Genomic DNA, 55,389 nt, shown 5'->3' with positions numbered 1-55,389 from the left:
TGTCTGATGACGGTGCCTTGATCCCGATGGTCTGCATTGGCGACTTTGCCCCCCGAAGCGCCGGATGCCGGGCTTCAATGTCGCGCAGTCCGTGGCGGCGCGTCAAGATGCGGAGGGAGTGTGGAGATGCTCGATGACGCCCCCTGAATCAGAGGGGAACTCCCTTGGTGCGCAAGGGAATTGCGGGCGAACTTGTTGACATGAACACTACCGACGACGGGTGGGAGGTGCTACCACAGTCGTGGCAGAAATCCTGCTAAGGGAGGTTCCATGAGATTGTCCCGAATCACGGCAAACATGTCCTCACTCCTCCTCGCCGTCGCCTTCGCCCTCACCGGGGCCACAGCGGCTCAAGCAGACCAGCAGACCGGCCAACAGGCCGCGGCCACCGGCTATGTGGCCCTCGGCGACTCCTACTCGTCCGGTGTCGGAGCCGGCGGATACGACAGCGGAAGCGGCGACTGCAAGCGCACTCCGCGCGCGTACCCCGCGCTGTGGGCCGCCGCCAACTCACCCTCCAGCTTCGACTTCACGGCTTGTTCCGGTGCCCGTACGGGTGACGTCGTGGCCAACCAGCTCGGCCCGCTCGGCTCCGGAACGGGCCTCGTCAGCGTCTCCGTCGGGGGCAACGACGCCGGGTTCGCCGACGTCATGACGACCTGTGTGCTCCAGTCCGAGAGCAGCTGCCTGGCGCGCATCGCCACGGCGCGTACGTACGTCGAGAACACGCTCCCCGGCAAGCTCGACCAGGTCTACTCGGCGATCAGCGGCAGGGCGCCCGCGGCCCAGGTCGTCGTCATGGGCTACCCGCGCTTCTACAAGCTCGGCGGCAGCTGCCTCGCCGGTCTCTCCGAGACGGAGCGCGCCGCCATCAACGACGCAGCCAACCTCCTCAACTCCACGACCGCCAAGCGGGCCGCCGACCACGGCTTCACCTTCGGCGATGTGACCAGCACCTTCACCGGGCACGAGATCTGCTCCGGCGACGCGTGGCTGCACAGCGTGAAGTGGACCAACATCGGCGAGTCCTACCACCCCACGTCCGCCGGTCAGAGCGGCGGCTACCTTCCCGTGTTCAGGGCGGCGGCCTCCTAACGGGCCGAGTTCGACGCGTAGTTCGACGCATCATTCGACGTGAAGTCCGATGTGTAGGGGGAGGCTCCGTCCGTCGGGGTCTCCTTCTCGCATGTCACCGAGTACGCAACGGAGTTGGAGGTCGCCTCCACCGGGCTGCGCACCTCCACACTGATCTCGTTCTGATACGTCTCGCCGGGCTCCGCCGCCACGGTCTCCGTGTGGTGCACCTGCTTGCTCTTGCCCCCGCCGGACGCGAACGTGAGCGTCTTCCAGCCGGGATCGCTCGGCTCGCCGGACTTCGTGACCCAGCGGTAGTCGACGGAGACCGGAACCCGGCCCACCGTGAATGTCGCCGTGAAGGACGGGGCCTGACCGGCCGGCACCGGGCAGACGCCGCTGTACTCCGTGCGCACCCCGGAGACGGTCACCTTGACGGACTGCGGCGGGGGAGTGGTCGTGCCGCCGTTGCCGCCGCCGTCCGTGGAGCCGCCGCCGGTCGAACCGCCGTCATTGCCCCCGCTCCCGCCGTTCGTGGAACCGCCGTCGGAACCTCCTGTCGTACTGCTGCCGCCGTTCTTTCCACCGCCGGAACCGCTGCCCCCGCTCCCGCCGGTGTCACCGCCGCCGTTGCCTCCCCCGGTCGAGCCGCCGCTGCTTCCGCCACCTCCGTCATCCCGGTTGACCAGGGCGTACGTGAGTCCGCCGAGGGCCAGCGCGAGAGCTGCAAGGCCGGCCGTGAGGACGAGGACGGAGCGGCGCGAGCGGCTGGGCGTGGTCGTGGTGGTCCCGCCGCCGTAGGTGACCGGTGGCGGCTCCGGCTGGGCCGGTGGTGGCGGCTGCGGCGCCTGTTGCTGCTGCTGTTGCTGTGAGGTGACCGTGGGCAGGTACGGAACGGCGGGTTCCGTGCGCGGGGCGCCGCCTGCCGCGACGAGCCGCAGATCGCGCTCGGCGTCGGCCCCGGAGATCCGCTCGGCGGGATCCTTCCGCAACAGCCCTTCGAGTACGGGCGTCAGCGCTCCCGCGTTACGAGGTGGCGGCAACGCCTCGTCCACCACCGCACGCAACGTGCTGAGCGGAGTGTCCTGCCGGAACGGCGAACTGCCCTCGACGGCTGCGTAGAGCAGCACGCCCAGGGACCACAGATCGGACTCGGGGCCCGGCCGCTGCCCCAACGCCCGCTCCGGGGCGAGGAATTCGGGCGACCCGATGACTTCCCCCGTCATGGTGAGAGCCGAACTTCCCTCCACCATGGCGATCCCGAAATCCGTGAGGACGACCCGCCCGTCATTGCCGATCAGTACGTTGCCGGGCTTCACGTCACGGTGCAGGACCCCCGCGTCGTGCGCGGCGCGCAGGGCGGCGAGCACCTCCGCGCCGATGTGCGCGGCGCGCTGTGGCGGCATCGGCCCTTCCGTGTCGAGCACATCGGACAGCGAGAGCCCCCGCACGATCTCCATGACGATCCACGGGCGCCCGTCCTGGCTCGCCACGTCGTAGACCGTCACCACGTTGCGGTGCGGGATGCGGGCGGCGGCCCAGGCCTCGCGCTCCAGGCGGGCGTAGAGCCGGTCGACCTCACTGGCCGGTAGCCCCGCCGGGGCGCGCACCTCCTTGACCGCGACCTCGCGGCCGAGGACCTCGTCACGGGCGCGCCAGACCGTGCCCATGCCGCCCTCGCCCAAGGGGGCCAGAAGGCGGTAGCGCCCCGCGATCACACGCTCGTCGTCGCTCACGGGCGTCCCCCATCGGCAGCCGTGCGATTCTCCACAAAACTACCTCAACCGAGCGCTGTTGCCGCCCCCTTGAACACCAATCCGCACCCGAGGGCGACCACGACACAGGCGGAGCCGACGGGCAGGAACCGGTGTGTGGCGCGGTGCAGCCGGCGGGGCATGCGAAGCCGCCGTCCGGCGGCGGAGCCGACCCGCACCACGAGGAACCCGGCGGCGGTCAGCGTCACGGCGAGCCCCATCCCGTACGCGAGCACGAGCAGCAGCCCGAACCAGGCCTCGCCGAGTGCGGCGGCGCCGACGAGCACGACGACGGCGGACGGGCTGGGCACGAGGCCACCGGCGAAGCCGAGGAAGAGGGCGCCGCGGAGCCGGGGTGGCGCTTCGTGGTTGTGCTGATGGCCGTGCTGATGGCTGTGCCCGTGCTGCTTATGGCGACGCCACGCCCTCCGCAGGAGCAGGGCCCCCGCACCGGTCACCAGCACACCGCTTGCGATGCCGAGCCAGGCGATGACGGAGGGCGCCGCCGCGGAGCCGCCCGCGACGAGCAGCCCGAGGGCCGCCACTCCGAGGGTGTGCGTGACGGTGACCGACGCGGCGAGCGGGAGGACGTCCCGCAGCGATGCACGGCCGCGGGCCGCGGCGGTCGCGGCCATCAGCGTCTTGCCGTGCCCCGGCGCGATGGCGTGCAGGGCGCCGAGCAACAGGGCGATGGCCAGGGCGAGTACGGCGAATCCGATGCTGAGGTCGTGCCGGGCGACCAGCCCGGTGAGGGCCTGTGCCCAGCGGTCGGCGCCGCGGGGCAGCGGGGTCGTGGCGGGGGCCTCGGCGCGGGGCTGCTCGGCGAGGGCGGGGCCGCCGGGGGTGATGCGCAGCGCCGCCGATGTGTCGCTCGGGGGCGAGGAGAGGAGCCGCTCCGGGTAGCGGGTGAGCCGCCGAGAGACGGACGCCTTCGGTACGTCGGCGTCCTTGACGGTCATGCGATCGCCTTGGGCGGTGATCTCCCGCCAGCCGGGGCCGGGTTGGCCCGCGGCATCGAAGCGGAGGGTGAGCTCGGTGCCCCGGGGGAGCGGGGCACCGAGCTCACACCGCACGCGCAACGTGCGCAGGCCCGCCTGGCCGTCGCGCGCGGTGGCGCCGGCGCGCGCCACGCGGAGGGGTACGTTCTTGCCGCCTGCCCGCAGATGGCTGCCCCGAGCGGCTTTCCCGCAGCGCTCCTCTGCCCAGCGGGCCATGCCGGTCTCCTTGATGCGGGGCATGGCCTGCGTGGCCGGAATCTCGGCAAGGTCTTCCACATGGTCGACGGTGACGCGCCCCGGGGCGACGACGATCCCGTCGTACCGATTGACGGTGAAGTTCCCCAGGGGGTGGGCCGCGGCCTGCCCCGCGGGCAACAGAGCGAGGAGAGCTGCGCCGCCGAGGACCCCGAGGCCGGCGAGCCGCCGCTTCACCGTGCACCCCGCATCCCCGGGCGACCGAACAAGCCTTTCCCACCCACCCGCCCGAATCCCCGCAGCGCGTCACCCCCGGCCAGCTCCCGCGCCTCCGTCGGGGAGAAGCCCACCCGCCCGAAACCCCGCAGCGCGTCGCCCCCGGCCAGCTCCCGCGCCTCCTGTGCCCCCGTCGGGGAGAAGCCCGGGTTGAGGTCCAGCGCCGAAGACGCCCAGCGGCGGCCCGCCCCGCTCGATCCCGTTGCCGTCTCGATCGCGGCCCGGTGGTACATGAAGGACGCCTCCCGGAATCCGGTGTCGGTTGCCATGCGGGCGTAGGGGAGTGCCTCATCGGAGCGGCCGTTGAGGTGGAGGGTCCAGGCCAGGGCGTCCGCCGTGTGGAGCGTGTGGCGGCGTTTCCACTCCGCCTGCGCCGCCCGCAGCGCACCCCGCCGGTCCCCGTGGTCCGCCAGGGCCACCGCCGCGTCGAGATCCGCGTTCACGCCGTTGGCCCGCGCCAGCGACACCCCGGCGGAGAGCAACGCGTACTGCCGGCGCGCCTTCGCCCGCTCGCCCCGCGCCTCGTACAGCTCGCCGAGGGCCAGCAGCGGCCCCGGCAACGGAGCCTGGGCGACCACCTCCCGCAATGCTCGTATCGCCCGCCCGGTCTCCCCACGCCCGGCCCACGCCCGAGCCCGGCACTCCAGCGCCGGCAGGTAGGAGGCGTCGGCCCGCAGCGCCCTGCCGCACTGGCGCAGCGCCTCGCCGTACTGGCCCTGGCGCCAGGCGAGTTGGCCCAGAGCCGTGGCGACGTAGGCCACGTCGCCGGGAGCGGAGGCCGAGACCGAGCCGACCGCCCGCGAGAGCGCCCGCCGGGCCCCCGCGACATCCCCTCGCAGCTCGCGCACGTACGCGTACCGGGTGAAGACGGGAACGCCGGGCCGCCGGGCGTCCGCCTCGTCGGCGGCCCGCGCCGCCGCGCGGTAGCGGCCGAGCTCGACCAGGGCGTCGATCCGTGAGGCCAACGCGCCTTCGTTGTAAGGGTTTTCGGCGAGCGCGGACTCCGCGTGCCGCAGGGCGCCCTTGAAGTCGTGCCGGGCGGCGGCAAGCGCCGCACGTCCGGCGAGTGCCGCGTCGTTGCGGGGCCGGAGCTCCAGGGACCGGTCAAGCGCGCGGTCCGCCTCGCGGTAGCGCGAGGGATCGCCTCGGGTGCGGGCCTGCTCGACGTAGGCGGTGCCCAGCGTCGCCCACGAGCCGAAGTCCCGTGGCTGGGCCCGCAGATGGGACTGCAGCGCCGCCACGCCACGGTCCAGATCGCCGCCCCGGAGCCCGTCGAGAGAGGCGCCCGGCGCGGCGACGGCCGGCGGCGGCCGGTCCCGGCCGTCGTCACCGCCGCCGGCGACGACGGCACCGCCGGTGATCGCGAGCGCCAGCGCGACGGCGGCGACGACGGACCGCCCGGCAGGACGTGGCAGAGCCATGGCAGCACGCCTTTCATCAGAGGAATGAGCAAGAGGATTGAGCAGGGAGAAGAAGGCGCGGCCCGCAGGGGGGATGAAATGCGGGCCGCGCCGGCTCGGAAGGGAATTGCCCCGCGGGGGGCTCTCGCTGCGGGACGGTGCCCCCGCCGCCCGCAGAGGGCTCACCCCCGCGGGGCTCACCCCCGGGGAAACGGCCTCACCCCGAGGTACCGGGCGCGCCCCGCCTGCGCCACCAGAGGAGCCCGAGGCCGACGAGCAGCACCCCGGCCGTCCCCGCGGCTCCGGAGGCGATCAGCACGGCATCGGTGTCGTCACCGTCGCCGGACCCCGGACGCCCGGGCACGGCACCGCCGCTCAGCGCGTCACGTGCCGAGCTGTCACCGGAACCGCCGCCCTTGGCCAGCGGCCCACGGGACCCGGACGTGGGCAGTGCCACGTACGGGAAGGCGCCGCCGAACTTCCGCTCGTTGGCGTCCACCGCGTCGCCCAAGTCGTTCTTGTTGCCGACGAGTTCGCCCTCGACGACCTGCAACTCGATGTCGATGACGTCATCGGCGAGCCGCCGCCCGTTGGGGAACCCGGCGTTGTCTCCGTCGAGCACACCGAGCCGCTTCGGATCGGCGGCGGGCTTGATCGACGTGTTGAGCCGCAGCGCCTCGGCCGGCCGCACACCCGGCGGCTGGTTGAGGTCCTTCACGCCGGTCAGGAAGACCGACACGAGGTCGTTGCGCGGCTCCGCCGGAGCCTTCAGGCCGTAGATCTTCTGCAGGACCTTGGGCAGTTCGGGGTTGGTGACGTACTTGAGGAACTGCTTGTCGTCCCAGGGCGAGGACGCGTTGAACTTGTCCTTGTCCTTCCTCGGCACGACGACCTCGTTCACCAGCGGGTTGCCCATCCGCGAGACCTGCGTCCACTTGCCGCTCGCGTTCTTGCGCTGGGTCGTCGACCAGACGCCGACGACGGGCTGCTTCTCCGACTGCCGGAGCTCCGCGGTCGGCACCTGAAGGGCGATGGTGTTCACGTTGTAGCCCTTGAGCGTGTCCCGCCCGACCTCGGAGAGATTGCCCCCGTACGCCATGTCGAAGACCCGGAGGTCCGCGAAGAACGGGTCGTCGGCCTGCCCGGCGAACGTCGAACCGCCGCCCTTGATGTCGCGCACGGCCTGCTCGCGCAGCTTCTTGTAGTTCGGCATCGACGCCTTGCCGACGTGCGAGGGCGCCGCGGGCACATCGTCGGCTAGCTTCGTCGTCGAGGTGACCTTCTGGTCCTTGAGCCTGATCAGGTCGAGGTCGTAGGTCTGCGTGACGTTCAGATCGGGGTCGTCGAGGCTCGTCACGGGACCGGTGTTGTAGAGGAACGTGTCACCGCTCCTGGTCTGTGTGTCGAACGTCCACCGGTACAGCAGATCGCCCTGCGCGTCCCCGTCGCTGTCCACGTGGACGTCGTACTGCGCGTCGTCGGCGAACGGATAGAAGGTGGGACCGCCCGCGGGCTCCTCGAAGGGCAGCCAGTTCGCCACGATCGTCGTCGTGTCGGGCCGGTCGGGGCTGACGAACGCGTACACGTCCGTGTTGTCGTACTGAGGCTGCCCCGAGATCAGCGGGGCCTCCCGGTGGCTGGCGGCGTCGGCCGCCCCCGGTTCGAGTGCGGTCACGCCGGCGGCTGCGAGCCCCCCGGCGGCCAGCGCGCCACAGACAAGCGCGGCGAGGCCGCGCCTGTCGCGCCGCCCCGTTCGGCTCCTGGCGATAGCTGTCATCGCGTCCGTCCTTACGTTCCTTCGCGCGACCCGGCGCGCGGTGCGCGGGAGCCGCCTGACGAACGCCATTCGGGGCGAAGGGCCCGGCGGATTGGCCTCTTTCCCCATCCGGTCCCAACTCTCGCCGCGAAGACCGGGCGACCGGACAATGAGCCCCGCGCACAAGGGGCCGGGAAAAGGGGGACGCCGCATGGACGCCGACGAGCTGCTCCCGCTGGTCGCCCGCGGCGACCAGCAGGCGTTCGAGAAGCTGTACGGCCTGGTGTCAGGGCCGGTGTACGGAATGGTGCGCAGGGTGCTGCGGGATCCGGCGCAGTCCGAGGAAGTGGTCCAGGAGGTGCTGCTCGAACTGTGGCGCACGGCGGCCCGCTTCGACCCCGCACGCGGCAGCGCCCTCGCCTGGATCCTCACCCTCGCCCACCGCAGGGCGGTGGACCGGGTGCGCAGCGCCCGCGCGGCGAGCGACCGCGAACAGCGCGTCGCCGGGCGGGCCGAAGGCCCCGCCTTCGACCACGTGGCCGAGGAGGTCGAGGGCACCTTGGAGCGCGAATGGGTGCGCCGCTGCCTGCGGCGTCTGACGGACCTGCAGCGCCAGGCCGTGACGCTCGCCTATTACGACGGCTACACCTACCGCGAGGTGGCCCGGCGGCTCTCCGTCCCGCTCGGCACCGTCAAGACGCGGATGCGGGACGGGCTGCTGCGGCTGCGCGACTGCCTGGGCGCCGCCACGGGAGGTGCGACATGAGGTGGCCCGGTGGCCTGCGGCGGCAGCCGGGGGGACGCACCGCGTGGCTGCCGCGCAGGCCCGTGCACTCCCTGGCCGTCCCCTATGCCCTGGACGCCATCGAACCCCGCGAACTGCGCCGCTTCGAGCGGCACCTGGCCCGCTGCGGCCGCTGCCGTGAGGAGACCAGGCAGCTGACCGAGGACGCCGTGCGCCTCGCGGGCGCGGCCGCTGCCCCGCCGCCGCCCGCCCTGCGCGAGCGAGTCATGACCGCCGTACGTACGACGGAGCAGGAGCCGCGGCCGCAGGCGCCCGCCGCGACGGGCGCGCCCCCACGTACGCGCGCGCTTCTGATGCCGGTCGCAGCCGCCGCGCTCGCCCTTGTCGCCTGCGCGGTCCTCGCGGTCCAGCTCGACAGGACCGACGACAGGCTCGACCGCGAGCGGGCCGCCGCACGTGAGATCGCCCACGTCCTGGCCGCGCCCGACGCCCGCGCCACGGGCGAGCGTGACGCACGGGGGCGCGGCATCAACGTCGTGGCGTCCGAGTCCAGGCGGCGCGCCGTGGTGACCGTCGCGGGGCTCGACGGGCCGCCACGGGGCCGTGTGCACCAACTGTGGCTGAATCGCCCCGCGTCGGAGCCCCGCTCGCTCGGCTTGCTCGACGGCGAAACGCCCGTGCTCGTCGGCGGGCTGAGTGCTCCCGATTCCTCACTCGCTGTCACCATCGAGCCCGATGGGGGCTCAGATCGGCCCACTTCTGCCCCTCTTGTCCAACTCGCCCTGGAATCAGTTGTATTCGGAGAGTAACCGTCAACCTCCTTGTGCAGAAGGTGAATCCTGCGACCGGGATACACGAGTGTCATGGCGGGGCGATAGGGTTAACCTGCCCTGGGCCGGGTGCCCTCGTACGGGTGGGGAGTGACATGGAACAGATAACGGTGCGCAGCAGGGCGCGTGTCCCTGCGATCACTTGCGGGAGCAGCGCGACCAGCTCTCGTCTCGACCGCCATCTCGCGGTGCTGGGCGGCCCTGCCGTTCCGCAGCGCGAGTCGCACGAGGCGACGTTGCTGATGCGTGAGCTGACCTCGCGGGGTTCCGCGCACGACCGCAGCGCGCGCGGTGCGCGTGTGCGGCGGGTCTCCCTTTTTGCTCCGCTGCGCAGGTTGCGGCGGTCGCTTTTCGGGGGTCGTTGACCACGGGGTGGTCGGGGGCTTTTCCCGCCGCTTCGCGGCGGATCTGTCCCGCCCACCCACCCGATCGCCCCGCATCCATCACCCAGCACGACCCTTGCTCAACTCCCGTGTCATGCGCACCTGTTGACGCCGCAACGATTCAGTCGCACTGTTGCTGATCGATTGGCCGATACACCCAACCTCACCCCCGGAGGTGCGCGTGTGTGACCTGCACGATCAGCATGAGCATGAAGCACTCCCCGCGAGCGGCCCGCCGTTGAGTCGGCGCCGCATCATGCAACTGCTCGGCGCGGCCGGTGTGACCGGCGCCGTCATGGCCGCCGAAGCCGACCCGGCGATGGCCGCGAGCGCCGACGAAAGCCCCGCCGCCTACGAAGCACCCGAGAACCTCGCGGCCGACACCCCCGCCAAGCGCTCCGCGCTCGACTGGATCACTTCCCACGACGACCGGATCACCGGTCTGAACGCCGAGATCTGGGACAACGCCGAGCTGTCCCTGCGCGAGTGGAAGTCCTCGATCGCCGAGGCCGATTTCCTCGAACAGGCCGGTTTCGACGTGCAGTTCGGCACCGCCGGATTCCCCACCGCGTTCACGGCGACCTCCACGCACGGCAGCGGCGGCCCCGTCATCGGCTTCAGCGGCGAGTACGACGCGCTGCCCGGTCTCTCGCAGAACAAGGGCGTCGGCCACCACGACCCGCGCGAGTACGTCCACGACCCCTTCGCGCCCAGCTACGGCCCCGGCCACGGCTGCGGACACAGCGCGCTCGGCACGGCGGCGGCAGCCGCGGCGGCCGCCGTCGCCCAGGCCGCGAAGCGGCACAAGCTGCCCGTGACCGTGAAGTTCTTCGGCTCCACCGCAGAGGAGACGCTGATCGGCAAGACGTACGCCGTCAGCAAGGGGGTGTACGACGGCCTCGACGCGTTCCTCGACTGGCACCCCTCGACGGCCAACGCGACCGGCTGGGGCACCACCACCGCGATGACCGCCGTCACCTTCACCTTCCTCGGCGTGGCAGGGCACGGCGGCACCCCGCTGGGCAACAAGTCCGCGCTCGACGCCGCCGTGATGATGGCGACGATGTCGGAGTTCCTGCGCGAGGAGAACCTCGCGCCGAGCGGCCGCCTGCACTGGGTGATCAACAACGGCGGTGACATCCCCAACGTCACCCCGGAGATCGCGGAGATCAGCTACTACGTGCGTGAGGGAAGCCCGGCCCGCGTCCAGGTGCTCCTGGACAAGGTGATCGCCGTCTCCGAGGCGGCCGCGAAGGCGTCCCGGACCTCGGTCCGCCACCGCATCACATCCGCCTGCTGGAACCAGCTCCCCGCCAAATCCTTCGCCGAGCTCCTGCACGCGAACATGAAGGAGATCGGCCCGCCCCAATTCACCGACGAGGCACAAGAGTTGGCGAAGGAGCTGCAGAAGTCCCTCGGTCTTCCGGAGCGGGGCATGCACGACAAGATCGGTGAACTCACCCCGCCCAACCCGGTGTTCATGGGCGGTGGCTCGACGGATGTCGCGGACATCAGCTGGAACGTGCCCACCGTCTCGATGGGGGCCGCGCTCGCCCCCATCGGCACCAAGATGCACACCTGGTCCACCGCGGCCTGCGCGGCAGCGGCTCCCGGCCAGGCGGCGGTGATGGCCGCCGCCAAGTACCTGGCGGCGACGGCGGTCGACCTGCTCACCCAGCCCGAACGCCTCAAGGCGGTCAAGCACGAGTTCAAGGAGCGTACGAAGGGCGTCAGTTGGAAGACCGCGCTCCCGGACGGCTATGAGCCGCCGATGTACGAACCCCCCGCGTGGTTCCTGAAGAAGACGGGCCAGAAGTGGCCGCCGCCGAACATCACCTGGCCGCCGAAGCGCGTGGTGTCCCAGGAGAAGTTCTCCTCGCTGGGGCCGGAGCTCGAACCCCAGAAGTAGCGTGCGCCGAAGGAGAGTTCGGCCGTCCGCTCACCGTCCACCGCGCGCGTACCGGCGGACGGCGAGCGGCACGCACAGCGCGAGCAGCACCGTGCACCACAGGACCGAACCGGCCACGGGATGAGTCACCGGCCAGGCGGCGTCCGTCGGCACGGGCGCGTTGCCGAACAGGTCCCGCACCGCCGTCGCCACCGCGCTGATCGGGTTCCACTCGGCGACGGTGCGCAGCCATCCGGGGAGTCCGTCGGTGGGGATGTACGCGTTCGAGAGCAGCGGCAGCATGAAGGTCGCGCTGCCCAGCTGTCCCGCAGCCTCCTCGCTCTGCGACGCGAGCCCGAGCAGGATGCCGATCCAGGTCGTCGTGAACCGGAAGAGCAGCAACAGGCCGAAGGCGCCCAGGGCTTGAGCCGCGCCGCCCTCGATCCGCCACCCCATCGCGAGCCCGACCAGCATCAGCGGCACAAGCCCCACGGCGGTGGTCAGCAGATCGGCGACGGCCTGCCCGAGCGGCACCGCCGAGCGGCTCATCGGCATCGTACGGAAGCGGTCCATCACGCCGCGGTGCGAGTCCTGGGCGGCGGTGAACATGCCGGTCATGATCCCGTTCGCGGCGGTCGCGACGAGCATCCCCGGCACGAGGAAGGCACGGTAGTCGGAGCCGGGCATGGCGAGGGCGCTGCCGAAGACGTACCCGAAGAAGAGCAGAAAGACGATGGGCATCGTCTGGGTCATGACCAGAATGGCGGGCGCGCGCTTGATGCGCTGCAGATGCCGGCTGAGGACGGCGGTGCCGTCATAGAGAATGGCGCTCACAGGAAATCCTTCCGGTCGATCGGTTGAACCACCCACCCAGGTCCCGTACGGCGGGGCATTCGGGCGGCACCCACCCCGGTTCCGCCTGCGAGGCAGTCGCGGGGTAATCGGGCGGCACCCACCCCGGTCCAGCCTGCGGGTAGTCGCGGGGCATCCGGGCGGCACCCACCCCGGTCCCGCCTGCGAGGCAGTCGCGGGGTAATCGGGTGGGTGGGCGGGAAAATTCCGCCGCGAAGCGGCGGTCTAGGAAACGCGGGAGACGAGCCGCAAGAAGACCTCGTCCAACGTCGGCGCCCGCAACGTCACGTCGACAACCGGCACCCCCGCAAAGTCCAACTCCCGGACGAGGACAGGCAAGGTGACGGAGGGATCCAGCACAACGGCCCCGGCGGTCAGCCGCCCCGCGTCGAGGACCGGCTCGGCCCCGGTCAACTGATCCAGCACGACCGCGGCCGCAGGCACCGCGGCCTCCTCCGCGACAACAACCTCCGCGTAACTCCCGATCTGCGCCTTCAACGCCGCGGGCGTACCGCGCTGCGCCACCCGCCCCCCGTCGATCAGCACGACCTCGTCGGCGAGCTGATCGGCCTCCTCCAGATACTGCGTGGTGAGCAGCACCGTCGTCCCCTCCGCGGCCAGCTCCCGCACCGCGTCCCAGATGCCGCCCCGGCTGTGCGGATCGAGCCCGGTAGTGGGCTCGTCGAGAAACAGCACGCGGGGCCGCACGATCAGACTCGCCGCGAGGTCGAGCCGCCGCCGCATCCCGCCGGAGTACGTCCGCGCGGGCCGATCGGCGGCCTCGACGAGCCCGAAGCGCTCAAGCAGTGCGTCGCCCCGCGCCCGCGGAACCCGCAGCAGCCGCGCGAAGAGCCGCAGGTTCTCGCGCCCGGTCAGATCGCCGTCGACCGACGCGTACTGCCCGGTCACCCCGATCATGCGCCGCACGGCGGCGGCCTCCCGCACCACGTCGTGCCCCGCGACCAGGGCGGTGCCGGCGTCCGGCGACTGGAGCGTGGTCAGCACCCGTACCGCGGTCGTCTTTCCGGCTCCGTTGGGGCCGAGCAGCCCGCACACCGTGCCCTCGGGCACGGCAAGGTCGAGGCCCCGCAGGGCATGGACGTCCCCGAACCGCTTCTCCAGACCTTCACTAAGTACAGCGTACGTAGAAGTCATGGCGTCACCGTACCCCACTACGTACGCCGTACGTAACTAACATGGGGAGCGAGGTGATGATCAATGGCGGGCCGAGCGGCCGAACCGGAAGTGATCTGGGCGCGCCCCGAGCGTGCGGGCCGTGGCCCGAAGCCCGCGTACAGCAGGGCGGACATCGCCGCGGCGGCGGTCCGCATCGCCGACGCGGACGGCATCGACGCGGTCTCCATGCGCAAGGTGGCAGGCGAACTGGGCTGCGGCACCATGTCGCTCTACAACTACGTGCCGCGCAAGGAGGACCTGTACGAGCTGATGGTCGACGCGGTCAGCGGCGAGTATGTGCTGCCCGCGGGGCCGCCGGGCGGCGACTGGCGTACGGAGATGATGGCGCTCGGCCGCCAGGCGCGCGAGATCATGCACCGCCACCCCTGGCTGGCGCGGATCATGTCGACGCTCTACGGCTACAGCCCGAACGCCCTGCGCTTCCTCGAACACTGCCTGGGTGCCCTGGAAGGGCTCGACGCCCCCTACGGCACCAAGATGGAGCTGATCGGGATGCTCAACGGCTCCGTCATGACGTACGTGGCCAATGAGTTCGCCCTGGCGGAACGCGCGCGGGCGCTGCCGTGGTCGGAGGAGCAGGAGCAGGCCGTGCGGTTCGCGTATCTCGCGGGGCAGGTCGGCAGCGGTGCGTATCCGCGGCTCGCCGCCATGCTCACCGAGGGCCCTCCGCCGGGGGACGCGGACGACGTCTTCGAGCGGATGCTGAACCGCCTCTTCGACTCCTTCTCCTGAGCGGACCCCGCCACGGCCGCTACGCCGTCGGCTCCTCCTGCTCCTCCCGGAACTCGAGCCGGGCCAGCTCGCCGCGCGACGCCACGCCCAGCTTCGGATAGGCGTTGTACAGGTGGTAGCCCACCGTGCGCGGCGACAGGAAGAGCCGGGCGCCGATGTCCCGGTTGGTCATGCCGGTCGCCGCGAGCCGCACGACCTGGCGCTCCTGCGGGGTGAGCCGCTCGACGGGGGCACGGTCATCGGTGTGCCGTGCCCGGCTCTCGCCGGTGGCGCGCAGCGGGGTGCGGGCCTCGCTGCGGCGGCCCGCGCGCCGCAGCCACTCCCCGAAGAGCAGCTCCGTGCGGGCCCGTTCCTCAGATCAGCGCGAACTGGCCCCCCGGGCCCTCCTCGTGGTGGTCAAGGACGGATGCCGGGCGGCGGGCCGCGGCCGGTATGGGCAGGACGCCCGCCTTGTGCAGCTCATCGGTGGTGACCGCCGACGAGTCGGCAAGGGAGCTGATCAACTCCAGCTTCAGGGGCTCCAGTTCATGAAGCAAGGCCAGCACGGTGATGAGTTCCAGGAGCTCGGACGTCCACGCCTGCGGCCACGTCGCGGGGCGGATCGCCTCCAGCGTGCCGGGCTCGGCGGGCTCCGTGCGGCGGTTGAACCACAGGTCGAGGACCCGGACACCGCTCACCTCGAACTCCCACGCCTCGCGCGGCACCGGCGAGATGCGGCCCTCGTCCAGGCACAGCGCCTCTTCGTCGGCGTCGTAGGACAGTACCGAGGGGCGGGTGGGCAGCGGCGCCCGTACGTAGGGCCTGCGTCCCCCGGGGAGCTTCGGCCGGGCCCCGTCGCCGCGTGCCCGCAGCCGCAGGACGCGGCGGCCGAGCTCCGTGCCCCGCGCCCACACCCCGGCGTCGGAGGTCAGCGGCACCCGGCACCCGGCGGCCGTCGCGTCGGCCACCGCAAGGGTCCAGGCGAGGAGCTCCCCGGCGTCGACGTCATGCCCGAGCGTCTCGGAGAGATGCCCGAGCAGACCGGGCGCCACATTGGGCTCAAGCCCTCCGGGGCGGCGGAACAGCGGACGGATCCTGCCCGGGCGCCCGGCGGGGGAGCGGCCGTCGGGCAGCACGGCCGACGCGAGCACGGCGGGCCCCGCGGAACCGGCGACGTGCCCCTGCTCCACCAGGAACACCTGGCCATCGCCCGCGACCCGCCACAACTCGGGGCGCGCGGCGTCGATGAGCCGGTGGTCCGGGATCAGCCACTGCTCGTCGAAGGGGCCGTGCAGGACGCGCACCGGCTCGGGGCAGCGGCCCGTCTCCCCGGCCAGCGGGCCCGTTCCGGCCCGGTGGCCGGGGAGTTGGGAGACCGAGGTGTGCAGGGTGCGCGAGCGCGACGGGGCGAGCAACCGGTCACGCTCGGTGCCGTCCGCGCGTACGAATGCGTCCCAACGGGCCCTGAGGGATACGGCGTCCGGGCCCATCGGCCACCCCCGGCCGGTCCGGAGGGGCGCGACGGACCACGGCATCAGGTCGGCGAGCAGCGGCGCTTCGTCGTGCGTCACGCCCGGCATCGTACGACGTCGGGGGCGGGCGCCATCAGGTGGCGTCGAGGGTGACCGTGAAGGAGAAGCGGTCGCCGCGATAGTGGATACGGGCCACGTCGAGGGCGCGCCCGTCCTCGTCGTACGTGATGCCCGTGTAGTGCAGGATCGGGCTGAGCAGCGGCACTTGGAGGAGGCGGGCCGTCTCCGGGTCGGCGAGTGTGGCCTCGACGGTGTCGGTGATCCTGCTGATCCGGACGCCCACCACGTCGCGCAGGACCTTCGTCATGGGCCAGCGCGCCAGATCGTCGAGTTCGACCCGCTCGGCCAGCTCGGGGCGGATGAAGTTATGGGCGTGATTGGTCGGTTCGCCCGTCTTCTCGTCGCTGCGCAGGCGGTGGTACGTCATCACCTCGGCGACATCGGGAAAGTACTCGGCGAGCTCGCCGGAGACCGGAGCCGTGCCGTGCGACAGGAGTTCGGTGGTCATGCCCGACTGCTGGGCCACGATCGCGTCGACCGAGCCGAGCAGCCGGACGGGAGAACCGCGCCGGACGCTCGGCTCGATGAACGTGCCGCGCCGCCGGTGCCGGGTGATCAGGCCCTCGTCCTCCAGCTCCTTGAGGGCCTGGCGCATGGTCAGGACGCTCACGCCGTAGTGCCCCGCAAGCTGCTCCTCGGTGGGCAGCCGCAGCGGGGCGTCGGGCGTGCGGCCGAGTATCGAGGCGCGCAGGGACTGCGACACCTGGTACCACAGCGGCAGCTTGCGATTCAGGACGATCGAGTCCGGGGCGAAGGCGGTCACGGTCTCTCCGAATCAGTCCGAGTCGGTCCGGCGTCAGCGCGCGGCAGTGCGCATCGGCGTTTGTCAGCGTGCGTCAGTTTCGAAAATGGCGCTCCAGACCCTGCCATACATCGTCGTACCCGCGCTGCAGGTGGGACGCCTGAGCTGCCTGTTCCGTCGCCGTCACCGGCCAGCGTGTCTCGAACATGAAGGCAAGGCCGTCGTCGATCTTCTGCGGCTTCAGCTCGGCGGCCGACGCCTTGTCGAAGGTCTCGCGGTCGGGTCCGTGCGCCGACATCATGTTGTGCAGGGAGCCGCCGCCCGGCACGAAGCCTTCCGCCTTCGCGTCGTACGCGCCCTCGATGAGGCCCATGTACTCGCTCATCACGTTCCGGTGGAAATACGGCGGCCGGAAGGTGTTCTCGCCCACCAGCCAGCGCGGCGCGAACACGACGAAGTCGACGCCCGCGAGGCCCGGGGTGTCCGACGGCGAGGTGAGTACGGTGAAGATCGACGGGTCCGGGTGGTCGTAGCTGATCGAGCCGATCACATTGAAGCGGTGCAGGTCGTAGACGTACGGGACGTGATTGCCGTGCCAGGCGACCACGTCGAGCGGTGAGTGGTCGTAGGTCGCGCGCCACAGGTTGCCGCAGAACTTGTTCACCACCTCCACGGGCCGCTCGACATCCTCGTACGCGGCGACCGGCGCCCTGAAGTCCCGTGCGTTCGCCAGGCCGTTGGCGCCGATCGGGCCGAGGTCGGGGAGCTGGAAGGGCGCGCCGTAGTTCTCGCATACGTACCCGCGAGCGCTCGCGTCGAGCAGCTCCACGCGGAAGCGGACGCCCCGCGGGATCAACGCGACCTCACCGGGCTCCGCGTGCAGGAGCCCGAACTCGGTACGAAGGAGCAGCCCGCCCTGCTCGGGCACGACAAGCAGCTCGCCGTCCGCGTCGCTGAACACCCGGTCCGTCATGGAGGAGTTGGCGCAGTACAGGTGAATGCCCATGCCGGTGCGCTGTGTCGCGTCGCCGTTGCCGCCGAGCGTCCACAGGCCCGCGAGGAAGTCCGTGCCGGGCGCCGGCTCCGGGAGCGGGTTCCAGCGCAGCCGGTTCGGGTCGGGAGCCGCGTCGGCGAAGGGCGCCGTACGGATCGCGCCGTTGTCGACACGCGTGAACCGCGGATGCGCCGCCGAGGGGCGGATCCGGTAGAGCCAGGAGCGCCGGTTGTGCGCGCGGGGCTCGGTGAAGGCCGTGCCGCTCAGCTGCTCGGCGTAAAGACCCAGCGGTGCACGCTGGGGCGAATTACGGCCGTGCGGCAGGGCGCCGGGCACCGCCTCGGAGCTGTGTTCATTGCCGAAGCCGGAGAGATAGGCCAGCCCTTCGGCCGTCTTCCGTGCGTCGGTGGTGTGATCCCCGCTCATCATCGCTCCCTCGTCAATGATTCCTATGGGACACCGTAGGATTCCCATTTTCCTTCCGCAAGAGGGAGCGCCGAATGTGAGCGGTGCTCTACTCTCCCGGGATGCCCCACCGGAACCCGCCCAAGGAACCGAGGCCGACAGGACCCCTGCGCCGCACGCCCGTGCAGCAACGCAGTGCGGAGCGCCTGACCCGGATCCTCGACGCCTGCGCCGACCTCCTGGACGAGGTCGGCTACGAAGACCTCAGCACCCGCGCCGTCGCCCAGCGCGCGGACGTCCCGATCGGCTCCGTCTACCGCTTCTTCGGCAACAAACGGGCCATGGCCGACGCCCTGGCCCACCGCAACCTCGACCTGTACGCAGAGCGCGTCGCGGCCCGCGTCGCAGGCGTCGAGCGCGGCGACTGGCGCGGTGCCGTCGACGCCGCCTTCGACGAGTACCTCGCCATGAAGCGCACCGTCCCCGGCTTCGGCCTGGTCGACTTCGGTATTCCGTCGGCCCCCGACGCGATGCCCGACGCCAACTCCGACGTCGCCGAGCGGGTGGCCGCGCTGCTCGCCGACCACCTCGACCGCCCGCTGGACGCACGGCTGCGCCGCACCGTGCTCGTGGGGGTCGAAGCGGTCGACGCGGTCCTCCAGCTCGCGTTCCGCGTCGACCCCTCGGGCGACCCGTCCCTCATCGACGAGACGCGGACGCTGCTGCACGCGTACTTTGCGGGATCCCTGGCTGCGGCAACTCGTTGACCTGGAGTTTTGCGCTTATTGCTCGCGCGTCAACATCTTGTTAACGCTCAATTGCCCGCCCTAACGTCATCCGGACCGCCAGACCTGGTGGGAGTTCGATGGTGAACGTTAGGTAGCCCCCATGCTGACAATCCTCGGATTCGTCATGATCGCCACGTTCCTGGTGCTGATCATGATGAAGAAGATGTCGCCGATCGCGGCACTGGTGCTGATCCCCGCGCTCTTCTGCGTGTTCGTAGGAAAGGGAGCCCATCTCGGGGACTACGTCCTCGAAGGCGTCGGAAATCTGGCGCCCACGGCGGCCATGCTCATGTTCGCCATCGTGTACTTCGGCGTCATGATCGACGTCGGCCTCTTCGACCCGATCGTCCGGGCCATCCTGCGCTTCTGCAAGGCCGACCCGCTGCGCATCGTCGTCGGCACCGCGCTGCTCGCCGCGATCGTCTCCCTCGACGGCGACGGCTCGACGACCTTCATGATCACGGTCTCGGCGATGTATCCGCTCTACAAGCGCCTCAAGATGAGCCTCGTCGTCATGACGGGTGTCGCGGCCACCGCCAACGGCGTCATGAACACCCTGCCCTGGGGCGGCCCGACGGCCCGTGCCGCGACCGCGCTGAAGGTCGACGCGGCCGACATCTTCGTCCCGATGATCCCGGCACTCGCCATGGGCCTGGTCGCCGTCTTCCTCCTCTCCTACGCACTGGGTCTGCGGGAGCGCAAGCGGCTCGGCATGCTCTCGCTGGACGAGGTCCTGGAGAAGGAGACGGCGAGCGAGTCCGTCCTGGTGGGCGCCGGCAGCGGCACCGACGGCCGTACGTCGCTCACGAAGAAGACCACCGGGGGAGCGGGTTCGGGAACGGACGCCGAAGCCACCGACGACGACGCCGACGACGGCTTCCAGGGACTCGACCCGAACCGCGCCACCCTGCGCCCCAAGCTCTACTGGTTCAACGCGGGCCTCACCGTCCTGCTCCTGACCGCCATGATCATGGAGTGGCTGCCGATCCCGGTCCTGTTCCTGCTCGGCGCCGCGCTCGCCCTCACGGTCAACTTCCCGCACATGCCCGACCAGAAGGCCCGGATCGCCGCCCACGCGGAGAACGTCCTCAACGTCACCGGCATGGTCTTCGCGGCCGCCGTCTTCACCGGCGTGCTGCAGGGCACCGGCATGGTCGACAGCATGGCCAAGTGGCTCGTCGACGCGATCCCCGGCGGCATGGGCCCGCACATGGGCCTGGTGACGGGTCTCCTGTCGCTCCCGCTCACCTACTTCATGTCGAACGACGGCTTCTACTTCGGTGTCCTGCCGGTCCTCGCAGAGGCGGGCCAGGCGCACGGCGTCGGCACTCTGGAGATCGCCCGCGCCTCGATCGCGGGTCAGGCCCTGCACATGTCGAGCCCGCTGGTGCCCGCCGTGTACGTCCTGGTCGGCATGGCCAAGGTCGAGTTCGGCGACCACACCAAGTTCACCGTCAAATGGGCCGTCCTCACCTCGCTGGTGGTGCTCGGCTCCGGAATCCTCTTCGGCATCATCTGATGCCATCGACGCCGGGCCGCGCCTGGTTGCTGCGCCTCGTCATCGCCTTCAGCTTCGCGCAGGGGGCGGTGTCGATGGCGCGTCCGGCCGTCTCCTACCGGGCCCTGTCCCTGGGCGCGGACGAGCGGGCGATCGGCGTCATCGCCGGTGTGTACGCCCTGCTCCCGCTCTTCGCGGCCGTACCGCTCGGGCGGCGCACCGACCATGGCCGGTGCGCGCCGCTCCTTCCGGTGGGCGTCGTCCTGATCTCCGGCGGGTGCGCGCTCAGCGGTACGGCGGGCTCGCTCGGCGCGCTGGCCGCGTGGAGCGGTGTGATGGGCCTCGGGCACCTCTGCTTCGTCATCGGCGCGCAGTCGATCGTCGCGCGGCAGTCCGCGCCCGACGAACAGGACCGCAACTTCGGGCACTTCACGATCGGTGCGTCGCTGGGGCAGCTGATCGGGCCGGTCGCCGCGGGCTCCCTCATCGGCGGGGACATGGGCCGTACGAGCGCCATCGCGCTGCTGGTCTCGGGGGCGGTCGCGGCGGTCTCGCTCACCTCGCTGTGGCGCATCGAGCACGTCAGGCCGTCCGGCGGCCCGTCGAAGCGGGGCGACAAGGTGCCGGTGCTCGGCATCCTGCGCACCCGGGGCGTGCCCGCGGGGATCTTCATCAGCCTCGCGGTGCTTTCCGCGACCGACATCCTCACGGCATATCTGCCGGTGGTCGGCGAGCACCGGGGCATCGCGCCCGCCACGGTCGGGGTGCTGCTCTCGCTGCGGGCCGCCGCGACGATCGCCTGCAGGCTCGTCATGACGCCGCTGATCAATCTCCTTGGCCGTACGACGCTGATCGTCGTGACCTGTGCGCTGGCCGCCCTGCTGTGTGCGGGGATCGCGCTGCCGGTGCCGGTGTGGGGGCTCGGCGTGATGCTGGCGCTCCTCGGCTTCTGTCTCGGGGTCGGCCAGCCGCTGTCGATGACGACGGTCGTCCAGGCCGCCCCGGAGGGCGCCCGCTCGACCGCGCTCGCGCTGCGGCTGACCGGGAACCGTCTTGGACAGGTGGCTGCGCCCGCGGGGGCGGGGCTGATCGCCGGGGTGGCGGGGGTTGCTGCCCCGTTCGTGATGCTGGGGGGACTGCTGCTGGTGGCAGCGGGGTTGGGGATGAGGCGTGGCCCTGCGGGGCCAGAGGCTGAAACTGTCCGGCCCCGGCTGAAGAAGTCAGCCGGGGCCGGGAAAATATCAAGCCCGTCCGGCGATTGAGGACGAACTCGGCGGAGCCGGTGATCTGCGGCTACGGGACCAGCTTGAGCAGCTTGTTCGGGGAGCCGGAGCCCGGGCTTGTGACCTTGCCGGAGGTGGCTCCGCTCACCAGCGCCGACGCGACCTGCGACGGAGTCGCCGAGGTGTGGCCCGCCAGGTACACCGCCGCCGCACCGGCGACATGCGGCGTCGCCATGGACGTACCGGAAATGGTGCTGGTGGCCGTGTCGCTCGTGTTCCAGCCCGCCTTGATGTTGACGCCGGGCGCGAAGATGTCCAGGACCGAGCCGTAGTTGGACCAGCTGGCCTTGGCGTCCGTGTTGCTGGTGGCGCCGACCGTGATGGCCGCGGGGACCCGCGCGGGGGACGACGAGGAGGCGTTGACGCCCTCGTTGCCCGCCGCGACCGCGTAGCTGACGCCGTCGGCGATGGAGTTCTTCACCGCGTTGTCGAGCGAGGTGGACGCGCCGCCGCCGAGCGACATGTTGGCCACGGCGGGGGCGCCCGCCGCGTGGTTGCTCGTCACCCAGTCGATGCCCGCGATGACACCGGCGGTGGTGCCGGACCCGTTGTTGTCGAGCACGCGGACGGCCACGATCTTGGCCTTCTTGGCGACGCCGTACGTCTTGCCCGCGATGGTCGTGGCGACGTGCGTGCCGTGGCCGTTGCCGTCCTGGGCGGTGTTGTCGCCGTCCACGGCGTCGTAGCCGTTCACCGCGTGCCCGCTGATCTCGGAGTGCGTGATCCGCACGCCGGTGTCGATGACGTACGCGGTGACGCCCGAGCCGGCGGTGTCCGGGTAGGTGTAGGTGCCGGACAGCGGCAGGCTCGTCTGGTCGATGCGGTCCAGGCCCCAGGGAGCGCTGGTCTGGGTCGCGTCGGCCCGAACGGTGCGGTTCTGCTCGACGGAGGCGACCGCGGGATCGGCCGCGAGTCTTCTGGCCTCCGTCGCGCTCAGGCTCGCGGTGTAGCCGTTGAGCGCGGACTTGAAGGTCTTGTTCACCGAGCCGCCGTGCTCGGCTATCAGGTCCTTGCCCGCGTCCGATGCGGCCTTGAGGCCCGAGTTCTGCTTCAGCGTCACGATGTAGCTGCCCTTGACGGCGTCGGCAGAGCCGGCGCCGATGACGGTGCCCTCGGCGGGGGCGGCCTGGGCCGGCAGGGCGGTGACCGCACCGAACAGCGTGGCGGCGGTGGCGGTCGAGATCGCCGCGGCGATCACAGTCTTCTTGCTACGCAGCATTGCCATTACGAGGGAGTCCTCCTCATAGGCGGCGCGCGCCCAGGGTGTCGGGCGGCGCAACTGTGGGGGCGTGTGCGTGATCGCACACACAGCCGGAAGTGGTGCGTTCCACTCCCGGCGCGATCAGCAGATTGGCCGCTCTACGGGCGTAGATCAAGGGAGTTGGCGTCTTGTCATGCGTCTGTCACATGACCGAAATCGAACGCGACGGGGTCGCCGGCCGGGAGGCGGCCGCCGTGTGGCTGTCTTTCGCGGGTGGTCCCGTGGTGTCGGCGAGGGTAGGAGGCCTGCCGGGGCGGACGCCCCTGGTGTCGAAAAACTATCAGCGCTAGTTTGGTGCGCGGACGACTATCAGGAGGATGCGATGAAGGCCCACGACGGGATGTACATCGGCGGAGCCTGGCGCCCCGCCGCAGGCACGGACACGATCGCGGTCGTGAACCCGGCCGACGAGCAGGTCATCGACCGGGTGCCGGCCGGCACGGCACAGGACGTCGACGCCGCGGTGCGCGCCGCCCGCGACGCCTTCCCCGCCTGGTCCACGACACCGCCCGCCGAGCGTGCCGCGCTCATCGGGGCGCTGCGTGACCAACTGGTGGCCCGCAAGGACGAGATCGCCGAGACAGTGACGGCCGAACTCGGCGCCCCGCTCCCGTTCTCCCAGATGGTGCACGCCGGGGTGCCGATCCTGGTCGCGGGCTCGTACGCGGATCTCGCCGCGACGTACGCCTTCGAGGAGAAGATCGGCAACTCCACCGTCTACTTGGAGCCGGTCGGTGTGGTCGGCGCGATCACGCCCTGGAACTACCCCCTCCACCAGATCGTCAACAAGGTCGCCCCCGCGCTCGCCGCGGGCTGCACCGTCGTCCTCAAGCCCGCCGAGGACACCCCGCTCACCGCGCAGCTCTTCGCCGAGGCGGCGCACGAGGCGGGCATCCCCGCCGGTGTCTTCAACCTCGTCACCGGCCTCGGCCCGGTCGCGGGCCAGGCGCTCGCCGAGCACGAAGGCGTCGACCTGGTCTCCTTCACCGGCTCGACCGCCGTCGGCAAGCAGATCGGCAGGGCCGCGGGCGCCGCGGTCAAGCGCGTCGCCCTGGAACTCGGCGGCAAGTCCGCCAACGTCATCCTGCCGAGCGCGGACCTCGCCAAGGCCGTGAACGTCGGCGTCGCCAACGTCATGTCCAACTCCGGCCAGACGTGCAGCGCGTGGACCCGCATGCTGGTGGACTCCGCGCGCTACGACGAGGCCGTGGAGCTCGCCGCGGCGGCCGCCGCCAAGTACGGCTCCCGCATCGGCCCCGTCGTCAACGCCAAGCAGCAGGCCCGCGTGCGGGGTTACATCGAGAAGGGTGTCGAGGAGGGCGCGCGCGTGGTCGCGGGCGGTGCCGAAGTCCCGCAGGAGCAGGGCTACTTCGTCCAGCCCACCGTCTTCGCCGACGTCACGCCCGAGATGGCCATCGCCCAGGAGGAGATCTTCGGCCCGGTCGTCTCGATCATCAGGTACGAGGACGAGGACGACGCCCTGCGCATCGCCAACGGCACCGTGTACGGGCTCGCGGGCGCGGTCTGGGCGGCCGACGACGCGGAGGCGGTCGCCTTCGCCCGCCGCATGGACACCGGCCAGGTCGACATCAACGGCGGCAGCTTCAACCCTCAGGCGCCGTTTGGCGGTTACAAGCAGTCGGGGGTGGGCCGGGAGCTCGGCCCGCACGGCCTGACGGAGTACCTGCAGACCAAGTCCCTCCAGTTCTGAAGCCTGAAGCCCGCTGCCCCAACCCCCTAGAGGAGTACGTCATCGTGGTCCGCGCCGCTGTTCTGCCCACCGTCGGGTCCCCTCTGGAGATCACCGAGATCGACCTGCCCGAGCCTGGCCCCGGCCAGGTGCGGGTGCGCCTGGCCGCCGCCGGGGTCTGTCACTCCGACCTGTCCCTGACCAACGGCACCATGCGGGTCCCGGTGCCGGCGGTCCTCGGGCACGAGGGCGCGGGGACGGTGGTGTCCGTGGGCGCCGATGTCACCCATGTCGCGCCGGGCGACGGGGTGGTGCTCAACTGGGCGCCGTCCTGCGGCAGTTGTCACGCCTGCTCGCTCGGCGAGGTATGGCTGTGCGTGAACGCCCTCGCGGGTGCGGCGGACGTCTACGCCCGCCGCGCATCGGACGGCGGCGATCTCCACCCCGGTCTGAACGTGGCGGCGTTCGCCGAGGAGACGGTGGTGGCCGCCAACTGCGTACTGCCGGTCCCGGACGGCGTCCCGCTCACCGACGCGGCGCTCCTCGGCTGTGCGGTGCTGACCGGGTACGGCGCGGTGCATCACTCGGCGAAGGTCCGCGAGGGCGAGACGGTGGCCGTCTTCGGGGTCGGCGGGGTGGGCCTTGCGACGCTCCAGGCGGCGCGGATCGCGGGGGCCTCGCAGATCATCGCGGTCGATGTCTCGCCGGAGAAGGAGGAGTTGGCGCGTTCGGCGGGGGCGACGGAGTACGTCGTCGCCTCCGAGACCACTCCCAAGGCGATCCGCAAGCTGACCGGTGGTCAGGGTGTGGACGTGGCGGTGGAGTGCGTGGGGCGTGCGGTGACGATCCGGGCCGCGTGGGAGTCGACGCGGCGCGGCGGGCGGACGACGGTGGTCGGCATCGGCGGCAAGGACCAGCAGGTCAGCTTCAACGCGCTGGAGCTCTTCCACTGGGGGCGGACGCTTTCGGGCTGCGTGTACGGGAATTCGGACCCGGTGGTGGACCTGCCGGTCCTGGCGGAACATGTCCGGGCGGGGTGCCTGGACCTGGGTGTCCTGGTGACCGACCGGATCGCCCTGGACGGCATCCCGGCGGCCTTCGAGAACATGGTCGCGGGGAAGGGCGGCAGGGCGCTGGTGGTGTTCTAGCCCGCCGGCCTCGAGGTGACCGGCGGGCAATCCGGGGCAAATCGGGAAGGGGGTCCCCCTGCTCATTAAGAGCTTGGGGGAGGGCGGGCCTGGCGGCCCCCAGGAACACCGCCCGCTGCCCAGGGGCAAGAAATTGTGCGAACCGTTGACCACATACCCACTGGTCGGTACGTTCCCTGCAATCACGGCGCCACCCCCTGTCCCGTCCCCGGAACCACCGGAGTGTGCACCCGCATGGACCCCGCACCGACCTCCGCAGCCCCCCTCTCCGCTCCCACCCAGAAGTCCCAGGACCCGGCGGACCCCCACCGCCGCAAGGTCGCCACCGCCGCCGCCCTCGCCTCCGCGGTCGAGTGGTACGACTACTTCGTCTTCGGGATAGCCGCCGCCCTCGTCCTCGGCGACCTCTACTTCCCCGCAGGCAGCTCCTCCGCCGGTGTCCTCGCCGCCTTCGCGACCTTCGCCGTCGGCTTCCTCGCCCGCCCCATCGGCGGCGTCATCGCGGGCCAGCTCGGGGACAAGCGGGGCCGCAAGCCCATGCTGGTCCTCGCGCTGACCCTGATGGGCGTGTCCACCACCGGCATCGGTCTGCTCCCCACGTACGAGACGGTCGGCATCGCCGCGCCGATCCTGCTCGTCACCCTCCGCGTCCTGCAGGGCATCGCGGTCGGCGCGCAGTGGGGCGGCGCGATGCTGATGGCCACCGAGTACGCCCCCGAGGGCAAGCGCGGCCTCTACGGCAGCCTGGTCCAACTGGGCGTCCCCATCGGCGTGGTGACCGCCAACACCGTCTTCCTGGTCGCGGGCGCCACCACCAGCGAGAGCGCCTTCGAGGCGTGGGGCTGGCGGGTGCCGTTCATGGTGGGGCTCTTTGTCCTCGTCCTCGCCTGGTACATCCACACCCGGGTCGAGGAGACGCCCGAGTTCCGCGAGGCGGAGCGGGCGCTCGCCGAGAAGGAGAAGGGGGAGAAGGGCGGTTCCGGCAGCTCCCCGCTGCGCACCATCCTGCGCCACCACCTCGGCACCGTCTTCCTGGCCGGCGGCTCCTTCGCGGTGAACACGGCGACCTTCTACATCATCATCACCGGCGTCCTCGACTACACGACCCGCGAACTCGACATGAAGCGCAGCGCGGTCCTCACCGTCTCGCTCTGCGTCAGCCTCACCCAACTCGCCCTGATCCCGGCCTCCGCGGCGCTTTCCGACCGCATCGGGCGGCTGCGGATCTACGCCTTCGGCGCGGCGGGGCTCGCGGTCTGGGCGGTGCCGATGTTCCTGCTCATCGACACCGGATCGCTGCTGTGGCTGGCCGTCGGGACGTTCGTCACCAGCTGTTTCCTGAGCATCATGTACGGGCCGCAGGCCGCGCTCTTCGCGGAGCTCTTCACGGCCGAGATGCGGTACACGGGAGCCTCGCTCGGCTACCAGATCGCGGCGGTGTTCGGCGGCGGGCTCGCGCCGTTCGTGATGGTGCTGCTGCTTGAGGCGACGGGCACGTCGATGGCCGTCTCGGCCTACATCATCGGACTCGCGGTGATCGCTCTCGTCTCGATCAAGGTGCTTGCAGGGAGGGCGAGTTCGCGCTGAAGCCCCCGGTCGCGACAGGCTCCGGAACCGTCCCCGAGGACGGTGCCGGAGCCGTCGTACGCAAGCGCAAGCAAGAAGGACTTGGCGCCGAGGTGCCGTGAAGCGTGCGTCCCGGTCAGGCCGCGGGCGTCGCCACCTGCTCGTACTGCAGGGCGAGACCGTCGAGCAGGGCCCGCAGGCCGGTCTCGAAGGCCCGCTCGTCGATCTGCTGCTGGCGGTCGGCGAGGAGGTGGGCCTGGCCGAGGTGCGGATAGTCGGCCGGGTCGTAGGCCGCCTCGTCGTCGACGAAGCCCCCGGCGAACGAGCCGAGCGCCGAGCCCATGACGAAGAACCGCATCAGCGCGCCGATGGACGTGGCCTGCGCCGCGGGCCAGCCCGCGTCGACCATCGCGCCGAAGACCGCGTCCGCGAGGCGCAGGCCCGCCGGGCGGCGGCCCGGGCCGTGGGCGAGCACCGGGACGATGTTCGGGTGCAGGGTGAGCGCCGCCCGGTAGGACACCGCCCAGTCGTGCAGGGCCGTGCGCCAGTCGCGCTCGTCGGCCGACTCGAACATCGACAGATCGACCTGGGCGCTGACCGAGTCGGCGACCGCCTCGAGGATCTCGTCCTTGGTGCGGAAGTGGTTGTAGAGCGAGGGCCCGCTCACCCCGAGCTCGGCGGCGAGCCGGCGCGTCGAGACGGCCGTGAGCCCCTCGGCGTCGACGAGCGCGCGCGCCGCGTCGACGATGCGATCTCTGCTGAGGAGGGGCTTGCGCGGTCGGGCCATGCGGCACATAGTAGGGCTGCCGACAGAAACTAGCAGTGCTAATTTAAATCCGGGAGAACCGGGAAAAGTGGGGAGTTCTCGATGAATCTGGAGCTCAGCGAGGAGCAGATCGCCGTCAAGCGGCTCGCCAGGGACTTCGTCGAGCGCGAGATCGCCCCGCACGTCGTGGAGTGGGACCGCGCCGAGAGTGTGGACCGGTCGATCGTGAAGAAGCTCGGCGAGGTCGGCTTCCTCGGTCTGACCATCGACGAGGAGTACGGCGGCTCGGGCGGCGACCACCTCGCGTACTGCCTGGTGACCGAGGAGCTGGGGCGCGGGGACTCCTCCGTGCGCGGCATCGTCTCGGTCTCGCTGGGGCTCGTGGCCAAGACCATCGCCTACTGGGGCGACGAGGAGCAGAAGCGGCAGTGGCTGCCGGGGCTCACCTCCGGGGACCTGGTCGGCTGCTTCGGGCTCACCGAGCCGGGCACCGGTTCCGACGCCGGGAACCTCTCGACGAAGGCTGTGCGCGACGGCGACACGTATGTCATCAACGGCTCCAAGATGTTCATCACGAACGGCACCTGGGCCGATGTCGTGCTGCTCTTCGCGCGGACGAACGACGCCCCCGGACACAAGGGCGTCTCCGCCTTCCTCGTGCCGACCGACACCCCAGGCCTGAGCCGCCGCACCATCCACGGCAAGCTCGGCCTGCGCGGCCAGGCCACCGCCGAGCTGGCCCTGGAGGACGTCCGCGTCCCGGCCTCGGCCATGATGGCGCCCGAGGGCAAGGGCTTTTCGGTCGCCATGTCGGCGCTCGCCAAGGGGCGGATGTCGGTCGCCGCCGGTTGCGTGGGCATCGCCCAGGCCGCGCTGGACGCGGCGGTGACGTACGCGACCGAGCGCGAGCAGTTCGGCAGGACCATCGCCCACCACCAGCTGGTCCAGGAGCTGATCAGTGACATCGCGGTGGACGTGGACGCGGCGCGGCTTCTCACCTGGCGGGTCGCCGACCTGATCGACCGGGGGCAGCCGTTCACCACGGAGTCCTCCAAGGCGAAGCTGTTCGCCTCGGAGGCCGCCGTCCGCGCCGCCAACAACGCGCTGCAGGTCTTCGGCGGCTACGGCTACATCGACGAGTACCCGGCGGGCAAGCTGCTGCGCGACGCCCGCGTGATGACGCTCTACGAGGGCACGAGCCAGATCCAGAAGCTGGTCATCGGGCGGGCGCTGACGGGTGTCTCGGCGTTCTGACGCCGTGGGCCCGGACGGCGTACTGAGTACGTGAGTTGAGTACGAGAGCGGATGTGGCGGCGCCGCTGCCGGGCCAGGCTCTGGGGCATGAGTGAGACACCGGTCAAGCAGCAGAACACCACCGCCTACTACGGCCAGGCGGTCGCCTCGTTCGCCGTGGCGCTCGCCGCGACGGCCGGCGGCATCTACAGCCTCGACGTCAGCGGCTGGATCCGCGCCTTCCTCGCCGTCTCCGTGCTCTACCTGACGACGTCCGCCTTCACGCTCGCCAAGGTCGTCAGGGACCGGCAGGAGGCCGACCAGATCGTCAGCCGCGTGGACCAGGCCCGCCTCGAGAAGATGCTCGCCGATCATGACCCGTTCAAGCCGGTGGCATGACCCGTTCAGGCCGATGGCCTGATCAGGCGCCCTAAGCGCTTGCTCACCACCAGGGGTATGGTGTCCCTTCCGACCGGCGGAAGGAGTGGGCATGAGCGCGGCGGAGGAGACCGAGGTCGAGGACCAGCCATGGGGCGAGGTCACGCCTGACGCGGCAAGGCGGCTGCTCGTCGCCGCCGTCGAGGCCTTCGCCGAGCGCGGGTACCACGCGACGACGACCCGGGACATCGCGGGCCGCGCGGGCATGAGTCCGGCGGCGCTCTACATCCACTACAAGACCAAGGAAGAGCTGCTCCATCGGATCAGCAGGATCGGCCACGACAAGGCCCTGACGATCCTGCGGACCGCCGCCGACGGCCCCGGCAGCGCGGCGGAGCGGCTCGCCGCGGCCGTGCGGTCCTTCGTCCGCTGGCACGCGGCCCACCACACCACCGCGCGCGTGGTCCAGTACGAGCTCGACGCGCTCGGCGACGAGCACCGCACGGAGATCGTCGCGCTGCGCAGGCAGTCGGACGCGGCGGTGCGGGACATGATCAACGACGGGGTGCGGGCGGGGGAGTTCGACGTCCCCGACGTGCCGGGCACCACGCTCGCCGTGCTCTCGCTCTGCATCGACGTGGCCCGCTGGTTCAACGTCGCGGGACACCGGACGCCCGACGAGGTCGGCGCGCTCTACGCCGACCTCGTACTGCGGATGGTGGGGGCTCAGAAGTAGTAGCGGGACACCGACTCCGCGACGCACGCGGGCTTGTCGGCGCCCTCGCGCTCGACGGTGACCGTCGCCGTCACCTGCACACCGCCGTCCTTGGTCGGCTCGACCTCCTTGAGGACCGCGGTCGCCCGCACCCGGGAGCCCGAGGGGACGGGGGAGGGGAAGCGGACCTTGTTGGTGCCGTAGTTGACGCCCATCTTCATGCCCTCGACCCGCATCACCTGCGGCACCAGGCTCGGCAGCAGCGACAGCGTCAGATAGCCGTGCGCGATGGTCGTCTTGAAGGGGCCCTTGGCCGCCTTCTCCGCGTCCACGTGGATCCACTGGTGGTCGCCCGTGGCGTCGGCGAACTGGTCGATCCGCTTCTGGTCGACCTCCAGCCATTCGCTGTGCCCGAGCTGCTCGCCGACTCCGGCACGCAGGTCGTCGGCCGACGCGAAGATCCTCGGCTCTGCCATGTCCCTGGCCTCCTCAAAGAATTCGAACTAAGCGCTTGCTCAGCATGCGGGGTGCGTCGGTGTGTGTCAACGGATCAGCCATTAGGGTCTGAGGGGTGCCCCAGATCCCAGAGAAGATCCACGAGCTCTCGGTCGGCCAGTTGTCGGCCCGCAGCGGCGCCGCCGTGTCCGCCCTGCACTTCTACGAGTCCAAGGGCCTGATCAGCAGTCGCCGCACCTCGGGCAACCAGCGCCGGTACCACCGTGACGCGCTGCGCCGCGTCGCCTTCGTGCGGGCCGCGCAGCGCGTCGGCATCCCGCTCGCCACCATCCGTGACGCGCTCGACTCGCTCCCTGAGGAGCGCACCCCCACCCGCGAGGACTGGGCGCGCCTCTCCGAGGCCTGGCGCTCGGAACTGGACGAGCGCATCAAGCAGTTGGGCCGCCTGCGCGATCACCTCACGGACTGCATCGGCTGCGGCTGTCTCTCCCTGGAGACGTGTGTGCTCTCCAACCCGGACGACGTCTTCGGCGACCGCCTCACCGGCTCCCGCCTGCTGGTGGAGCGGCAGCCCCGGAAGCAGTGACCTGCTGCGTACGCGGGTCAGTTGGACGATGCCGATGTTCTCGGCGCTGGTCGCCCCACCCGATCACCGCACCTACTCGAACTCCGTACCGCCCTTCCGCGTCAGATAGGCGGCACTGACCGCCTTGGCGATGGCCCGTCCGCCCGCCACCGGGCTGTACCGCTCGACCGCGGGCCGGATCACCACACCCTCCCGCAGATGCAGCTCCCGCCCCGACACCGTCTCGCGCCCCGTGGCGGTCGCGAGCACCACGTCCGTGTCGTACGGACCCTCGTACAGCCGCGGCACCAGCGGCAGCTCACCGCCGAGCACCTCGGCCGGGTCCAGCCAGCGCAGCGCACCGTCGATGTCAGCGCAGACGTCGAAGGCCGCGTAGCCGATCGTGTCCCTGCGGCCGTCCGCCCCGTACGTCAGGTCCTGTACGCCCGCTCCGAACACCTCGCCGTAGACGCCGATCCGGCGCGCGCCGAGCCGCTCGGCCAGCGCGGCCGCCGCGGTCGCGACCCCGTGGGCGCGGACCGCGCGCCAGTACAGATTGCGCGGATCCTCCTTCAGAGCAAGGGACTTGGAGCCGAAACCCTTCGACGAGACATGCACACGGCCGCCGTCCGCCACATACGTCAGCAGGCAGGCCGAACCGTGCAGCTTCTCCGTGAGGACCACCGGCTCACCGGGCTCGAAGATGTCCGGGTAGCGCTGGACGTTCTCGATGTCGACCCACGGCAGCAGATCCGGCGCGGCCTCCACATCGCCGTCCATCGTGGGCGGCACCGGCGGCACCCACTTCACGACGCCGAGCCGCTCCGCGAAGTCCGTGCCGTCCGCCGCGGCGGCCGCCAGGTCGACATCCGCGAGGGCGCGCGGCCGGCACACGATGCCCTGCGACAGCTCGCCCCGCAGCCGTACCGCCTTGACCCGGTCCGACTTGCCGCCCGCGAGCCGCCCCGTCAGACCCAGCTCCTCGATCAACTCAGCGGGAAGCACGGACTGTTCGGGGATGTAGAGGGCGCTCTCGCCGGTGCGGTAGGCGCCCTTGGCGACGACGGCTCGGTACAGGCCCACCTGGGCCAGTTCGAGGGCGTCGGCGTTGGGATGCTCATGGATGGTCAGCACTTCGGCGGTGACGCGCAGCGTCGACATGGGACGGGCTCCTGGGATTCGTTCGCGCAGCTCAGGGCGTGCGCACCTCGACAGTCATCGCCCCCAACTGTCCCGGCGGCAAAGCGGTGGAGCGAGCGAATATCGCTCTGGTAGCGTCACGCTCTTCGGCCGGCGGCAGAGACGCCGCCGCGCACCGGAGTCCTGTCAGGACCCTCGCCATGCCCACCACGCCACGCCTCGCCGCGGCAGTCGACCGGATCAACGACCTCTTCGGCGGCCTGACCGCCGTACCGGGCGAGACCGGGTGCACCTACTGCTACGGGGAGCAGGACATCGAGCTCCTGCACCGCCCGGACGCGCCGCTCCCGGACGATCTGCTCACCATGTTCATGCACGAGGTGTCCAACCACTTCGACGACCACCCCGCCGTGATCCGCCGCCTCTTGCCGCAGTTCTGCACATGGCTGGCCGCAGGAACCTTCGGTGGGATGGGCTACGCCGCCTGCGGTCTCGGCCGCTCCGGCTGGCCGGACTGGCCGCGCGAGCAGGCCACCGCCGTAAGGGAGTTCATCGACGCCTGGTGGGACGACTCCCTGCGCAGGGACACCTCTCCGTACGACATCACGGACGTCTTCGCCTACTGCGCCGACATGGGCGGCACCGTCACGCCCCTGCTCGCGCGGTGGGCCGACGAGCCCGTGGGCGGGCCCGGCGACCAGAAGCTCGCGCGGGCCTGCGAGGCGTGGGAGCAGGACCTGCTGGACGACGACTCCAGAGGCGTCGTGCCGTGGTGGTACTGGTTCGACCGCGACGAGCCCCTCCACGAGATACAGCTGTGGCTGGCCGAGCACGCACCGTCCCGGCTGCGCGCCGTCGGGGCAGACCCGGGCCTCGCCACCCGAATCGGGCTGCTTGCCCTGCCCTACGACGACCGCTGGGACCACCCCATATGGGGCGACACCGACAGCTCCGCCAGGGCCGCCGAGACCAACTGAGCGTTCGACGCGGCCCGTTGCCCGTCCGGCAGGACCAGCGTGTCCTCCAGGCCGATACGGGTCGCGAGGCCGAGCCGCCCCGCGAGGCGAAGCACCGGCCACGTCCCGCCCTCCGCACCGTGCAGCAGGACCGGGCGGCCGTGCGCGGGGCCGATCGCGGTGAGCAGCGCGCGGGCCGAGCGGGGACGCGGCGACGCGTGGTCGGGGAGCACCGTCCAGGCGCGGATCGGCGCCACCCGCCGGCCCGGATCCGTTTCGGCCCACGCTCCGGTGGTCACCCCTATAGGGACGGAGGCCGCGGCACGTACCGCGTCGAGCGTGGCCGCAACCGCGCGCGGCGCCAACGTGTCTTGTCCACAAGGGGACTTGGGGTGTACATGAACATCCCGTGCACCGGCCGCGACGGCCTCCCGCGCCGCGGGCGCCGTTCACGCAGAGCTGCATCACCACAGGACAACACACAGGGGGAGGGCCGATGGGAATCGCCGTCTGCTCGTTGAAGTGGGAAGCCGCGAGGACAGGTCCGCAGAAGATCACGTACGACAGCGACGGCTACCACCTCGTGCGCTTTCCGTACGACGACGCCGAGGAGTCGTACGACCCGTGGCACATGCACGACCCCAGCAAGGGGCACACCGGCCCGTCCCAGTTCCCGGACGCCCGCTCCGGGCTCATCTGGCCGAGCCACGACGGCTGGGGCACCCTCTCCGCGTTGATCTTCTGGCAGCCGGACGACCGGCCCACGGAGTACCGGGCGCGCTATGTGCGTGATCCGCTGGGCGGCTCGACGGGGTACGACTCGACGGCCACCACCGACTGGGATCCCACCCGGGGCGGGCAGTACCGCTCGTACACCTGGCAGATGTTCGTGCACCCGCAGACACCGGTCGGCCTGAAGATTTCGGCCCGCGGCGCCGGCGACGTGAAGATCGCCGCGCCGCTCATGCTCGCCGAGTTCAAGCTGGCCATCCAGACGGACGTGATGACTCCCTGAACCGGCTCTGATCAGGCGGAGACCAGCGGTCGTTCCCGCCTCGTTCGCGCCCGTGCCATCGTCGCGGGCGTGAGCACCGGAATCGGCACCACGATCCCGCAGTTCGTGCAGACCGGGCCCGAGGACGGCTCGTGCGCCAGGCCGTGCTTCCAGACGAGATCGGGCCGCACACAGACAGGGCATACCGTGCCGGGGTCCCGTTCGAGCGCCGCTATCAGCCGGCGGAGCACCTCGGCGAGCGGCTCGGAGGGATGGACGCCGGGGTCGTCGCACCAGGCGACGCCGCAGCCGCCCCAGGTGCACCGGTGCCAGTCGTCCACAGTGCCCGGCCGGCGCAGACCGCCGTGCTTCTCCTTGCGGCGGCGCTCTGCGAAACCCTCTTCGTAGGCGAGCCAGACCGCCCGCGCCGCCTCCAGTTCGTCGAGCGCGGCCACGAGCCGCGCCGGATCGGGCGATCGGTCCTCGGGCCCGAAGCCCGCCCGGGAGCACAGATGGTCCCAGGTCGCCCGGTGGCCATAAGGGGCGAACCTCTCCAGGCACTTGCGCAGTGAGTAGCGCCGCAGCGCCAGATCGCTCTGCGGATCACGCACCTGTCTCGCGAGACTCCGGAATCCGGCCATCGCCCTGCACCTCCGTCGCACGTTCTCGGACGTTGCCGAGTAGACGTATCGACACGCGATTCGGCTCCCTCGACTTCCATCCGATTTTCGATGGCTGACATAAGGCGGCCGTGAGCTGGAGCTATGTGGGGTTTCTGAAAAGGTGACTGCTGCTCATCTTCCCGCTTCGGCAACCCGTCAGTAACCTCCCGCTCAACTCCCTTCCGCAGGAGCGTCAGAGGAGCCCAAGAGGAGCACAGAGGAGCACATATGCGACGACGCATCGTCCGGCTCAGAACCCTCACCGCCACCGCGGCACTCGCCCTGGCCGCGTCCCTGCTCGCACCGCAGCCGGGGGCGGCAGCCGACGAGCCGCCGCCGGCCGCCGACTACTGCGAAGGGCAGTGCGCGGACATCCTGCCGCCGGGTGCGAACGGCAACGCCACCCTCGCCGAGATCCTCGCCCACCGCGTCTTCGGCACCCGACCCGCCCACGCGGACGATCAGTTGGGCCCGTACGACGCACTCTCCTCCGGCTACCAGTCGCTCACCGACGACAAGCTGACCCAGTTCTTCAACGACGCCTCCTTCGGCGTCGCGGACGACCAGGTCGCCTCCGTCACCAAGCCGCGCGACGACGTGACGATCACTCGCGACAAGAAGTACGGCGTCCCGCACATCAAGGGCACGACCCGCTACGGCACCGAGTTCGGCGCGGGCTTCGCCGCCGGGCAGGACCGGCTCTGGCTCATCGACCTCTTCCGCCACATCGGCCGCGGCCAGCTGACCTCGTTCGCGGGCGGCGCGCCCTCCAACCAGGGCCTTGAGCAGCAGTTCTGGCCGCAGGCCCCGTACACGGAGAAGGACCTCGAAGATCAGGTCGAGTACATCAAGTCGACGCAGGGCGAGCGCGGCAAGCAGGCCATGGACGACGCGCAGGCCTATGTCGACGGGCTCAACGCCTACCGCGAGAAGTCCAAGAACGGCCGCTACTTTCCCGGTGAGTACGTCCTGACGGGCAAGATCGACGCGATCACCAACATCGGCGAGATCGAACCTTTCAAGGTCACCGACATGATCGCCCTCGCCTCCGTGGTGGGCGGGCTCTTCGGCAACGGCGGCGGGGGAGAGGTCGAATCCGCGCTCTCCCTCCTCAAGTCCCAGGAGAGGTACGGCGTCGAGAAGGGCACGAAGGTCTGGGAGTCCTTCCGCGCCCGCAACGACCCCGAGGCCGTCCAGACCATCCACGACGGCACGAGCTTCCCCTACGCGGGCAAGCCGGAGAACGCGCGCGGCACCGCGATGCCCGACCCGGGATCGGTCGAGCGCGAGCAGCTCGTGTACGACCGTGAGGGCGGGGCGAAGACCGGCGCCAAGGACCCGGTGCAGGCCCCCAAGAAGCTCAGGCCGCTGCAGGGCATGTACGACAAGGGCGTACTGCCATCGGACCTGTTCCAGCAGGACGGCCACAAGAAGGGCATGTCGAACGCCCTCCTCGTCTCCGGCAAGCACACCGCGAGCGGAAACCCCGTCGCCGTCTTCGGCCCGCAGACCGGCTACTTCGCACCCCAGCTGCTCATGCAGCAGGAGCTCCAGGGCCCCGGCATCAGCGCACGCGGCGTCTCCTTCGCGGGCGTCGGCATGTACGTCCAGCTGGGCCGCGGCCAGGACTACGCCTGGTCGGCCACCTCGGCAGGGCAGGACATCACGGACACGTACGCCGTCGAACTCTGCGAGCCGGGCGGCGGCGCGCCCACCAAGGACTCGACGGGCTATCTGTACCGGGGCACCTGCACCCCCATGGAGAAGCTGGAGCGCAAGAACGCCTGGAAGCCGACGGTGGCCGACTCCACGGCCGCGGGCTCCTACCGCATGCAGGTCTTCCGCACGAAGTACGGCGTCGTCACGCACCGCGCGAGCGTCGAGGGGAAGCCCGTCGCGTACGTCTCCTTGCGCTCCACCTACCGCCACGAGGCCGACTCGATCATCGGCTTCCAGATGCTCAACGACCCCTCGTACGTCAAGGACGCGTCGACGTTCAAGAAGGCCGCGCAGAACATCAGCTACGCCTTCAACTGGTTCTACGCCGACTCAACGGACGTCGCGTACTACAACAGCGGCGCCAACCCGGAGCGTGCGAAGGACATCGACCCCGCCCTGCCCGTCAAGGCCCAACAGGCCTATGAATGGCAGGACTTCGACCCCGGGAACAACACGTCGGCGCAGACTCCGCCCGCCGAGCACCCGCAGTCCGTCAACCAGGACTACTACATCTCCTGGAACAACAAGCAGGCCAAGGACTTCAGCACGGCGGGCTTCGGCGTGAGCGCCGTGCACCGCGGCGACCTGCTCGACGGACGGGTCAAGCAGCTCACCGAGGAGGGCGGCGTCACCCGCGCGTCCCTCACCCAGGCCATGTCCGAGGCGGCCGTCACCGATCTGCGCGGCGAACAGGTGCTGCCCGAGCTCCTCAAGGTGCTCCGCAGCAAGCCGATCACCGACCCGCAACTGGCCACGGCTGTACAGCAGTTGGATGCTTGGCGCAAGGCGGGCGCACAGCGCAACCAGACGGCGGCGGGCTCCAAGACGTACGCCCATCCCGACGCCGTGCGCGTCATGGACGCCTGGTGGCCGCTCCTGATCGAGGCCGAGTTCGAGCCGGGCCTCGGCAAGGACCTCTACGACGCGCTGACGGCGCAGCTCAGCACCGACGAGGCACCGTCCGCCGGGCACGGCCCGACCGGGTCGCACGCCGGATCGGCCTTCCAGTACGGCTGGTGGGGCTACGCCGACAAGGATCTGCGGGCGGTGCTCGGGCAGCCGGTCGAGGGGAAGCTCGGCGACGCCTACTGCGGGGAAGGGAAGCTGGACGCCTGCCGGGACGCCCTCCTGGCGACGCTCACACAGGCCGTGGCCAAGCCCGTCACCGAGGTCTACCCCGGTGACGCGAGCTGCGCGGCGGGCGACCAGTGGTGCGCGGACTCGGTCGTCCACCGGGCGCTGGGAGGCATCACGCACGGGCCGATCCAGTGGCAGAACCGGCCCACGTACCAGCAGGTCGTCGAATTCCCCAAGCACCGCTAGCGGCAGCGGAGTTCAGGCAAGGGTGATCCGCCCTGCGGCGAACACGACGCGCGCCAGTTCCTCATGGCAGATGTCGCTGTGCGCGCCGGAGGGCGGACCGCCGCGCCGCACCACCGGCGACGCGTCCACGCTCACGCACCCCTTGGCGGGGATCGCCCGGCCCAGTTTGACGCGCTTGGCGTCGTCGACGGCGCGGATCCCGTTGTAGCCGATGGCGCCCCAGCGCTCCCACAGGCCCAGGAAGGTCGAGGAGTCCCCTGCGATCTTCGAGGCGAGGGGGTAGATCTTGCCCAGGGCGTCGTCGTGGCGCGAGTAGCAGGACACCAACGGTCCTTCGATACGGCGCTGTACGCCGTGCAGCGCACCGGCACGGCGTGGGTCGTGCGGCAGTCGGTCGGAGAACGCGTAGTGCGAGAAGGCCCCTTGGAGCAGCGTCGTCGACTTCACGCCGCGCACCGACGCCGGCATCCCGCGCAGCGCGTACGACACGAGACGCGCGCCGAAGCTGTGCCCGATGAGATGCACCCGCAGCGCGGGCACCTCGCGGACAAGCAGCCCGATCGTGGGGCCGAGGCCCAGCTGGCCCACCGTGCCCGCCCGGCGCTTCATCGCGTAATAGCTGGCCTGGCGCAGGAGTTCGTGCGCCCCGTTCCAGAGCCGCCCCCGCAGGCTCCCGAAGAGTTCCTGCTGTCCCGTGCCCTCCATCGCGGCGGCGAACAGCTCGCACACCTCGACGGCGTCGTCGGTCAGCATGGCGGGCTCGCCGCTCCAGACGTCGTCGGCGAAGCGCCGTGCGGGGCTGTTCTCGTGCACGGCGACGAGATCGCGTACGTGGCGGCCGTACTCGTAGAGGCGGGACGCGACCTCGGAGCGCTCGGCCAACAGGGCGCCGATCCGCTCCAGTTCGGCGTCGTGGCCGGGGAACGTCGCGGCGAGCAGCCGCCGGGTCGGCTCGTCGAGCAGGGGACCCGCACCCGCGCCTGCGGCGGCAGCGGCGGAGGGCTCGAAGTCGGGGATCGGCTCGTCGGGGAAGCGGATCGCGGGCCAGATCACGCCCACGTATCCCAGACGTACGCCGGTGCCCGCGAGGCTTCGGCAGGGCGCGAAGAACCGCCGGTAGAGGTCGGTCGCCATGTCCTGGTCGTTGTTCCAGCCGTGCGCGAGGACCAGCAGATCCGTGACACGCTCGCGGGCCACCCCGGCGATGAGGCGGTCGCGCTGCGCGGTGTCGGCATCCCCGTCGGCGTCGAAGGTCAGTTCCCAGTAGGGCTCCACGCGGGCATCGTCCTGCGGCCCCGCACCTCTGACCAGAGTTCTCGCGTCGCTCGTCGCACGCGTGGGGCAGGTGCCGTCCCCCGGACGGCACCTGCCCCACGCGGTCACCGGCCGTCGGCTAGCCGGTGGCCTTCTGCCCCCGCGCGAAGCGGTTGACGGGCGGCAGCCAGCACAGCACGATCGCCGAGATGGCCGTGAACAGCGCCACGAGGCTCGTGATGAAGACCGAGTCGGGTTCGTAGTCGCCGAGGATCAGGAAGTGCGGGAACAGGGCGATCACGGCCGAGATCGTGATCAGGACACGGGCCCAGACGGCGGCGCTCTTGCGGACGGCGAGCGCGAAGATCAGCAGGCAGACCGCGGTGAATATCGCGAAGCCTGCACGGGCGGACAGCGTGCCCGCGCGGTCGCTGATCATCTCGTCCCAGATGGGACCCGACAGGGCCTTGATGTCCGCCGCGGACGTCCCCGATGGCAGTCCGACGACGTCCGGGTGGTCCTGGATGACGTCGTTGATGTTCTCCTCGGCCATGTCCTCGCCGCCGGCGAAGACGAGGACGGCGCCGATGATGGCGGCGACCGCGGAGAGAAGTGTGGTCCACACCAGAGCGGTGAGGGTGCCGGGTCGCCTGACCGCGCGGCCCGAGCGGCCCGATGGGCCCGCGGGGTGGGGACCGTGATGCGCGGGTGCGGCCTGGTAATGGCTCACGAGCGTAAGTCTCCTTGGAGATGATTGGTCGAGCGGGATTGGCTCGACCATTCCATGGGTACCGGGAACGCATCCAGGTTTTTCTGGAAGAAATCGCCAGATAATTTAGGGTGTTCTCCGGATCAGTTTCCGCGGCAGCTATGCTGCATTGCCGTAAAACACAAAGGAGTCGGAGAGCGAGTCGCCGAGCATGGCCTTATCCGGTCCGCAGCAGTACCCCACGGAGCTGCTGGACACCACGATGGATCAATTACGTACGCTGCTCGCCGTGCACGAGACGGGCACGGCGCTCGCCGCCGCCCGGCAGCTCGGGCGCGAGCAGTCCAGCGTGCAGAAGCAGCTGGACACGATGAACCGCACCTTCGGAGCGCTGTGCGGAGAAGCCCTCGTCCTGAAGCGGGGGCGCGGCAAGGACGTCCTGTTCACCCCCACCGGAGAGACCCTCGTCGACCTGGCAAGGCGCACCCTCGGCCAGTGGACGGACGGTCTGCACGACGCGCGCCGCCGCCTCGGGCGCACCCTGTCGGTCGGCTCCACCCGCTACACGCTGGGGTTTCTCCTGGACGCCGTGGAGCGCGTGAGCGACGCCTACGAACGCCGCGGCGTCGATCTGAAGGTCACCCATGTCCGCACCGGGGACCTCTTCACCAAGCTGCGGAGCAAGGAACTCGACCTGGTCTGCGGCAGTGTCGTGGTCATCGAGGGCGAGGAGGCGGAGCTCGATCCCTACGAGGTCATCGAGTGGCGGCGCAGCGGACTCTCGCTGCTCACCAACCTGCCCGACGACCGCCTTCCGGGCCCTTCGGTCGGCGCGAGCGAGCTGCCCAAGCTGCCGCTCGTGGTGTCGGCAGGCGGTCTGATCGGCCGCTTCCTCACCTCCTGGTACGGCGCCGACTACCGCAAGGAGCTGTCCATCGCCGCCGAGATAGAGGCCGCGCACTACGGCTTCGAGCTGCTGCGCTCCGGCGTGGTGAGTGGGGCGATGCTGGTCACGCGGGGCATCGCCGAGGCCGCCGAGAGCGGCAGCCTCCCGGAGGCCGGGGGGCTGCGGCGGCTCGACGTCATCGGCGACGCGGGCCCGCGGACCGAGGTGCTCGTCGGTGTGTTCACGCGGCGGGGCGACCGCGATTCCTACGATTCGGGGCATCCCTTGAACCTGCTCTGGGACGCGCTCTCCAAGGAGAATGAGCGATGGTGGCTCAGCCGCTGAATTCTCCATTCCGTATATGACCGGAGTATGTGGTCTAGACGTGTGGAGAATTCACCTTCCGCGTGCTTCGCATTGCCTTTATTCGGTTATGCAAGGTCCCGTTCGCGGGTTTCCGGCAGCGCGAGCACACACACCAGGGACACAACCGCCATGGCGCTCACGTACCAGCGCCCAGGTTGTAGGCGAGCGAGGCGCCCGAGTAGCGCATGTATCTGCCGAACAGCTCCGGCAGATAGGCGCCCATCGGTCCGTAGACCACGCCCATGCAGAACAGCGCACCGCCGATGGCCAGCGCCATGAGCACCGGCAGGAACGGCACGCACCAGCCCCAGCTGCGGAACGCGTCGTCGGAGAGGACGGCGGACAGCAGCCAGAAGACACCCGTCGCCGCGAAGAACCCTACGGACGGGCCGAGTTGGGGGAACGCCGCGCAAAGACCGCGCTTCTTCTTCGGCGCGTGCTCCACCGCGAGCAGCGCGGCGCCGCCCCACTCGCCGCTGTGCACGAGCGGCACTCTCACGTTGGATGTATGGGCCAGTCAATACCTGGGACGGCCGTCCCGGTCATGGGGACTGGCGGTGAGCTGCGGTAACGCGCTGCAGGTGGATGAGAATGTCGTGCGAGGGGGCGAGGCGGATCTTGTACGGGCCGTCCGGGTGCACGTTCCCGATGCTGCGGGTCGGCCGGGCCTTGCTCAGCCATGCCTGGGTCCGGTCCGGCAGCGCGCGCATGTCTACGAAGTAGTCGTCGTGGCGCACCTTGTCGAGCGTGTACTCGTTCATGCCGCGCGTCGCCGGGCCCACGGAGCGGGGCTGCCACGCTTTGGAGTCCGCGCTCTGGGCCATGAACGACCCCTGGTCGAAGGTGAATCCGATGCTCGTGTACCGCTCGCCGAGCCGGTCGCGCAGGAAAGCGCCCTGCATCTTCGGGTAGCGGGAGTCGTAACTCTCGTACGAGACATGCGCGTTGTGCGCCGACAGGAGCACCTTGTCGCCCGTGTTCCGCTGCCACCAAGCGGTGTTCTCCGCCATCAGCCGGTCGCGGTACAGCATGGCTTCCTTCGCGCCCTCGGGGGTGTCCAGGGGGAGGGCGTAGATGGTGGCGGTCTGCGAGAGGGACCGGGCATGCTGCAGTGCCCACGTGAACTTCTCGCTGGAGCGGGCCGGCCGGCGATTCTTCAGGAGATCGAAGGCCTCCCGCGCCTGCCGGGCCAGCTTCCGGCGTTCCTTCAACGGCCTGCCCATGTACGTGTCCCCGTCCGCGAGGCGGCGGATCGGCGCGTACAGCTCGGTGATCCTCGGCAGCAGATCGGGTTCGTGCGAGCGCACATAGTCGGTCACCCCGCCGAACAACTCCTCGCCCAGCTCCGGGTAGTTGAGGTCGTTGCCCATGAACCGCAGCTCGCGCTCCGGGTGGCGGTCGTTATAGGCGCGCATCCAGGTGAGCAGCTCGACATACTCCTCCGTGTCCCAGGGCGTCTTCGCCAACTCCTGGTGGACGAGCTCGCGCACGTCGCCCTCGCCCCCGCGCACATACGCGTCGAAGCGCAGCCCCGTCGTCCAGCTGACCTCCTGCGCGAAGGTGGTGAAGCCCTTCTCCTCGACCAGATACCGGAACACCCGGTCCTTCATGGTGAAGAACTCGTGCGAGCCGTGCGTGGCCTCGCCGAGCCCCACCACCGATGCACCGCCCACCATCCGGCCCAGCGGCCGCAGATCCCTGGCGTCCCCGCCCGGATCGGTGGAGCGCAACGGGTGGGCCGCGCGCTCGATCGCCGGGACCGGATCCGCCGCCCGGGGCGTCGCGCCGACGGCCTGGGGAGCGAGCAGCGCCCCCGTCCCGACTGCCGTGACCAGCAGGAGCGGGACCCTTCGCCGCGTCACGCCTGTCATTGAGTACCTCCTCGAATCGCCCGTCATCAGCCGCACACCACGATTCCGGGCGGTCCGCCGCGCCACCATCCAGCAGGCACCCTTTCCCCGGTGGGGTCTGCTCCACCACGGCTTTGGCGTGTACGTTCTCCTCCATGGCGGAATTCGTACTAGTGGCGGGCGCGTGGCTCGGAGCGTGGGCCTGGGACGACGTGGCGCGGGAACTGCGGGCGGCCGGGCACGGCGCCCACCCGCTGACGCTCTCCGGCCTCGCCGACAAGCAGGGCGTGCCGGCCGGACAGCAGACCCATGTGCAAGACATCGTCGGCGAGGTGGAACGCCTCGGCCTGCGCGATGTCGTCCTCGTCGGGCACAGCTACGCGGGCATCCCCGTCGGCCAGGCCGCCGAGCTGATCGGCGACCGGCTCACCCGCGTGGTGTTCGTCGACTCCAACGTCCCGGTCGACGGCGAGTCGTTCGCCTCCGTGTGGTGGCAGGGCCAGGAGGTGTTCGAGGAGACGCTCGCCGAGAACGACGGCTGGTGGCCGCCCCCGGCCGCGGCCGACTTCGACGGGCAGGGGCTCGACAGCGAACAGGTCGCCCGGTTCGCGAGCGGCTCGACACCGCACCCCGGCGCCACACTCACCGAACCCGCGGAGCTCGCCCGACTGCTCGGCGAGCTCCCGGCGACGTACATCAAGTGCCTGCTCGACGGCCAGGAGCCGATGGACGACGTGGCCGAGCTGCTCAAGAGCGAGCGCTGGCGGCTCGTCGAGATGGACACCGGCCACTGGCCGATGTTCTCCCAACCCCGCGAACTGGCACGGATTCTGCACTCCAGCGTGTGGCCCTAGGGCCTGTCCGATGGGTCAGGCCGGTCTTCGCGCCGGGTGCCGATTCAGCAGGGCCGAGCGGGCCCTGGTGCGTGCAGCTGCAAGGCGGAGGAGGGCGACAACGCGGAGCGTTGGCAACCGACGACAACGCGGCAGATGGGCGTGCCAGGGGTCGCGACCCCGGCAGGACCCATCGGACAGGCCCTAGGGGTAGCGCAGATACCGGCGGCGCATCGCGCGGAAGTCCGCGAGGTCGTCCTGCCAGGCGGCCACCACCGCGTCCGTGTCCGCGCCCGCGTCGATCTGGGTGCGGACCCGGGTCGTGCCCGTGAGCTTGTCTATCCAGTTGTCGGAGCGCCAGGCGAAGCCGCTCCACACCTTCTTGGCGGTCACGAGCAGCGCGATGCCGGTGCGCACCGGGTCGTACGACTCCCGGTCGTGGACGTGGAGTTGGACGCCGCCGATCGTCTTGCCCTGGAACTTGGAGAACGTCGGCGCGAAGTACGCCTCCCTGAAGTGCACGCCGGGCAGGTCGAGTTCGTTCACGGCCGCCGCCCACTTGCGGTCGATGCCCTCCGCGCCGAGGAGCTCGAAGGGGCGGGTCGTGCCGCGCCCCTCCGAGAGGTTCGTGCCCTCGAAGAGGCAGGTGCCGCTGTAGACCAGGGCCGTGTCGGGCGTCGGCATGTTCGGGCTCGGCGGCACCCACGGAAGACCGGACGCGTCGTAGAAGTCCGAGCGCTTCCACCCCGTCATCCGCACCGTTTCCAGCTCGACGGGGCGCTCCAGGAACTCGCCGTTGAAGAGGAGCGCCAGCTCCGTCACCGTCATCCCGTGCGCCTGCGCGATCGGCTGCCGCCCGACGAACGTCGCGAACTCCTTGTGCAGGACGGGCCCGTAGGCGCCGCGCCCCGTCACCGGATTCGGCCGGTCGAGGACGCAGAGGCGCTTGCCCGCGAGTTCGGCCGACTCCATGCAGTCGAAGAGCGTCCAGATGTACGTGTAGAAGCGCGCGCCCACGTCCTGGATGTCGAAGACGATCGTGTCGACCCCGGACGCGGTGAAGATGTCGGCCAGCGCCTTGCCGCTCTTCTGATACGTGTCGTAGACGGGAAGACCGGTCGCCGGATCGTCGTAGCGCCCCTCGGAACCGCCCGCCTGCGCCGTCCCCCGGAATCCGTGCTCGGGCCCGAACACCGCGACCAGATTCACCCGCTCGTCGGCGTACATGACGTCCACGATGTGGCGTACGTCCCTGGTGACACCGGTCGGATTGGTGACCACGCCGACCCGCTCACCGTCGAGCGGCGCGTAACCGTCGGCCGCAAGGCGCTCGAAGCCGGTGCGCAGCCGCCGCCCGCCGCCCGAACCGCCCCCCTCGGCGGAAGCGGCGGAGGCGGGGGAGGCCGCGGTCAGGGCGGTCGCGGTGGTGGCGGCCAGCAGGCCGCGTCTGGACAGGCTGCGTCGGGACAGGTTCATGCAGAGACCTCCGTGAGCGCGGTGGCTGCCATGGCCACGCACGCTAGCGCGCGGACCCCCCGCGGGGAACGAATCCGGCTGGACGACCCCCTTCCGCCATCACATACCGACTGGTTAGTCTGCGATCACAGCGGAGCCGCAGCCGAAGGAGACCGATCGTGGAGACCCTGCAGGACAAGGGAGTTGTCGTCACCGGCGCCGGAGGCGGCATCGGGGCCGCGCTGGCCCTCCGGTTCGCCGCCGCGGGGGCGCGCGTCGTCGTCAACGACCTGGACGCCGCCAAGGCCGAGGCGGTGGCGGGCGAGATCGGCGCCGTCGCCGTTGCCGGCGACGCGTCTGCGGTTGTGGCCGAGGCCAGAGAGGCACTCGGCGGCACCGTCGACGTGTACTGCGCCAACGCGGGCCTCGGCTCCGGCGGCTCGGAGGCCGCACCGGAAGAGGTCTGGGCGACGGCCTGGGACGTCAACGTCATGGCCCACGTCCGCGCGGCGCACGAACTCCTCCCCGGCTGGCTGGAGCGCGGCAGCGGCCGCTTCGTCTCCACCGTCTCTGCGGCCGGACTGCTCACCATGATCGGCGCCGCGCCCTACAGCGTCACCAAGCACGGCGCGTACGCCTTCGCCGAATGGCTCTCGCTCACCTACCGCCACCGAGGGATCAGCGTCCACGCGATCTGCCCGCAGGGCGTGCGCACGGACATGCTCGCCGCCACCGGCAGCGCGGGCGACCTCGTGCTCACGCCCACCGCGATCGAACCCGCGGACGTCGCCGACGCGCTCTTCTCCGGGATGGCCGAGGACCGCTTCCTGATCCTGCCGCACCCCGAGGTCGCCGAGTACTACCGGATCCGCGCCGCCGAACCCGACAAGTGGCTGACGGGCATGAACCACATCCAGCAGAAGTGGGAGGCGACGGAGCGGTGAGCGCGTCCCCGAAGCCCACCGGCGCCTCGACCTCCGGCGCCTCGACCCCCGACGCCTCGACCCCCGGCGCCTCGATATACGACGCCAAGCCCTGGCTCGGCCGCCTCAACGAAGCCCAGCGCGGGCCCGTCGAGCCCGCCGACTCCCTCGTGCACACCTTCCGTGCGGCCCTCGCCAGGGCCCCCGAGCACACGGCCCTCGCCTACTTCGACGGCCGCCTCAGCTACCGCGAGGTGGACGCCCTCACCGACTCCGTCGCCGGACACCTGGCCGCGCGCGGGCTCGCGCGCGGCGACCGGGTCGCGATCCTGCTGCAGAACACACCGCACTTCGTGATCGCGCTGCTCGGCGCGTGGAAGGCGGGCGCCACGGTCGTGCCGGTCAACCCCATGTACAAGACGGCGGAGGTCGGGCACGTCCTCGCGGACGCCGACGTGACCGCGCTGATCTGTGCGGACCGCGCATGGGAGACGTATCTGCGCGAGACGGCCGCCGCCTCTCCCGTACGCATCGTGCTCACCGCCTGCCAGCTCGACCTGCAGAGCCGCGACGACGCCCGGGTGCTCGACTTCGAGCGCCTGCCGCAGGCCGCCGACGCCGAGGACCTCGTGACGGTCGCCCGCCAGGGACTCCCGGCCCCGTCGGACCGTGAACTCGGCCCGTCCGACGTCGCGTTGATCAGCTACACGTCGGGGACCAGCGGCACCCCCAAGGGCGCCATGAACACCCACGGCAACATCACCTACAACGCCGAGCGGCAGCGCACCGGCTCCGGCATCCCCGAAGGCGCCTGCTACTTCGCGATGGCGCCGCTCTTCCACATCACCGGCATGGTCGCGCAGATCGCCGGCTGCATCGCCAACGCGGGCACCCTTGCCCTCGCCTACCGCTTCGACGCCGGAGTGGTCCTCGACGCCTTCGCCGAGCACAGGCCCGCGTACACCGTGGGCCCCTCCACGGCCTTCATGGCGCTTGCCGCCCACCCCTCCGTCACGCGCGAGCACTTCGAATCCTTCGCGATGATCTCCTCGGGCGGTGCGCCGCTGCCGCCCGCCCTGGTGGAGAAGTTCGCCGCGGGCTTCGGGCCCTACCTCCACAACGGCTACGGCCTCACCGAGTGCACCGCCCCCTGCGCCTCCGTGCCGCCCGGCCTCAAGGCGCCGGTCGACCCGGTGTCGGGCACCCTCGCCGTCGGCGTACCGGGTCCGGAGACGGTCGTACGGATCGTCGACGACTTCGGCAAGGACGTGCCCTTCGGGGAGCAGGGCGAGATCGCCGTGCGCGGCCCGCAGGTCGTCCCCGGCTACTGGCAGCGCCCCGACGCCACCGACGAGGCCTTCCCGGACGGCGAGCTGCGCACCGGCGACATCGGCTTCATGGACGCCCAGGGCTGGCTCTACGTGGTGGACCGCAAGAAGGACATGATCAACGCGTCCGGCTTCAAGGTCTGGCCCCGCGAGGTGGAGGACGTCCTCTACACCCACCCCGCGGTCCGCGAGGCGGCGGTGGTCGGCGTCCCCGACAGCTACCGGGGAGAGACCGTCAAGGCGTACGTGAGCCTGCGGCCGGGGGCCGAAGAGGCGCCGGAGGAGTTGGCGGACTACTGCAAGGAGCGGCTCGCGGCGTACAAGTATCCGCGGGCCGTCGAGATCCTGCCGGAGCTCCCGAAGACGACAAGTGGGAAGATCCTCCGGCGGGAACTGCGTTCTCGTACCAACAACAGCAAGTGACATCGGAAGGAAGGTGGCGGCAGTGGCCAGGACGACGGACGGTGACGGTACGCCCGTCCCTCAGCGGCTGCTCGCCGCCGCAACGCGGCTCTTCGCCGACCGCGGCTACGACCGCACATCGGTGCAGGAGATCGTGGAGTCGGCAGGCGTCACCAAGGGTGCGCTCTACCACTACTTCGGCTCCAAGGACGATCTCCTGCACGAGGTGTACGCGCGCGTGCTCCGCGTCCAGCAGGAGCGCCTCGACGCGTTCGCGGACGCCGACGCACCCATCGAGCAGCGGGTGCGGGACGCGGCGGCCGACGTCGTCGTCACGACGATCGAGAATCTCGACGACGCGTCGATCTTCTTCCGCTCCATGCACCACCTCAGCCCGGAGAAGAACAAGCAGGTGCGGGCCGAGCGCCGCCGCTACCACGAACGGTTCCGCGCGCTGATCGAGGAGGGCCAGGAGGCCGGCGTCTTCTCCAAGGAGAGCCCGGCGGACCTGGTGGTGGACTACCACTTCGGCTCGGTCCACCACTTGTCCACGTGGTACCGCCCGGACGGCCCGCTCACCCCGCAGCAGGTCGCCGACCACTTGGCGGACCTGCTGCTGAGGGCGCTGCGGCCGTAGGGCTTACAGGTACTTCTTCAGCTCGCGCCGCGCCAGCGACCTCTGGTGCACCTCGTCCGGCCCGTCCGCCAAGCGCAACGTCCGTGCCGCCGCCCACAGTTCAGCGAGCGGGAAGTCCTGACTTACGCCACCCGCGCCATGCAGCTGGACGGCCTGGTCGAGGATGCCGACGACAGTCCGCGGCGTGGCGATCTTGATGGACTGGATCTCCGTGTGCGCGCCCTTGTTGCCCACGGTGTCCATCAGCCAGGCGGTCTTGAGCACGAGCAGCCGCAGCTGCTCCACGGCGACCCGGGCGTCCGCGATCCACTCCTGGACGACGCCCTGCTGGGCGAGCGGCTTCCCGAAGGCCGTACGCGCCACGGCCCGCTTGCACATCAGCTCGATGCCCCGCTCGGCCATGCCGATCAGCCGCATGCAGTGGTGGATACGGCCAGGACCGAGCCGCGCCTGGGCGATGGCGAAACCGCCGCCCTCCTCGCCGATCAGGTTCGAGACGGGGACGCGTACGCGGTCGAAGACGACCTCGGCGTGACCGCCGTGGTAGTGGTCCTCGTACCCGTACACCCGCATGGCGCGCCGGACTTCGAGGCCCGGAGTGTCCCTGGGCACAAGGACCATCGACTGCTGCCGACGGATGTCGGCGCCGTCCGGATCGGTCTTGCCCATCACGATGAAGACCTTGCAGTCCGGGTTCATCGCCCCGGAGATGTACCACTTGCGCCCCGTGATGACGTACTCTCCCCCACTCTCGGCTCCGCTCGAGTGGGAGGTGCCCCCCTCATCGCGCTCGATGAGCGTGGTGATGTTCGTGGCGTCCGACGAGGCCACCTCCGGCTCGGTCATCGCGAGCGCCGAGCGGATCTCACCGGCGAGCAGCGGCTCCAGCCACTGCTTCTTGTGCTCGTCGGAGCCGAACTGGCTGAGCACCTCCATGTTGCCGGTGTCCGGGGCCGCGCAGTTCAGCGCGGTGGGCGCCAGCTGCGGGGAGCGTCCGGTGATCTCGGCGAGGGGCGCGTACTGGAGATTCGTCAGCCCGGCCCCGTGCTCGGCATCCGGCAAGAAGAGATTCCACAGGCCCTGCCTGCGCGCCTCGGCCTTCAGCTCCTCCACGATCGCGGGCGTCTCCCACGGCGATGCAAGACCGGCCCGCTGCTCGTCGGCGATCGCCTCGGCCGGGTAGACGTGCTCGTCCATGAAGGCGAGCAGCTTGGCGCGCAGCTCTTCGGTGTGCGCGTCGTAGGCGAAGTCCATGGCGGGCTCAGCCTTCCTTTCGTTCCTGGAGCGTGGTGAGGCCGTGCTCGATGAAGACGGGGACGAGCTCGCCGATGCGGTCGAAGCCCGCGCCGACCGTCTGGCCGAGCGTGTAGCGGTAGTGGATGCCCTCCAGGATCACGGCGAGCTTGAACCAGGCGAACGCCGTGTACCAGTCGACCGCCGACACGTCGCGCCCCGAGCGCGCGGCGTACCGCTCGACCAGTTCGGCGGCCCTCGGGTGTCCGGGGGCGCCCGCCGTGGTGCTGATGGGGGAGTTCGGCAGCTCGAGCCGGGTGCTGTACATGACGAGCAGGCCCAGGTCGGTGAGCGGATCGCCGAGCGTGGACATCTCCCAGTCGAGGATCGCCTTGATCTTGTCGTCCGGGCCGATCAGGACGTTGTCGAGACGGTAGTCGCCATGTACGACGGTGGCCGCGGGGGAGGCGGGCAGCTTGCGGCCGAGCGCCGCGTGCAGCTCGTCGATCCCCGCCAGGTCCCTGTTCCGCGAGGCGTCGAGCTGCTTGCCCCAGCGGCGCAGCTGCCGGTCGAGGAAACCGTCGGGCCGCCCGAAGTCACCGAGGCCGACCGCCGCGGGATCCACGGAGTGCAGGTCGACGAGGGTGTCGACGAGGCCGTTGACGGCGGCCCGGGTGCGCTCGGCGCCCAGCGGGGCCAGCTCGTCGGCCGTGCGGTACGGGGTGCCGTCCACGAAGTCCATCACGTAGAAGGGCGCCCCGATCACGGAGTCGTCCTCGCAGAGCAGCACCGGCTTCGGCACCGGTACGTCCGTGGGGTGCAGGGCGCTGATCACTCGGTGCTCGCGCTTCATGTCGTGCGCGGTGGCGAGGACATGCCCGAGCGGCGGACGCCGTACGACCCAGCGCGTGGTGCCGTCCGTCACGGCGTACGTGAGGTTCGACCGGCCGCCCTCGATCAGCCGGGCGGTGAGCGGTCCGCCCACCAGGCCCGGCCGTTCGCGGTCCAGATGGCCGCGCAGCTGGTCGAGATCGAGGCCTGGCGGGTGGTCTGGGCTCATCTTCGCTCCTGATCGGACGTTCGACGTCGAGTACTGTGCCGGTCTTAATGATGCCGACCAGTCGGTATGTCGTCCAGAGCGTGGCGGGAACGTGATCAGGATCGCGGTGGCGCGAACGGCCCCCGACGCGCCGATCCCCCGCCACAGACTGCCAGTTGGTGTCCGTGCAGGGGAAGGCGGCAGGTCGCTCGGGCCGCTGTGGGCCTCAGTGGTCGTCCCAGTGGCCGTCGTGCGGCGCGTGCCGGTGGCCGTCGTGGAGGTAGTCGACGTGGTCGCCGTGCAGGACCGACGTGTGCCCGCAGCCCTCGCCGTGCCGGTGGTCGTGCCCCTCGTGGATGGCGTGCTCGCTGGGCTCGCACTCGTCGTAGTGCCCGGAGTGCAGGCGGTGCATATGACCGTCGTGCGCGTAGTCGACATGGTCGCCGTGCGGCACCTCCGGGTGCCCGCAGGCCGGGCCGTGGATGTGCTCGTGCACCGGGTGCTGGTGATGAAGCTGGGTCATGACGCGTACACCTTCTGTGGGAGGGGATGACCCTCTCAGGCTAGCCCTCGATGCCCCTTTGATGGAGATATGGAAGCATTGTTGATGTTTCCATCACCGCACGACGGCACCCCTGTAAGGGCGATCCCACGAAGGCGATCCCATGAAGGCGATCAGCTACCGCCGGTACGGCGGACCCGAAGTCCTCGAGTACGGCGATGTCCGCGACCCGAAGGTCGGCCCCGACTCCGTCCTGGTGAAGGTCCGCGCCGCGTCCGTGAACCCCGTCGACTGGAAGTGCCGCGAGGGTCACCTCGACGCCATCCTCGACCCCGTCTTCCCGGTGATCCCCGGCTGGGACGTCGCGGGCGTGGTGGTGCAGCCGGGCGCGTCCGTGCCGGAGTTCTCGGTGGGGGACGAGGTCATCGGGTACGTACGCGAGGACTTCCTCTCCCGCGGCACCTTCGCCGAGTACGTCGCCGCCCCCGTGCGCACCCTCGCCCGCAAGCCGCGCAATCTGACCTTCGAGGAGGCGTCGGGCCTGCCGCTGGCCGGGCTCACCGCCTACCAGGTGATCACCAAGGCGCTCGCCGTGACGGAGGGCGACGTGGTGCTCGTGCACGCCGCGGCCGGCGGCGTCGGCTCGCTCGCCGTCCAGCTCGCCCGGCACGCGGGCGCCCGTGTCATCGGCACCGCGAGCGAGTCCAACCACGCCTACCTGCGCGAACTCGGAGCGGAGCCGGTCACCTACGGAGAGGGCCTGGCCGGGCGGGTGCGGGAGCTGGCGGCGGAGGGGGTGGACGCCGCCTTCGACACGGTCGGCGGTGACGCCCTCAAGGCGTCCGCCGAGGTCCTCGCGCCGGGTGGCCGCCTCGCCTCGATCACGGACCCCGCGGTGATCGGCCTGGGCGGCGACTACTGCTGGGTGCGCCCCGACGCCGACGACCTGCAGCGCCTGGCGCAGCTCGCGGAGCAGGACGTCGTCACGGTCCATGTCTCCGAGACGTTCCCGCTGGAGCGGGCTGCCGAAGCGCACCGGCTGAACGCGGAGGGCCGCACCCGGGGCAAGATCGTCGTGACGGTGGACTGGACGGACTGAGGATCCCCCCGGCCCCGGGGGCTCAGAGCACCATCGCCGTCGCGCACACCGCGAGCGCCATCGTGCACAGCGTCGCCGTCGCCGCCGCCCGCCGCGTGAGCGGGCTCGGCCTGCTCGTGGCGGACAGGGCGGTGAGCCTGCGGTGCGCCACCGCGAGGAAGCCGAGCCAGAGCAGCAGGCACAGGGCGCAGGCGACCACGGACAGTGCGGTGGTGCCGTGGTGCAGCGCCGCCCGAGCCGCGAGGACCGCCGCGACGGTGCAGGACAACGTCGTACGCCGCCACGCGAGGCGCGTGCGCTCCGGCTGCAGCCCCGGATCGCGGACGGCGGCCTGATCCGTCACCCTTCCCACCCGAAGAGCACGATGACGACCATGGCAAGGGCCACCACCGCGACGGACAGGCTGAGGAGAGTCGGGAAGCGCGACACGGGCAGATCCTCGCCGCGCCGCATCGCCCGCTCGCAGCGCACCCAGTGGTTGACCGCCCGCAGCGAGCAGAGCACACCCGCGGCGAGCAGCGCGAGGGCGAGCCCGATGCGCCACCCCCAGCGCAGGTCCGGCAGGAACTGGTCCACCGCGAAACCCCCGCCGATCAGGGCGAGCGCGGTGCGCAGCCAGGCGAGGAAGGTGCGCTCGTTGGCGAGCGAGAAGCGGTAGTCGGGGGTGTCGCCCTCCTCGCGGATCCGCTCGGGGGCGAACCACAGGCGCAGGCTCTGTACGAAATTGCTCACCCGCCGCACACTAGCCCGCACCCCCTCGCCCTACCTCGCGCGGAACTCCCGCAGCCGTTCGAAGGCGGCGAGCCCGTCCGGCGTCCACTCCCACTCGTCGAGCCGCCGCTCCAGCTCGTCCTCCGTGAGGAAGGCGTGCCAGGCGACCTCCTCGACCTGCGGACTCACCGGCAGCTCGCAGACCACCTCGTAGAGGTACGACCACCAGGAGTGCCCCGCGCCGTCGTCGTACAGGAACTTGAACAGCGGGGTCGGCTGCGGAAGTCCGCTGACCCCCAGCTCTTCCTGCGCCTCGCGCAGCGCGGCGTCGTCGTAGGACTCACCGGCGCCGACGACCCCGCCGACGAACATGTCGTAGAGGGAGGGGAAGACAAGCTTGGTGGGCGTCCGGCGGTGCACGAACACCCGGCCCTCCGTGTCCCGCGCGAGGATGAACGCGCAGCGATGGCGCAGGCCCCGCGCATACGCCTCACCGCGCGGGGCCTCGCCGATGACCTCGTCGTTCTCGTCGACGATGGCCAGGATCTCGTCGCGGGGGTCGGCTTGCCCCGATGGCACGTCAGTCATGCCGACCATCCAACCTCACTGCCCCATGACGTACTTCACGGTGGGGCCCGCGGTCCAGCCGCCGTCGACGGCGATCTCTGCGCCCGTCACGTACGAGGCGGCGTCCGACAGGAGGAAGACCATGGCGCCGGCGATCTCGTGCGGCTCGCCGACCCGGCCCATCGGGGTGTTGGGGTACTTGCCCTCGCCCTTCTCGATGCCGACCTGGGCGGTCATCGGGGTGTACGTCATGCCCGGGTGGACGGAGTTGACGCGGATCCGGGAGGTCCCGAGCTCCACCGCACCGATCTTGGTGAGGCCGCGCACGCCCCACTTGGAGGCGCCGTAACCGGCGGTGAGAGCGAGGCCCATCAGACCGGCGGCGGAGGAGATGTTGACGATCGACCCGCCCCCGTTCTCCTTCATCGCCGGGATGACACTCTTCATCCCGATGAAGACACCGGTGAGGTTGATGTCGAGGACCTTGCGGAAGTGCTCGACCGACTCCGACTCCAGGAACCGGCCGGTGGATATCCCGGCGTTGTTCACCAGACCGTGGATCCCGCCGAACTCGGCGACCGCGAACTGGACGACGCGCTGCCAGTCCTCCTCGGACGACACGTCGTGGTGCGCGAAGCGGGCGCGCTCGCCGAGATCGGCGGCGGTGGCCTTGCCCTCGTCGTCGAGCACGTCCGTCAGGACGACGTCGGCGCCCGCCGCGACGGCCTGCCGCGCGGCCTCGGCGCCGAGGCCGCGGGCGGCGCCGGTGATGATGACGGTCCTGCCGGTGAGATCGTGCAGTTCGCTCATGGTTCTCTCCGCGGGGTGGGGGCCCCGAGCAGGGCCGTGGTGGTCTCGACGAGATCCGCGAGGAAGAGCGGCTCGTCGGTCAGGGGGGTGGTGCCGGCCAGGTACTGGCGGGCCCGGTCGCCCATGGCGGCGCCGATGAGGGTGAGCGCGAGATCGAGCCGCTCGAGCCGTACCGGCTCGGGGAGCGCGGCCACGTCCGCCAGACAGTCCTCCACACGGCGGATCAGCTCCCAGTAGACGGTGCCGTCGATGGTGGGGTGCGGGGTCCGGGTGCGTACGCCGCTCTCGTGGCTGAGCTGGGCGGAGATGCGCAGGCAGCGGCGGCCCCGCTCCGTGCGGAGCTCGGTGGCTTCGGCGTTCACCAGGGCGGTGAGGAGGCGGGGGAGGGTGTCGGGCGCGTCCCCGAGCTCTGCGAGCTCGGCCTCGAGGACCTTCTCGGTCCGCGTCTGCCGGGCGGCCATCACGGCGTCGAGCAGCCCTGCGCGTGAGCCGAAGTGGTACTGGACGGCAGAGGGATTGCTCTGCCCGGCGATCCGCACGATGTCCCGAAGCTGCGCACCGTCCACGCCCTGAGCGGCGAAGACTTCTTCCCCGGCACGGATCAGCTTCTCCCGGGTGTCGGGTCCTGAGGTCCTGGCCATGGGGTGATTGTAATGCTGCCCATTATTAAAAGGCGAGAGAGAGTCCCCAACCCCACCCCTTCCCGGCTGTGACATGTGCGGCTCCGCCGAGTTCGTCCTCAAACGCCGGACGGGCTCGAAGACCTGCCAATGGGTGGGGGGCAAGTGCCGGGTTTCGGGCGGGTGGGCGGGAAACTCGCCGCGAAGCGGCGGTATGGCGGCGCGGCCGACG

Annotated in this window: 52 protein-coding genes and 2 pseudogenes; 25 read left to right on the top strand and 29 right to left on the bottom strand. The window is 70.7% G+C overall.

From position 1 onward, the window contains the following. Positions 1–270 precede the first annotated feature (270 nt). Entirely contained in the window at positions 271–1,095 is an 825-nt protein-coding gene (locus AB0O76_RS32395) for an SGNH/GDSL hydrolase family protein (RefSeq protein WP_365498482.1), read from the top strand. Here the strand turns inward: AB0O76_RS32395 and AB0O76_RS32390 are convergent. The 4 genes from AB0O76_RS32390 to AB0O76_RS32375 all read right to left on the bottom strand — a co-directional run bounded on the left by AB0O76_RS32390 (position 1,092) and on the right by AB0O76_RS32375 (position 7,474). Further along, positions 1,092–2,810 (bottom strand): serine/threonine-protein kinase, encoded by a 1,719-nt coding sequence (locus AB0O76_RS32390; RefSeq protein ID WP_365498479.1) that lies wholly within the window; start codon positions 2,808–2,810, stop codon positions 1,092–1,094. The two genes, AB0O76_RS32395 and AB0O76_RS32390, sit on opposite strands and share 4 nt — an antisense overlap. Positions 2,811–2,854: 44 nt before the next feature. Beyond that, positions 2,855–4,258 (bottom strand): sulfite exporter TauE/SafE family protein, encoded by a 1,404-nt coding sequence (locus AB0O76_RS32385; protein ID WP_365498476.1) that lies wholly within the window; start codon positions 4,256–4,258, stop codon positions 2,855–2,857. Beyond that, the gene (locus AB0O76_RS32380; RefSeq protein WP_365498473.1) at positions 4,255–5,718 is read right to left on the bottom strand and encodes a hypothetical protein; all 1,464 of its coding nucleotides are present in this window, start codon (positions 5,716–5,718) and stop codon (positions 4,255–4,257) included. The genes AB0O76_RS32385 and AB0O76_RS32380 overlap by 4 nt, the downstream gene beginning before the upstream one ends. Positions 5,719–5,914: 196 nt before the next feature. Beyond that, positions 5,915–7,474 (bottom strand): DUF4331 domain-containing protein, encoded by a 1,560-nt coding sequence (locus AB0O76_RS32375; protein ID WP_365498470.1) that lies wholly within the window; start codon positions 7,472–7,474, stop codon positions 5,915–5,917. 190 nt (positions 7,475–7,664) lie between these two features. Between AB0O76_RS32375 and AB0O76_RS32370 the strand changes: the two genes are divergently transcribed. From AB0O76_RS32370 to AB0O76_RS32355, 4 genes are all read left to right on the top strand, one after another. Continuing rightward, positions 7,665–8,219, top strand: coding sequence for a sigma-70 family RNA polymerase sigma factor (locus AB0O76_RS32370; RefSeq protein ID WP_365498467.1), 555 nt, complete (start codon positions 7,665–7,667; stop codon positions 8,217–8,219). Further along, positions 8,216–9,007 carry an anti-sigma factor gene (locus AB0O76_RS32365; RefSeq protein ID WP_365498464.1) on the top strand — a complete coding sequence of 264 codons (792 nt, stop codon included), beginning with the start codon at positions 8,216–8,218 and terminating at the stop codon, positions 9,005–9,007. The genes AB0O76_RS32370 and AB0O76_RS32365 overlap by 4 nt, the downstream gene beginning before the upstream one ends. A gap of 116 nt (positions 9,008–9,123) precedes the next feature. Then, entirely contained in the window at positions 9,124–9,393 is a 270-nt protein-coding gene (locus AB0O76_RS32360) for a hypothetical protein (protein WP_360777975.1), read from the top strand. A 199-nt stretch (positions 9,394–9,592) separates the two neighbouring features. Then, a complete protein-coding gene (locus AB0O76_RS32355; protein ID WP_365498460.1) occupies positions 9,593–11,320 on the top strand; it encodes an amidohydrolase in 1,728 nt (575 codons plus the stop codon). Positions 11,321–11,350: 30 nt separating this feature from the next. On the opposite strand, the gene AB0O76_RS32350 is transcribed toward AB0O76_RS32355, so the two are convergent. Together AB0O76_RS32350 and AB0O76_RS32345 are read right to left on the bottom strand one after the other, a co-directional pair. After that, a complete protein-coding gene (locus AB0O76_RS32350) occupies positions 11,351–12,133 on the bottom strand; it encodes an ABC transporter permease (protein WP_365498457.1) in 783 nt (260 codons plus the stop codon). A gap of 243 nt (positions 12,134–12,376) precedes the next feature. Continuing rightward, complete coding sequence (locus tag AB0O76_RS32345) at positions 12,377–13,306, bottom strand: ATP-binding cassette domain-containing protein (RefSeq protein WP_365498454.1); 930 nt, start codon at positions 13,304–13,306, stop codon at positions 12,377–12,379. A 63-nt stretch (positions 13,307–13,369) separates the two neighbouring features. Between AB0O76_RS32345 and AB0O76_RS32340 the strand changes: the two genes are divergently transcribed. Further along, positions 13,370–14,080 (top strand): TetR/AcrR family transcriptional regulator, encoded by a 711-nt coding sequence (locus tag AB0O76_RS32340; protein ID WP_365498451.1) that lies wholly within the window; start codon positions 13,370–13,372, stop codon positions 14,078–14,080. Positions 14,081–14,099: 19 nt separating this feature from the next. On the opposite strand, the pseudogene AB0O76_RS32335 reads toward AB0O76_RS32340, so the two are convergent. From AB0O76_RS32335 to hmgA, 4 genes and pseudogenes are all read right to left on the bottom strand, one after another. Continuing rightward, a pseudogene (locus tag AB0O76_RS32335) lies at positions 14,100–14,432 on the bottom strand (helix-turn-helix transcriptional regulator); the annotation flags it as partial. Position 14,433: 1 nt separating this feature from the next. Beyond that, on the bottom strand, positions 14,434–15,639 hold the full coding sequence (locus tag AB0O76_RS32330; RefSeq protein ID WP_365498448.1) for a type ISP restriction/modification enzyme: 1,206 nt from the start codon (positions 15,637–15,639) through the stop codon (positions 14,434–14,436). A gap of 25 nt (positions 15,640–15,664) precedes the next feature. Then, positions 15,665–16,414, bottom strand: coding sequence for a GntR family transcriptional regulator (locus AB0O76_RS32325; protein WP_365498445.1), 750 nt, complete (start codon positions 16,412–16,414; stop codon positions 15,665–15,667). Positions 16,415–16,487: 73 nt separating this feature from the next. Then, positions 16,488–17,813 (bottom strand): homogentisate 1,2-dioxygenase, encoded by a 1,326-nt coding sequence (hmgA, locus tag AB0O76_RS32320; protein ID WP_365498442.1) that lies wholly within the window; start codon positions 17,811–17,813, stop codon positions 16,488–16,490. Between the two features lie 101 nt (positions 17,814–17,914). Here hmgA and AB0O76_RS32315 point away from each other — a divergent pair, with 101 nt between their 5' ends. The 3 genes from AB0O76_RS32315 (at position 17,915) to AB0O76_RS32305 (ending at position 21,340) form a co-directional block, all read left to right on the top strand. Beyond that, the gene (locus AB0O76_RS32315) at positions 17,915–18,559 is read left to right on the top strand and encodes a TetR/AcrR family transcriptional regulator (protein ID WP_365498439.1); all 645 of its coding nucleotides are present in this window, start codon (positions 17,915–17,917) and stop codon (positions 18,557–18,559) included. Positions 18,560–18,680: 121 nt separating this feature from the next. After that, positions 18,681–20,099 (top strand): citrate:proton symporter, encoded by a 1,419-nt coding sequence (locus AB0O76_RS32310; protein ID WP_365498436.1) that lies wholly within the window; start codon positions 18,681–18,683, stop codon positions 20,097–20,099. Further along, on the top strand, positions 20,099–21,340 hold the full coding sequence (locus AB0O76_RS32305; RefSeq protein ID WP_365498433.1) for an MFS transporter: 1,242 nt from the start codon (positions 20,099–20,101) through the stop codon (positions 21,338–21,340). Before AB0O76_RS32310 ends, AB0O76_RS32305 begins: the two co-directional genes overlap by 1 nt. 31 nt (positions 21,341–21,371) lie before the next feature. Here AB0O76_RS32305 and AB0O76_RS32300 read toward each other — a convergent pair whose 3' ends face one another. Beyond that, positions 21,372–22,586, bottom strand: coding sequence for a S8 family peptidase (locus AB0O76_RS32300; RefSeq protein WP_365498430.1), 1,215 nt, complete (start codon positions 22,584–22,586; stop codon positions 21,372–21,374). A gap of 358 nt (positions 22,587–22,944) precedes the next feature. Between AB0O76_RS32300 and AB0O76_RS32295 the strand changes: the two genes are divergently transcribed. The 3 genes from AB0O76_RS32295 (at position 22,945) to AB0O76_RS32285 (ending at position 27,047) form a co-directional block, all read left to right on the top strand. Then, a complete protein-coding gene (locus AB0O76_RS32295; RefSeq protein ID WP_365498427.1) occupies positions 22,945–24,333 on the top strand; it encodes an aldehyde dehydrogenase family protein in 1,389 nt (462 codons plus the stop codon). Positions 24,334–24,377: 44 nt separating this feature from the next. Continuing rightward, complete coding sequence (locus AB0O76_RS32290) at positions 24,378–25,460, top strand: Zn-dependent alcohol dehydrogenase (protein ID WP_365498424.1); 1,083 nt, start codon at positions 24,378–24,380, stop codon at positions 25,458–25,460. 234 nt (positions 25,461–25,694) lie between these two features. Beyond that, positions 25,695–27,047: an MFS transporter gene (locus AB0O76_RS32285; protein WP_365498421.1), complete on the top strand. Its 1,353-nt coding sequence runs from the start codon at positions 25,695–25,697 to the stop codon at positions 27,045–27,047. A 115-nt stretch (positions 27,048–27,162) separates the two neighbouring features. Here the strand turns inward: AB0O76_RS32285 and AB0O76_RS32280 are convergent, their stop codons facing one another. Then, complete coding sequence (locus AB0O76_RS32280; RefSeq protein WP_365498418.1) at positions 27,163–27,822, bottom strand: TetR/AcrR family transcriptional regulator C-terminal domain-containing protein; 660 nt, start codon at positions 27,820–27,822, stop codon at positions 27,163–27,165. A 72-nt stretch (positions 27,823–27,894) separates the two neighbouring features. Here AB0O76_RS32280 and AB0O76_RS32275 point away from each other — a divergent pair, with 72 nt between their 5' ends. From AB0O76_RS32275 to AB0O76_RS32265, 3 genes are all read left to right on the top strand, one after another. Beyond that, positions 27,895–29,046 carry an acyl-CoA dehydrogenase family protein gene (locus AB0O76_RS32275; protein WP_365498415.1) on the top strand — a complete coding sequence of 384 codons (1,152 nt, stop codon included), beginning with the start codon at positions 27,895–27,897 and terminating at the stop codon, positions 29,044–29,046. A gap of 87 nt (positions 29,047–29,133) precedes the next feature. Beyond that, positions 29,134–29,424 (top strand): YiaA/YiaB family inner membrane protein, encoded by a 291-nt coding sequence (locus AB0O76_RS32270; RefSeq protein ID WP_365498412.1) that lies wholly within the window; start codon positions 29,134–29,136, stop codon positions 29,422–29,424. A 91-nt stretch (positions 29,425–29,515) separates the two neighbouring features. Further along, positions 29,516–30,139, top strand: a complete 624-nt coding sequence (locus AB0O76_RS32265) for a TetR/AcrR family transcriptional regulator (RefSeq protein WP_365498409.1) — start codon at positions 29,516–29,518, stop codon at positions 30,137–30,139. On the opposite strand, the gene AB0O76_RS32260 is transcribed toward AB0O76_RS32265, so the two are convergent. After that, positions 30,130–30,594 carry a MaoC family dehydratase gene (locus AB0O76_RS32260; RefSeq protein WP_365498406.1) on the bottom strand — a complete coding sequence of 155 codons (465 nt, stop codon included), beginning with the start codon at positions 30,592–30,594 and terminating at the stop codon, positions 30,130–30,132. The genes AB0O76_RS32265 and AB0O76_RS32260 overlap by 10 nt on opposite strands. Before the next feature lie 95 nt (positions 30,595–30,689). Between AB0O76_RS32260 and soxR the strand changes: the two genes are divergently transcribed. Further along, positions 30,690–31,160 carry a redox-sensitive transcriptional activator SoxR gene (gene soxR / locus AB0O76_RS32255; RefSeq protein ID WP_365498403.1) on the top strand — a complete coding sequence of 157 codons (471 nt, stop codon included), beginning with the start codon at positions 30,690–30,692 and terminating at the stop codon, positions 31,158–31,160. A 72-nt stretch (positions 31,161–31,232) separates the two neighbouring features. Here soxR and AB0O76_RS32250 read toward each other — a convergent pair whose 3' ends face one another. Further along, on the bottom strand, positions 31,233–32,300 hold the full coding sequence (locus tag AB0O76_RS32250; RefSeq protein ID WP_365498400.1) for an RNA ligase (ATP): 1,068 nt from the start codon (positions 32,298–32,300) through the stop codon (positions 31,233–31,235). Between the two features lie 179 nt (positions 32,301–32,479). Here AB0O76_RS32250 and AB0O76_RS32245 point away from each other — a divergent pair, with 179 nt between their 5' ends. Continuing rightward, a complete protein-coding gene (locus AB0O76_RS32245) occupies positions 32,480–33,256 on the top strand; it encodes a hypothetical protein (RefSeq protein WP_365498397.1) in 777 nt (258 codons plus the stop codon). Here the strand turns inward: AB0O76_RS32245 and AB0O76_RS32240 are convergent. Then, positions 33,184–33,681, bottom strand: a pseudogene (locus tag AB0O76_RS32240) (3-keto-5-aminohexanoate cleavage protein); the annotation flags it as partial. The gene AB0O76_RS32245 and the pseudogene AB0O76_RS32240 sit on opposite strands and share 73 nt — an antisense overlap. A 50-nt stretch (positions 33,682–33,731) precedes the next feature. Here AB0O76_RS32240 and AB0O76_RS32235 point away from each other — a divergent pair. Beyond that, positions 33,732–34,250 carry a hypothetical protein gene (locus AB0O76_RS32235; protein WP_365498394.1) on the top strand — a complete coding sequence of 173 codons (519 nt, stop codon included), beginning with the start codon at positions 33,732–33,734 and terminating at the stop codon, positions 34,248–34,250. An 11-nt stretch (positions 34,251–34,261) separates the two neighbouring features. Here the strand turns inward: AB0O76_RS32235 and AB0O76_RS32230 are convergent, their stop codons facing one another. Next, positions 34,262–34,870: a hypothetical protein gene (locus AB0O76_RS32230; protein WP_365498391.1), complete on the bottom strand. Its 609-nt coding sequence runs from the start codon at positions 34,868–34,870 to the stop codon at positions 34,262–34,264. Between the two features lie 249 nt (positions 34,871–35,119). Between AB0O76_RS32230 and AB0O76_RS32225 the strand changes: the two genes are divergently transcribed. Next, a complete protein-coding gene (locus AB0O76_RS32225; protein WP_365498388.1) occupies positions 35,120–37,933 on the top strand; it encodes a penicillin acylase family protein in 2,814 nt (937 codons plus the stop codon). Positions 37,934–37,945: 12 nt separating this feature from the next. Here AB0O76_RS32225 and AB0O76_RS32220 read toward each other — a convergent pair whose 3' ends face one another. Together AB0O76_RS32220 and AB0O76_RS32215 are read right to left on the bottom strand one after the other, a co-directional pair. Then, positions 37,946–39,208, bottom strand: coding sequence for a serine-threonine protein kinase (locus tag AB0O76_RS32220; protein WP_365498385.1), 1,263 nt, complete (start codon positions 39,206–39,208; stop codon positions 37,946–37,948). A gap of 118 nt (positions 39,209–39,326) precedes the next feature. Next, positions 39,327–39,917: a hypothetical protein gene (locus tag AB0O76_RS32215; RefSeq protein ID WP_365498382.1), complete on the bottom strand. Its 591-nt coding sequence runs from the start codon at positions 39,915–39,917 to the stop codon at positions 39,327–39,329. Positions 39,918–40,107: 190 nt separating this feature from the next. Between AB0O76_RS32215 and AB0O76_RS32210 the strand changes: the two genes are divergently transcribed. Continuing rightward, positions 40,108–41,127, top strand: coding sequence for a LysR family transcriptional regulator (locus AB0O76_RS32210; protein WP_365498379.1), 1,020 nt, complete (start codon positions 40,108–40,110; stop codon positions 41,125–41,127). 157 nt (positions 41,128–41,284) lie between these two features. Here the strand turns inward: AB0O76_RS32210 and AB0O76_RS32205 are convergent, their stop codons facing one another. Both AB0O76_RS32205 and AB0O76_RS32200 read right to left on the bottom strand, forming a co-directional pair. Continuing rightward, on the bottom strand, positions 41,285–41,647 hold the full coding sequence (locus AB0O76_RS32205; protein WP_365498376.1) for an MFS transporter: 363 nt from the start codon (positions 41,645–41,647) through the stop codon (positions 41,285–41,287). Positions 41,648–41,690: 43 nt separating this feature from the next. Further along, entirely contained in the window at positions 41,691–43,019 is a 1,329-nt protein-coding gene (locus AB0O76_RS32200; protein WP_365498373.1) for an erythromycin esterase family protein, read from the bottom strand. 134 nt (positions 43,020–43,153) lie between these two features. On the opposite strand from AB0O76_RS32200, the gene AB0O76_RS32195 reads away from it, so the two are divergent. Next, the gene (locus tag AB0O76_RS32195; protein ID WP_365498370.1) at positions 43,154–43,852 is read left to right on the top strand and encodes an alpha/beta hydrolase; all 699 of its coding nucleotides are present in this window, start codon (positions 43,154–43,156) and stop codon (positions 43,850–43,852) included. 183 nt (positions 43,853–44,035) lie between these two features. Here AB0O76_RS32195 and AB0O76_RS32190 read toward each other — a convergent pair whose 3' ends face one another. Continuing rightward, entirely contained in the window at positions 44,036–45,307 is a 1,272-nt protein-coding gene (locus AB0O76_RS32190) for a DUF1343 domain-containing protein (protein WP_365498367.1), read from the bottom strand. A gap of 155 nt (positions 45,308–45,462) precedes the next feature. Between AB0O76_RS32190 and AB0O76_RS32185 the strand changes: the two genes are divergently transcribed. From AB0O76_RS32185 to AB0O76_RS32175, 3 genes are all read left to right on the top strand, one after another. After that, complete coding sequence (locus AB0O76_RS32185; protein WP_365498748.1) at positions 45,463–46,230, top strand: SDR family oxidoreductase; 768 nt, start codon at positions 45,463–45,465, stop codon at positions 46,228–46,230. A gap of 74 nt (positions 46,231–46,304) precedes the next feature. Further along, entirely contained in the window at positions 46,305–47,960 is a 1,656-nt protein-coding gene (locus AB0O76_RS32180; protein WP_365498745.1) for an AMP-binding protein, read from the top strand. 22 nt (positions 47,961–47,982) lie between these two features. Next, positions 47,983–48,576 carry a TetR/AcrR family transcriptional regulator gene (locus AB0O76_RS32175; RefSeq protein WP_365498364.1) on the top strand — a complete coding sequence of 198 codons (594 nt, stop codon included), beginning with the start codon at positions 47,983–47,985 and terminating at the stop codon, positions 48,574–48,576. 3 nt (positions 48,577–48,579) lie between these two features. Here the strand turns inward: AB0O76_RS32175 and AB0O76_RS32170 are convergent, their stop codons facing one another. The 3 genes from AB0O76_RS32170 to AB0O76_RS32160 form a co-directional block, all read right to left on the bottom strand. Then, positions 48,580–49,830 carry an acyl-CoA dehydrogenase family protein gene (locus AB0O76_RS32170; RefSeq protein WP_365498361.1) on the bottom strand — a complete coding sequence of 417 codons (1,251 nt, stop codon included), beginning with the start codon at positions 49,828–49,830 and terminating at the stop codon, positions 48,580–48,582. Between the two features lie 7 nt (positions 49,831–49,837). Continuing rightward, positions 49,838–50,869 (bottom strand): phosphotransferase family protein, encoded by a 1,032-nt coding sequence (locus AB0O76_RS32165; RefSeq protein WP_365498358.1) that lies wholly within the window; start codon positions 50,867–50,869, stop codon positions 49,838–49,840. A gap of 205 nt (positions 50,870–51,074) precedes the next feature. Continuing rightward, positions 51,075–51,371 (bottom strand): hypothetical protein, encoded by a 297-nt coding sequence (locus AB0O76_RS32160; RefSeq protein ID WP_365498355.1) that lies wholly within the window; start codon positions 51,369–51,371, stop codon positions 51,075–51,077. A 142-nt stretch (positions 51,372–51,513) separates the two neighbouring features. Here AB0O76_RS32160 and AB0O76_RS32155 point away from each other — a divergent pair, with 142 nt between their 5' ends. Next, the gene (locus AB0O76_RS32155) at positions 51,514–52,449 is read left to right on the top strand and encodes an NADP-dependent oxidoreductase (protein WP_365498352.1); all 936 of its coding nucleotides are present in this window, start codon (positions 51,514–51,516) and stop codon (positions 52,447–52,449) included. A 22-nt stretch (positions 52,450–52,471) separates the two neighbouring features. On the opposite strand, the gene AB0O76_RS32150 is transcribed toward AB0O76_RS32155, so the two are convergent. Genes AB0O76_RS32150 through AB0O76_RS32130 form a run of 5 tightly spaced genes read right to left on the bottom strand, consistent with a single transcriptional unit; the run spans position 52,472 to position 55,178 of the window. Further along, complete coding sequence (locus tag AB0O76_RS32150) at positions 52,472–52,792, bottom strand: DUF202 domain-containing protein (RefSeq protein ID WP_365498349.1); 321 nt, start codon at positions 52,790–52,792, stop codon at positions 52,472–52,474. Further along, entirely contained in the window at positions 52,789–53,181 is a 393-nt protein-coding gene (locus AB0O76_RS32145) for a DUF202 domain-containing protein (protein ID WP_365498346.1), read from the bottom strand. Before AB0O76_RS32145 ends, AB0O76_RS32150 begins: the two co-directional genes overlap by 4 nt. A gap of 30 nt (positions 53,182–53,211) precedes the next feature. Next, on the bottom strand, positions 53,212–53,748 hold the full coding sequence (locus AB0O76_RS32140) for an NUDIX domain-containing protein (RefSeq protein ID WP_365498343.1): 537 nt from the start codon (positions 53,746–53,748) through the stop codon (positions 53,212–53,214). Between the two features lie 15 nt (positions 53,749–53,763). After that, the gene (locus tag AB0O76_RS32135; RefSeq protein ID WP_365498742.1) at positions 53,764–54,528 is read right to left on the bottom strand and encodes a glucose 1-dehydrogenase; all 765 of its coding nucleotides are present in this window, start codon (positions 54,526–54,528) and stop codon (positions 53,764–53,766) included. A 5-nt stretch (positions 54,529–54,533) separates the two neighbouring features. Beyond that, entirely contained in the window at positions 54,534–55,178 is a 645-nt protein-coding gene (locus AB0O76_RS32130) for a helix-turn-helix domain-containing protein (protein WP_365498340.1), read from the bottom strand. Between the last annotated feature and the right edge of the window lie 211 nt (positions 55,179–55,389).

Source organism: Streptomyces sp. NPDC086554, from assembly GCF_040686095.1.
In the GTDB taxonomy this organism is placed as follows: Bacteria; Actinomycetota; Actinomycetes; order Streptomycetales; family Streptomycetaceae; genus Streptomyces.
The sequence above is the reverse complement of the archived record's forward strand: the minus strand, read 5'-3'. Positions and strand labels throughout refer to the sequence as shown.

What these genes read in the sequence shown, in the direction of transcription:
- AB0O76_RS32250 (WP_365498400.1), bottom strand. Translation starts at nt 32,300, where the DNA reads ATGTCGACGCTGCGCGTCACCGCCGAAGTGCTGACCATCCATGAGCAT.
- AB0O76_RS32340 (WP_365498451.1), top strand. Translation starts at nt 13,370, where the DNA reads ATGGCGGGCCGAGCGGCCGAACCGGAAGTGATCTGGGCGCGCCCCGAG.
- AB0O76_RS32195 (WP_365498370.1), top strand. Translation starts at nt 43,154, where the DNA reads ATGGCGGAATTCGTACTAGTGGCGGGCGCGTGGCTCGGAGCGTGGGCC.
- AB0O76_RS32395 (WP_365498482.1), top strand. Translation starts at nt 271, where the DNA reads ATGAGATTGTCCCGAATCACGGCAAACATGTCCTCACTCCTCCTCGCC.
- AB0O76_RS32315 (WP_365498439.1), top strand. Translation starts at nt 17,915, where the DNA reads ATGCCCCACCGGAACCCGCCCAAGGAACCGAGGCCGACAGGACCCCTG.
- AB0O76_RS32170 (WP_365498361.1), bottom strand. Translation starts at nt 49,830, where the DNA reads ATGGACTTCGCCTACGACGCGCACACCGAAGAGCTGCGCGCCAAGCTG.
- AB0O76_RS32200 (WP_365498373.1), bottom strand. Translation starts at nt 43,019, where the DNA reads ATGACAGGCGTGACGCGGCGAAGGGTCCCGCTCCTGCTGGTCACGGCA.
- AB0O76_RS32155 (WP_365498352.1), top strand. Translation starts at nt 51,514, where the DNA reads ATGAAGGCGATCAGCTACCGCCGGTACGGCGGACCCGAAGTCCTCGAG.
- AB0O76_RS32365 (WP_365498464.1), top strand. Translation starts at nt 8,216, where the DNA reads ATGAGGTGGCCCGGTGGCCTGCGGCGGCAGCCGGGGGGACGCACCGCG.
- AB0O76_RS32140 (WP_365498343.1), bottom strand. Translation starts at nt 53,748, where the DNA reads ATGACTGACGTGCCATCGGGGCAAGCCGACCCCCGCGACGAGATCCTG.
- AB0O76_RS32265 (WP_365498409.1), top strand. Translation starts at nt 29,516, where the DNA reads ATGAGCGCGGCGGAGGAGACCGAGGTCGAGGACCAGCCATGGGGCGAG.
- AB0O76_RS32380 (WP_365498473.1), bottom strand. Translation starts at nt 5,718, where the DNA reads ATGGCTCTGCCACGTCCTGCCGGGCGGTCCGTCGTCGCCGCCGTCGCG.
- AB0O76_RS32190 (WP_365498367.1), bottom strand. Translation starts at nt 45,307, where the DNA reads ATGAACCTGTCCCGACGCAGCCTGTCCAGACGCGGCCTGCTGGCCGCC.
- AB0O76_RS32270 (WP_365498412.1), top strand. Translation starts at nt 29,134, where the DNA reads ATGAGTGAGACACCGGTCAAGCAGCAGAACACCACCGCCTACTACGGC.
- AB0O76_RS32280 (WP_365498418.1), bottom strand. Translation starts at nt 27,822, where the DNA reads ATGTGCCGCATGGCCCGACCGCGCAAGCCCCTCCTCAGCAGAGATCGC.
- AB0O76_RS32285 (WP_365498421.1), top strand. Translation starts at nt 25,695, where the DNA reads ATGGACCCCGCACCGACCTCCGCAGCCCCCCTCTCCGCTCCCACCCAG.
- AB0O76_RS32360 (WP_360777975.1), top strand. Translation starts at nt 9,124, where the DNA reads ATGGAACAGATAACGGTGCGCAGCAGGGCGCGTGTCCCTGCGATCACT.
- hmgA (WP_365498442.1), bottom strand. Translation starts at nt 17,813, where the DNA reads ATGAGCGGGGATCACACCACCGACGCACGGAAGACGGCCGAAGGGCTG.
- AB0O76_RS32230 (WP_365498391.1), bottom strand. Translation starts at nt 34,870, where the DNA reads ATGGCCGGATTCCGGAGTCTCGCGAGACAGGTGCGTGATCCGCAGAGC.
- AB0O76_RS32260 (WP_365498406.1), bottom strand. Translation starts at nt 30,594, where the DNA reads ATGGCAGAGCCGAGGATCTTCGCGTCGGCCGACGACCTGCGTGCCGGA.
- AB0O76_RS32375 (WP_365498470.1), bottom strand. Translation starts at nt 7,474, where the DNA reads ATGACAGCTATCGCCAGGAGCCGAACGGGGCGGCGCGACAGGCGCGGC.
- AB0O76_RS32305 (WP_365498433.1), top strand. Translation starts at nt 20,099, where the DNA reads ATGCCATCGACGCCGGGCCGCGCCTGGTTGCTGCGCCTCGTCATCGCC.
- AB0O76_RS32160 (WP_365498355.1), bottom strand. Translation starts at nt 51,371, where the DNA reads ATGACCCAGCTTCATCACCAGCACCCGGTGCACGAGCACATCCACGGC.
- AB0O76_RS32130 (WP_365498340.1), bottom strand. Translation starts at nt 55,178, where the DNA reads ATGGCCAGGACCTCAGGACCCGACACCCGGGAGAAGCTGATCCGTGCC.
- AB0O76_RS32210 (WP_365498379.1), top strand. Translation starts at nt 40,108, where the DNA reads ATGGCCTTATCCGGTCCGCAGCAGTACCCCACGGAGCTGCTGGACACC.
- AB0O76_RS32370 (WP_365498467.1), top strand. Translation starts at nt 7,665, where the DNA reads ATGGACGCCGACGAGCTGCTCCCGCTGGTCGCCCGCGGCGACCAGCAG.
- AB0O76_RS32245 (WP_365498397.1), top strand. Translation starts at nt 32,480, where the DNA reads ATGCCCACCACGCCACGCCTCGCCGCGGCAGTCGACCGGATCAACGAC.
- AB0O76_RS32330 (WP_365498448.1), bottom strand. Translation starts at nt 15,639, where the DNA reads ATGCCGGGCGTGACGCACGACGAAGCGCCGCTGCTCGCCGACCTGATG.
- AB0O76_RS32275 (WP_365498415.1), top strand. Translation starts at nt 27,895, where the DNA reads ATGAATCTGGAGCTCAGCGAGGAGCAGATCGCCGTCAAGCGGCTCGCC.
- AB0O76_RS32310 (WP_365498436.1), top strand. Translation starts at nt 18,681, where the DNA reads ATGCTGACAATCCTCGGATTCGTCATGATCGCCACGTTCCTGGTGCTG.
- AB0O76_RS32295 (WP_365498427.1), top strand. Translation starts at nt 22,945, where the DNA reads ATGAAGGCCCACGACGGGATGTACATCGGCGGAGCCTGGCGCCCCGCC.
- AB0O76_RS32165 (WP_365498358.1), bottom strand. Translation starts at nt 50,869, where the DNA reads ATGAGCCCAGACCACCCGCCAGGCCTCGATCTCGACCAGCTGCGCGGC.
- AB0O76_RS32225 (WP_365498388.1), top strand. Translation starts at nt 35,120, where the DNA reads ATGCGACGACGCATCGTCCGGCTCAGAACCCTCACCGCCACCGCGGCA.
- AB0O76_RS32345 (WP_365498454.1), bottom strand. Translation starts at nt 13,306, where the DNA reads ATGACTTCTACGTACGCTGTACTTAGTGAAGGTCTGGAGAAGCGGTTC.
- AB0O76_RS32300 (WP_365498430.1), bottom strand. Translation starts at nt 22,586, where the DNA reads ATGGCAATGCTGCGTAGCAAGAAGACTGTGATCGCCGCGGCGATCTCG.
- AB0O76_RS32235 (WP_365498394.1), top strand. Translation starts at nt 33,732, where the DNA reads ATGGGAATCGCCGTCTGCTCGTTGAAGTGGGAAGCCGCGAGGACAGGT.